This window comes from Bifidobacterium choladohabitans, assembly GCF_016102005.1.
In the GTDB taxonomy this organism is placed as follows: Bacteria; Actinomycetota; Actinomycetes; order Actinomycetales; family Bifidobacteriaceae; genus Bombiscardovia; species Bombiscardovia choladohabitans.
The window spans coordinates 173,015-230,685 of record NZ_JACFPL010000001.1 but is presented as its reverse complement, the minus strand read 5'-3'; the positions used below and the strand labels follow the sequence as shown (position 1 = coordinate 230,685).

48 protein-coding genes and 2 tRNA genes (2 of these 50 running past the window's edge) are annotated in these 57,671 nt (G+C 59.1%); 27 read left to right on the top strand and 23 right to left on the bottom strand.

Translation table 11 applies throughout. From position 1 onward, the window contains the following. The 3 genes from H3S97_RS00940 to H3S97_RS00930 form a co-directional block, all read right to left on the bottom strand. On the bottom strand, positions 1-10 hold the beginning of the coding sequence (locus H3S97_RS00940) for a TM2 domain-containing protein (RefSeq protein ID WP_198219371.1). Its footprint begins 560 nt before the window's first position; the window shows 10 of its 570 coding nt (coding positions 1-10); the start codon lies at positions 8-10; its stop codon lies beyond the left edge, outside the window. A 221-nt stretch (positions 11-231) separates the two neighbouring features. Then, a tRNA-Arg gene (locus H3S97_RS00935) sits at positions 232-308 on the bottom strand. Between the two features lie 38 nt (positions 309-346). Beyond that, complete coding sequence (locus tag H3S97_RS00930) at positions 347-2,224, bottom strand: 1-deoxy-D-xylulose-5-phosphate synthase (RefSeq protein ID WP_198219370.1); 1,878 nt, start codon at positions 2,222-2,224, stop codon at positions 347-349. A 179-nt stretch (positions 2,225-2,403) separates the two neighbouring features. On the opposite strand from H3S97_RS00930, the gene purE reads away from it, so the two are divergent. From purE to H3S97_RS00915, 3 genes are all read left to right on the top strand, one after another. Beyond that, positions 2,404-2,910 (top strand): 5-(carboxyamino)imidazole ribonucleotide mutase, encoded by a 507-nt coding sequence (purE, locus tag H3S97_RS00925; protein WP_198187351.1) that lies wholly within the window; start codon positions 2,404-2,406, stop codon positions 2,908-2,910. Beyond that, positions 2,894-4,060 carry a 5-(carboxyamino)imidazole ribonucleotide synthase gene (gene purK, locus H3S97_RS00920; RefSeq protein WP_198187350.1) on the top strand — a complete coding sequence of 389 codons (1,167 nt, stop codon included), beginning with the start codon at positions 2,894-2,896 and terminating at the stop codon, positions 4,058-4,060. Before purE ends, purK begins: the two co-directional genes overlap by 17 nt. A 69-nt stretch (positions 4,061-4,129) precedes the next feature. Then, positions 4,130-4,573: a Fur family transcriptional regulator gene (locus tag H3S97_RS00915; RefSeq protein ID WP_198177442.1), complete on the top strand. Its 444-nt coding sequence runs from the start codon at positions 4,130-4,132 to the stop codon at positions 4,571-4,573. On the opposite strand, the gene H3S97_RS00910 is transcribed toward H3S97_RS00915, so the two are convergent. Beyond that, positions 4,545-7,130: a bifunctional lysylphosphatidylglycerol flippase/synthetase MprF gene (locus H3S97_RS00910; protein ID WP_198219369.1), complete on the bottom strand. Its 2,586-nt coding sequence runs from the start codon at positions 7,128-7,130 to the stop codon at positions 4,545-4,547. The two genes, H3S97_RS00915 and H3S97_RS00910, sit on opposite strands and share 29 nt — an antisense overlap. 54 nt (positions 7,131-7,184) lie before the next feature. Next, positions 7,185-8,549: an alpha/beta hydrolase gene (locus tag H3S97_RS00905; RefSeq protein ID WP_198182708.1), complete on the bottom strand. Its 1,365-nt coding sequence runs from the start codon at positions 8,547-8,549 to the stop codon at positions 7,185-7,187. Positions 8,550-8,739: 190 nt separating this feature from the next. Here H3S97_RS00905 and H3S97_RS00900 point away from each other — a divergent pair, with 190 nt between their 5' ends. After that, entirely contained in the window at positions 8,740-9,660 is a 921-nt protein-coding gene (locus H3S97_RS00900) for a metal ABC transporter solute-binding protein, Zn/Mn family (RefSeq protein WP_198182706.1), read from the top strand. Between the two features lie 126 nt (positions 9,661-9,786). Beyond that, a complete protein-coding gene (locus H3S97_RS00895) occupies positions 9,787-11,934 on the top strand; it encodes an LTA synthase family protein (RefSeq protein WP_198182704.1) in 2,148 nt (715 codons plus the stop codon). On the opposite strand, the gene purD is transcribed toward H3S97_RS00895, so the two are convergent. From purD to purT, 6 genes are all read right to left on the bottom strand, one after another. Next, positions 11,931-13,202, bottom strand: coding sequence for a phosphoribosylamine--glycine ligase (gene purD / locus H3S97_RS00890; protein ID WP_198219368.1), 1,272 nt, complete (start codon positions 13,200-13,202; stop codon positions 11,931-11,933). The genes H3S97_RS00895 and purD overlap by 4 nt on opposite strands. 15 nt (positions 13,203-13,217) lie before the next feature. Further along, positions 13,218-14,270 (bottom strand): phosphoribosylformylglycinamidine cyclo-ligase, encoded by a 1,053-nt coding sequence (gene purM / locus H3S97_RS00885; protein WP_198219367.1) that lies wholly within the window; start codon positions 14,268-14,270, stop codon positions 13,218-13,220. A gap of 45 nt (positions 14,271-14,315) precedes the next feature. Continuing rightward, positions 14,316-15,821, bottom strand: coding sequence for an amidophosphoribosyltransferase (gene purF, locus H3S97_RS00880; protein ID WP_198219366.1), 1,506 nt, complete (start codon positions 15,819-15,821; stop codon positions 14,316-14,318). A 17-nt stretch (positions 15,822-15,838) separates the two neighbouring features. Further along, complete coding sequence (locus tag H3S97_RS00875) at positions 15,839-19,618, bottom strand: phosphoribosylformylglycinamidine synthase (RefSeq protein WP_198219365.1); 3,780 nt, start codon at positions 19,616-19,618, stop codon at positions 15,839-15,841. A 79-nt stretch (positions 19,619-19,697) separates the two neighbouring features. Further along, the gene (gene purC, locus H3S97_RS00870; protein ID WP_198177451.1) at positions 19,698-20,450 is read right to left on the bottom strand and encodes a phosphoribosylaminoimidazolesuccinocarboxamide synthase; all 753 of its coding nucleotides are present in this window, start codon (positions 20,448-20,450) and stop codon (positions 19,698-19,700) included. 77 nt (positions 20,451-20,527) lie between these two features. Next, positions 20,528-21,829, bottom strand: a complete 1,302-nt coding sequence (purT, locus tag H3S97_RS00865; protein ID WP_198219364.1) for a formate-dependent phosphoribosylglycinamide formyltransferase — start codon at positions 21,827-21,829, stop codon at positions 20,528-20,530. 141 nt (positions 21,830-21,970) lie between these two features. Between purT and H3S97_RS00860 the strand changes: the two genes are divergently transcribed. The 5 genes from H3S97_RS00860 to H3S97_RS00840 all read left to right on the top strand — a co-directional run bounded on the left by H3S97_RS00860 (position 21,971) and on the right by H3S97_RS00840 (position 26,766). Next, a complete protein-coding gene (locus H3S97_RS00860) occupies positions 21,971-23,023 on the top strand; it encodes a methionine ABC transporter ATP-binding protein (protein ID WP_198219363.1) in 1,053 nt (350 codons plus the stop codon). After that, a complete protein-coding gene (locus H3S97_RS00855; protein WP_198219362.1) occupies positions 23,020-23,700 on the top strand; it encodes a methionine ABC transporter permease in 681 nt (226 codons plus the stop codon). The genes H3S97_RS00860 and H3S97_RS00855 overlap by 4 nt, the downstream gene beginning before the upstream one ends. Positions 23,701-23,725: 25 nt before the next feature. Further along, entirely contained in the window at positions 23,726-24,607 is an 882-nt protein-coding gene (locus H3S97_RS00850) for a MetQ/NlpA family ABC transporter substrate-binding protein (RefSeq protein ID WP_198187340.1), read from the top strand. Positions 24,608-24,639: 32 nt separating this feature from the next. After that, a complete protein-coding gene (locus H3S97_RS00845) occupies positions 24,640-25,503 on the top strand; it encodes a MetQ/NlpA family ABC transporter substrate-binding protein (RefSeq protein ID WP_198219361.1) in 864 nt (287 codons plus the stop codon). A 90-nt stretch (positions 25,504-25,593) separates the two neighbouring features. Further along, on the top strand, positions 25,594-26,766 hold the full coding sequence (locus H3S97_RS00840; RefSeq protein WP_198219360.1) for a glycosyltransferase: 1,173 nt from the start codon (positions 25,594-25,596) through the stop codon (positions 26,764-26,766). 12 nt (positions 26,767-26,778) lie between these two features. Here H3S97_RS00840 and H3S97_RS00835 read toward each other — a convergent pair whose 3' ends face one another. Both H3S97_RS00835 and H3S97_RS00830 read right to left on the bottom strand, forming a co-directional pair. Further along, the gene (locus tag H3S97_RS00835) at positions 26,779-27,555 is read right to left on the bottom strand and encodes an ABC transporter permease (protein WP_198219359.1); all 777 of its coding nucleotides are present in this window, start codon (positions 27,553-27,555) and stop codon (positions 26,779-26,781) included. Next, positions 27,552-28,484 (bottom strand): ABC transporter ATP-binding protein, encoded by a 933-nt coding sequence (locus tag H3S97_RS00830; protein WP_198182681.1) that lies wholly within the window; start codon positions 28,482-28,484, stop codon positions 27,552-27,554. Before H3S97_RS00830 ends, H3S97_RS00835 begins: the two co-directional genes overlap by 4 nt. A gap of 157 nt (positions 28,485-28,641) precedes the next feature. Here H3S97_RS00830 and H3S97_RS00825 point away from each other — a divergent pair, with 157 nt between their 5' ends. Together H3S97_RS00825 and H3S97_RS00820 are read left to right on the top strand one after the other, a co-directional pair. Further along, a complete protein-coding gene (locus H3S97_RS00825) occupies positions 28,642-29,334 on the top strand; it encodes a response regulator transcription factor (protein WP_198219358.1) in 693 nt (230 codons plus the stop codon). Between the two features lie 53 nt (positions 29,335-29,387). Then, positions 29,388-30,293 (top strand): sensor histidine kinase, encoded by a 906-nt coding sequence (locus H3S97_RS00820; protein ID WP_198219357.1) that lies wholly within the window; start codon positions 29,388-29,390, stop codon positions 30,291-30,293. 190 nt (positions 30,294-30,483) lie between these two features. Here H3S97_RS00820 and H3S97_RS00815 read toward each other — a convergent pair whose 3' ends face one another. From H3S97_RS00815 to H3S97_RS00790, 6 genes are all read right to left on the bottom strand, one after another. Beyond that, entirely contained in the window at positions 30,484-31,533 is a 1,050-nt protein-coding gene (locus H3S97_RS00815) for an NAD(P)-dependent alcohol dehydrogenase (RefSeq protein WP_198219356.1), read from the bottom strand. A gap of 264 nt (positions 31,534-31,797) precedes the next feature. After that, positions 31,798-32,823 (bottom strand): threonine aldolase family protein, encoded by a 1,026-nt coding sequence (locus tag H3S97_RS00810; RefSeq protein WP_198219355.1) that lies wholly within the window; start codon positions 32,821-32,823, stop codon positions 31,798-31,800. A gap of 81 nt (positions 32,824-32,904) precedes the next feature. Then, on the bottom strand, positions 32,905-34,314 hold the full coding sequence (locus H3S97_RS00805; RefSeq protein WP_198219354.1) for an NAD(P)(+) transhydrogenase (Re/Si-specific) subunit beta: 1,410 nt from the start codon (positions 34,312-34,314) through the stop codon (positions 32,905-32,907). Further along, positions 34,311-34,679 (bottom strand): NAD(P) transhydrogenase subunit alpha, encoded by a 369-nt coding sequence (locus H3S97_RS00800; protein WP_198182673.1) that lies wholly within the window; start codon positions 34,677-34,679, stop codon positions 34,311-34,313. The genes H3S97_RS00805 and H3S97_RS00800 overlap by 4 nt, the downstream gene beginning before the upstream one ends. After that, positions 34,676-35,866, bottom strand: a complete 1,191-nt coding sequence (locus H3S97_RS00795; RefSeq protein ID WP_198219353.1) for an NAD(P) transhydrogenase subunit alpha — start codon at positions 35,864-35,866, stop codon at positions 34,676-34,678. The genes H3S97_RS00800 and H3S97_RS00795 overlap by 4 nt, the downstream gene beginning before the upstream one ends. Before the next feature lie 580 nt (positions 35,867-36,446). After that, positions 36,447-37,376, bottom strand: coding sequence for a hypothetical protein (locus H3S97_RS00790; protein ID WP_198219352.1), 930 nt, complete (start codon positions 37,374-37,376; stop codon positions 36,447-36,449). A 1,390-nt stretch (positions 37,377-38,766) separates the two neighbouring features. On the opposite strand from H3S97_RS00790, the gene H3S97_RS00785 reads away from it, so the two are divergent. The 9 genes from H3S97_RS00785 to H3S97_RS00745 all read left to right on the top strand — a co-directional run bounded on the left by H3S97_RS00785 (position 38,767) and on the right by H3S97_RS00745 (position 49,177). Beyond that, positions 38,767-41,271: a DUF4855 domain-containing protein gene (locus tag H3S97_RS00785; protein ID WP_198219351.1), complete on the top strand. Its 2,505-nt coding sequence runs from the start codon at positions 38,767-38,769 to the stop codon at positions 41,269-41,271. Between the two features lie 127 nt (positions 41,272-41,398). After that, the gene (locus H3S97_RS00780) at positions 41,399-42,214 is read left to right on the top strand and encodes a GntR family transcriptional regulator (protein WP_198219350.1); all 816 of its coding nucleotides are present in this window, start codon (positions 41,399-41,401) and stop codon (positions 42,212-42,214) included. A gap of 328 nt (positions 42,215-42,542) precedes the next feature. Continuing rightward, positions 42,543-43,844, top strand: a complete 1,302-nt coding sequence (locus tag H3S97_RS00775) for an ABC transporter substrate-binding protein (RefSeq protein WP_232356199.1) — start codon at positions 42,543-42,545, stop codon at positions 43,842-43,844. Between the two features lie 114 nt (positions 43,845-43,958). Further along, positions 43,959-44,966, top strand: a complete 1,008-nt coding sequence (locus H3S97_RS00770; RefSeq protein WP_198219348.1) for a carbohydrate ABC transporter permease — start codon at positions 43,959-43,961, stop codon at positions 44,964-44,966. Continuing rightward, positions 44,947-45,894 carry a carbohydrate ABC transporter permease gene (locus H3S97_RS00765; RefSeq protein ID WP_198187324.1) on the top strand — a complete coding sequence of 316 codons (948 nt, stop codon included), beginning with the start codon at positions 44,947-44,949 and terminating at the stop codon, positions 45,892-45,894. The genes H3S97_RS00770 and H3S97_RS00765 overlap by 20 nt, the downstream gene beginning before the upstream one ends. A 79-nt stretch (positions 45,895-45,973) precedes the next feature. Beyond that, the gene (locus H3S97_RS00760; RefSeq protein WP_198219346.1) at positions 45,974-46,927 is read left to right on the top strand and encodes a DUF4434 domain-containing protein; all 954 of its coding nucleotides are present in this window, start codon (positions 45,974-45,976) and stop codon (positions 46,925-46,927) included. An 81-nt stretch (positions 46,928-47,008) separates the two neighbouring features. Further along, the gene (locus H3S97_RS00755) at positions 47,009-48,031 is read left to right on the top strand and encodes an ROK family protein (protein WP_198219344.1); all 1,023 of its coding nucleotides are present in this window, start codon (positions 47,009-47,011) and stop codon (positions 48,029-48,031) included. Then, the gene (locus H3S97_RS00750) at positions 48,028-48,714 is read left to right on the top strand and encodes an N-acetylmannosamine-6-phosphate 2-epimerase (RefSeq protein ID WP_198219342.1); all 687 of its coding nucleotides are present in this window, start codon (positions 48,028-48,030) and stop codon (positions 48,712-48,714) included. Before H3S97_RS00755 ends, H3S97_RS00750 begins: the two co-directional genes overlap by 4 nt. A 163-nt stretch (positions 48,715-48,877) precedes the next feature. Beyond that, entirely contained in the window at positions 48,878-49,177 is a 300-nt protein-coding gene (locus H3S97_RS00745; RefSeq protein ID WP_198219340.1) for a hypothetical protein, read from the top strand. Between the two features lie 307 nt (positions 49,178-49,484). On the opposite strand, the gene H3S97_RS00740 is transcribed toward H3S97_RS00745, so the two are convergent. From H3S97_RS00740 to H3S97_RS00725, 4 genes are all read right to left on the bottom strand, one after another. After that, a tRNA-His gene (locus H3S97_RS00740) sits at positions 49,485-49,557 on the bottom strand. A gap of 120 nt (positions 49,558-49,677) precedes the next feature. Beyond that, positions 49,678-50,136: an ASCH domain-containing protein gene (locus H3S97_RS00735; protein ID WP_198219338.1), complete on the bottom strand. Its 459-nt coding sequence runs from the start codon at positions 50,134-50,136 to the stop codon at positions 49,678-49,680. Next, the gene (locus H3S97_RS00730; protein ID WP_198219336.1) at positions 50,126-50,701 is read right to left on the bottom strand and encodes a DNA-deoxyinosine glycosylase; all 576 of its coding nucleotides are present in this window, start codon (positions 50,699-50,701) and stop codon (positions 50,126-50,128) included. The genes H3S97_RS00735 and H3S97_RS00730 overlap by 11 nt, the downstream gene beginning before the upstream one ends. Then, positions 50,698-51,690 carry a YwiC-like family protein gene (locus H3S97_RS00725; protein ID WP_269749227.1) on the bottom strand — a complete coding sequence of 331 codons (993 nt, stop codon included), beginning with the start codon at positions 51,688-51,690 and terminating at the stop codon, positions 50,698-50,700. Before H3S97_RS00725 ends, H3S97_RS00730 begins: the two co-directional genes overlap by 4 nt. 118 nt (positions 51,691-51,808) lie before the next feature. On the opposite strand from H3S97_RS00725, the gene H3S97_RS00720 reads away from it, so the two are divergent. From H3S97_RS00720 to efp, 6 genes are all read left to right on the top strand, one after another. Continuing rightward, positions 51,809-52,195 (top strand): DUF488 domain-containing protein, encoded by a 387-nt coding sequence (locus tag H3S97_RS00720; protein WP_198219332.1) that lies wholly within the window; start codon positions 51,809-51,811, stop codon positions 52,193-52,195. A 346-nt stretch (positions 52,196-52,541) separates the two neighbouring features. Further along, positions 52,542-52,913: a 30S ribosomal protein S12 gene (rpsL, locus tag H3S97_RS00715; protein ID WP_015022141.1), complete on the top strand. Its 372-nt coding sequence runs from the start codon at positions 52,542-52,544 to the stop codon at positions 52,911-52,913. 3 nt (positions 52,914-52,916) lie between these two features. Then, positions 52,917-53,387 (top strand): 30S ribosomal protein S7, encoded by a 471-nt coding sequence (rpsG, locus tag H3S97_RS00710; RefSeq protein WP_015022140.1) that lies wholly within the window; start codon positions 52,917-52,919, stop codon positions 53,385-53,387. 26 nt (positions 53,388-53,413) lie between these two features. Then, positions 53,414-55,540 (top strand): elongation factor G, encoded by a 2,127-nt coding sequence (gene fusA / locus H3S97_RS00705; RefSeq protein WP_110413173.1) that lies wholly within the window; start codon positions 53,414-53,416, stop codon positions 55,538-55,540. Between the two features lie 195 nt (positions 55,541-55,735). Beyond that, a complete protein-coding gene (gene tuf, locus H3S97_RS00700) occupies positions 55,736-56,935 on the top strand; it encodes an elongation factor Tu (RefSeq protein ID WP_198219330.1) in 1,200 nt (399 codons plus the stop codon). A gap of 236 nt (positions 56,936-57,171) precedes the next feature. Next, on the top strand, positions 57,172-57,671 hold the 5' portion of the coding sequence (gene efp / locus H3S97_RS00695) for an elongation factor P (RefSeq protein ID WP_015022137.1). It continues 64 nt past the right edge of the window; only the first 500 of its 564 coding nucleotides appear in the window; its start codon is at positions 57,172-57,174; the stop codon falls past the right edge of the window.

Genomic DNA, 57,671 nt, shown 5'->3' with positions numbered 1-57,671 from the left:
AATCGTTCATGGTTGCCTTTCCTGTGGATGCCATCGTGGGAATGTATCATTATATCTCCGAGAGGGCTTGATTAAGGGGAGGGCCTGGCACTGAAAACCGTTCAGGCTTGTCCATATTGCCTCTGTCACCGCAATTGTCGTGGGTTGTCCATGGGTGACACATGATGCTATGGCGATATGAAGAAAGACACGAAGAATCCTTGCTCCTTGGGCAGAAGCAGGGAGTGCGATTGGTGACCCCGGAGAGATTCGAACTCTCGACCTACAGATTAGAAGTCAGTTGCTCTATCCAGCTGAGCTACGGGGCCAAACCCTTTCATTGTACCCGCCTGGGTCCACCGGCGGGTCAGATCCATGAAGCCCGGTCGGCAAGGGCATCCGATATGGCTCGAGTCATTGCAGGAACGGTCATGTCATACCGTTCCAGCAGGGTGGCCTTGGGAACCCGGTCGTTGAACTCCTTGGCCGCTCCGAAGGCCAGGGTGCGAATCTGACTAGGTCCGTAGTAGGCAGCCACCGCTTGGCCCCAGCCGCCGTCCAGCTGGCCGTCCTCGATGGTGACCACCAGGGAGTGGGTGCTGGCCAGGGCCTCCAGGGTCTGCTCATCCAAGCGGTCATAGCGATGGGGATCCACCAGTGTGGGCTTTAGCTCCATGGATGCCTCCAGGGAATCAGCCAGGTCACGACCCAGGGGCAGGGCATCGCCGAGAGCCAGCAGGGCTACTGTCCTGCCTTGTTGCAGGATGCGGTAACGATCCCAAGGCTCGCCTCCGGTCGTGGGATCGGAGGTTGCTATTGGCTTGCCTGCGCGTTCCGTCGCCAGCGTGCGCTCGCCGGGCACCCTGATGACTATCGGACGCCGGGCCGGACCCGTGGCCCAGGCCAGCATGTCCAGGAACTCGGCTCCGCTGGTCGGAGCCAGGCAGACCAGCCCGGGGATGCCTCGCATCATGACCATGTCTGCCGTGCCTGAATGCGTGGCATCGGTTTTGGCGACGCCGGTTGAGAAAACCAGTAGGGTCACCGCGCTGCCGTTCAAGGCCATTTCCTGCTCGATCTGGTCGTAGGCCCTCTGAAAGAAGGTGGCTGAGGTGGCGACTACAGGCGTGCCTCCAGCCTTGGCGATGCCCGCAGCGTAGGCTATCGCATGGGATTCGGCGATGCCCACGTCCCGGTAGTGGTTTCCGGCCCGCCGGCGGAAGTCGGGATCGATGCCGTTGGACAGCGGCGTGGCGGGGGAGATGACTACCAGGCCCGGCTCTTGCGGGAATCTGGCCTCCAAGGCCTGCATGGCCATTCTTCCGTAGGTCTTTCGCGAGTTGGGCAGACGGTCCACGGAGTCCAAGCCGTCCTGCCAGTGGTTGGCCTCCACCGGACCTTCGGCGGGCAAATCCGGCAGGGAAGTCATATGGGCTGTTTGCCCATCGCCCTGGGCCATGGAAATCGGGCCGATCTGCCCCTGACTGCCCTGCCCAAGCCCCAGGCCCTTGCGGGTGTGGATATGGACCACCACCGGATGATCGGTGTCCTTGACCTGACGGAAGGCCTCTATCAGATCCTCGATCCGGTTGCCCTTTTCCACGTATCGGTAGTCCAGTCCAAGGGCGCGGAAGGGATTGTCTGAACTGCGTCCCCCACTGGCACGCAGGGCGGCCAGGCTCCTGTAGAGCCCCCCGTGGTTCTCGGCGATGGACATTTCGTTGTCATTGACCACGATAATCAGGTTGCCACCCTGTTCTGCAGCCCAGTCCAGCCCCTCGAAAGCCGACCCGCTGCTCAGTGAACCATCCCCGATGAAGGCGATGATGTTGTCCTTGCCGCCGGTCGCATTCCGCTGGGCCGCCATTCCGCAGGCCAGGCCGATGGAGGTGCCGGTGTGCCCCAGCATGAAGTCGTCGTAGGGGCTCTCCTTGGGCGAGGTGAATCCGGACAGATCCTCCTGAGACCCAGGGTCCGTGTAGGCCCGGCGCCGACCGGTCAGAATCTTGTGGGTGTAGGCCTGATGGGAGACGTCGAAGATCAGATGATCATGGGGCATGTCGAAGACGTAGTGCAGGGCGATGATGGGCTCGATTGTGGCCAGGTTGGAGCCCAGGTGGCCGCCGTGACGTCGACAGAAGCGGATCAGCAGCTGACGGATCTCGTCGGCCAGTTGATTCAGCTCTTCCAGGGAGAGAACCTTCAGATCCTGTGGGGAGTCGATGCTGTCCAGAAGCTTGCCCATAACCCTCCTGTCGGTTTCTGTAATGCAATCCAATGATTCTAGGTCTGGCACGGGGGTTCGGAGCCGCTGAAAGCCCGATGTTCACCAGGCCCGGCCCTTACATCCATAGGACCGTCACGATTGGCTGGCTTCTCCCCGGTCTTGCGTAGTATCGAATGTGCATGAACATTGGAGGGCCAATGGCTGACAATACACATGAAGGGGCACGCGTCGCAGTGATCATGGGATCATCGAGCGACTGGGAGACGATGAAGGAAGCCTGTCGGATGCTGGACCGGTTCGCTATCGTCTACACCAAGGAGGTCATCTCCGCCCATCGCACACCTGGGCGCATGGCGGAGTTCGCGCATCAGGCCCGGAGCCAGGGCATAAAGGTCATCATTGCCGGGGCCGGTGGGGCAGCCCATCTGCCGGGCATGGTGGCGGCCCAGACCACGCTGCCGGTCATTGGGGTGCCCGTGAAGTCCCACGCCTTGAGCGGGGTTGATTCACTCCTGTCCATTGTGCAGATGCCTGCCGGTATTCCTGTGGCGACCACGGCCATAGGAGCATCCGGGGCTGCCAACGCCGGTCTGCTGGCGGCTTCGATTCTCTCCATCAATGATCCGAGGCTGGCTCAGGCCCTGGATGACTACCGTGCCGAGCTGGCCCGATCCGTGGAGGCTTCCAATGCCAAGCTTGTCTGAGGAGACCAAGGGAAGAATCGACCACCTGGAGCCGGGGTCCGTCATCGGTATCGTGGGTGGCGGCCAGCTGGGACGGATGATGGCCCTGAGCGCCCGCTACCACGGATTCCGTATCGGTGTGCTGGACCCCACACCCGATGCTCCCGCAGCCCAGGTGGCCGACTTCCAGGAGACGGCCGACTATGATGATCTCGACGCTATCAAAAGGCTTGCCGACCGCAGCGATGTGCTCACCTACGAATTCGAAAATGTGGATGCCGATGCGCTGGATCAGGTGAGGGACCGTGTGGCCATCCCCCAGGGAACCGACCTGCTCAGGGTCACGCAGGACCGTGTCCACGAGAAGACCTTCATCAACCGCCATGGCATCGATACCGCCCCTTGGAAGCAGGTTGACAGTCTTGAACAGCTTGACTCGGCCCTGAAAGAGCTGGGAATGCCCGCTGTGCTCAAGACGCGAACCGGCGGCTATGACGGCCACGGTCAGGCGGTCCTGCGCACGAAGGAGGATCTTCAGGCCCTGCAGGCGCGGATGAAGGGCCGGGACCTCCCGCCCTCCGTGCTGGAAGGGTTCGTGGACTTCGCCTTCGAGGCCTCCATATTGGTCTCAGGCAACGGGAAGGACTATGTCACCTTCCCCATGGTGCGCAACGAGCACCGTCACAACATCCTGCACATGACTCTGGCGCCAGCCCAGGTCGAGCCTGGGATGGCCGACCGGGCGCGTGACATGGCCCTGACCCTGGCTGACGGCTTCAAGCTGGCCGGGACTTTGGCCCTCGAGCTCTTTGTCATGCCCGATGGCGGTCTTGTGGTCAACGAATTGGCCCCGCGTCCCCATAACTCCGGTCACTACACCATCGAGGCCTGTTCCATGGACCAGTTCGATGCCCATGTCCGGGGCATCGCCGGGTGGCCCCTGCCCAATCCCCGCCTGCTCAGCCCCGCGGTCATGGTCAATGTTCTGGGCCAGCATGTGGCACCGGTCAGAAGGTTGCTTGGTGAGCATCCCGAATGGTTCCTGCATGATTACGGCAAGGCTGAAGTGCGCACCGACCGCAAGATGGGGCATCTGACCGTGCTGACCGACGATCTCGAGCAGACAGCCAAGGATCTGGAGGCCACAGGCTGCTGGTCCGACCTGGACTGAACCGAATCCTCACATCTGTTACGGCAATCCGGATGTAGGCTTGGTGGAGCCCAAGGAGTGTGTCTAATCATGAACGCTGGCTCATCCGTCGGTCGCCGGACGCGGCAGAAGAACGCCATCTGGAGGGTTCTTCAGGCCCAGAACGACTTCGTCTCAGCCAAGGAGCTGCACAGGCTCCTTCGCGATTCAGGCCAGCGAATCGGCTTGGCCACGGTCTATCGTCAGCTGGGGTCCCTGCATATGTCCGGCAGCCTGGACTGCATTGAGCATGGAGGCATTCGCCTGTACAGGGTCTGCCTGGCCCAGCGGAGGCACCACCATCATCTGGTCTGTGAACGCTGCGGCAGGACTGTGGAGATCAGCCCGCCGGACGATGGCTGGCTGAAGGACGTGGCGGCTGAACATGGTTTTACGGTCTCCTCGCACACCTTGGAGGTCTACGGCCTGTGCAGCAGTTGTCGGGGCCGCTCCGGTCAGACAGACGTCAGCGATCCTCCCGGCCCTTGGGCATGATGGTCTTGATGGCATCCCAGGCCTGCGAAGCCTTGAGATTGGGCAGGTAGGCCTGGACCACGGCCAGTCCGATCTGGGCCAGCTGGGCCGGGTCGGGGTAGCAGATATAGACCGGGTGCTCACTGGGCTGGAACTTCTTCTTGAAGAAGAAGAGGGAACGGAAGCCGTAGGCCGGTTCCATCAGGTCGGCCACCAGATGCAGGGCATGCTGCAGGAAGGCGGTCCGATCTTCACTGCTGTCCATGCCGGCCAAGGGAGCGGCCGACAGGCTCATGAATTCCGCCGTGCCCTGGTCGCGCAGCCGTTCGGCCATCCGCGCAATCAGGAACTCCATGATTCCATTGGGGCTGTCGGTCCTGTGCCGCATGAAGTCCAGGGTCCAGCCGATCACCTGGCCCTGGCGGTAGGTGGGCATCCAGCTGGTCACGGCCAGCACCTTGCCCTGGTCGTCCACGGCGTAGAGGATGGCCATGCGCGGGTCCCTCAGCTCATCCAGGCCGCCCAGGGTGAACTTCATCTCAGGCAGCGCCTTGAGTTCGGCCCACTGCTCGGAGATGTCCACGATCTGCGACTGGACGTCCCAAGACGCGTCGTTGAAGGTGGTCAGCAAGTCGGTGATGTTGTCACGCTTGGCCTTGTTGATGGCTGTGCGAATGTCCTGCCACTTTTTGCCCTTGGTCTGCCAGAGGCTGGGGGTGACAACCATCTCCGTGCCGACCGTCAGGGTGGACCAGCCGCGTGCGGCAAGCAGATCACGTTGGGGCTTGTGGATGCTGTAGAAGACCGGTGACCAGGAGTGTGCGGTGCAGAAACGCGTGAATTCGTCCAGGTCGTCCGCATATTCATCAGGGTCGCCGAATGGGCCAGTGGTGGTCAGGGCTATGCCGTGCAAAAGCCGGTAGGCTATGCCGGAGTGGCCGCTGGGGGAGAACCAGTAGCTGTTGCCCTCCCAGGTGGTCATGAAGGACATGCTTTCACCGCCGTATTCGACCAGCTTGTCGGCCTCCTGGCGTTCGCTGCCGTTCTGGATGACCGAGCTGCGCATCCAGGAGAGTAGGACCACCAGGACCACCAGCCAGAAGATCAGTCCTATACCGTGGCTGACTAGTCTGCCTGTGGGAGTGCGCGGCACCAGTGTTGGAAGGAAACGTGAAGCCACTCCATTGGGCAGATAGAGCCCGGGCAGCTGGGAGAGTGCCCTGCTAGTGGTGGGCCGTGGATTGAAGGAGCCCGGACTGATGGCGGTGAAGGCCATGTAGCCCATGGCGGTGGCCAGGAAGGCCAGGACGATGGCCGCCCAGCCCAGTTGCAGACGTGAGGTCTTGGTCCGGACCAGGAAGATGCCCAGGTTGCGCACCAGGAACCAGCTGAGAATCAGCGGCGGCAGGGTGATGATCAGCAGGGAGGGCAGGGCGCCGTGACGGATGGCCTGGGGCAGGCCTTCGCCGATGGTCAGTGGGAATACCAGGAAATAGAGCAGGGCCATGACGACGGTCAAAGCGTTGAGGACCACACCGGTGACAGCGGCGACCCGTCGGCCATGGTAGATGCCCCAAGCCGCAACCAGCATAACGAGGGTGGGCATGATCAGGGCGGAGATGCCAGTGGGGGCATGGCCGGCGACCAGGCCGTAGTGGGCGTAGCAGCTGACCTGGTTGTTTTCCGCAAGGCAGCGAGACAGTGCAGCGCTTCCGCCTGTATTGGAGCCCATGAATGTACCCAAGGGAGTCAGGAAGCCGGCGCGAATGCGGGAGGAAACGGTGACCAGGGGGCCGAGAGCCAGAACCGTGGCGACCGCTCCCAGCAGGTGGCGGGTCTCGTAGGATCCGCTATGGCCATGCGGGTTGGCATCCTGGACTGGCCCGTGCCAGAGGTGCCCGGTCAGGTGCCCGATCAGCGCGGCCGCCAGGGCGCAATAGGAGCCCGGATTGCCGGTGTAGAGCACCATAAGGATCAAGGCTGTGTAACCGATGGTGGCAATCCTGCGTCGCCAGAGGAAGTCGCTGAAGGGAATGGATGCCATCAGGGAACCGACCACCAGGATGATGGGGCTGAGCGACATGGGCACTCTGATGAACCAGGCCCAATGATTCTGGAGGGCGTTGATCAGCCAGCAGATGATCAGACCGACCGCCGCGCCGCCTATAGCGCTGATGACCGCTGCCAGCACGGTGCGCCTGCGCCCCAGCCTGGTTTCGGCGATGCATAGCATTACCAGCACCAGGGCAACGTCGATAGCCAGCGGCAGGGGACCGGGGGTGATGACCAAGGACACCAGTAGGCGTGCAAACTGGACCAAGAGCGGGGGGCGACCCTGTCCATGGAAGGGCCGGGAGGCCCGACGAATGATCAAATCGGACAGGGGCATGCCCAGCCGGTTTCTGCCGGGGATGCGCAGCAGCCAGATCAGCAGCCAGCTGATCAGGTTGAGCAGGATCAGTCCGAGGCTGAAGGCCAGTGCAAGGGCGTGGCGTCTGACCCATCGTGCCAGGTCTGTCAGCAAGACGCTCTTGGCTGAAGGCTCCATCAGTCTGGATCCCTTATTCGTTGTCTGCATGATTGCGGCGGCTCTTTCTGCTGATGATCTCTATTGATCTGCTGTATCGGCGCTTCAGCTGATGTTCATCTCAACAATATCCGGAAAGTCCTGGATTGGTTGGGATATTGGCCCAAGACCCATGGCTTCGCCCAGCCATTCCAGTCCGGGCTTCCAGGCGGTCTTGACCGTGTGCCAGTCATGGCCCGACCCTTGGGCTATGACGGCCTCCACACTCATGCCTGCCTGGTCGGCGGCCTTGGCGATGACCATCATATTATGTTGGGACTCCTTGTCGTTGGAACCAGCGGCAGTGAATAGCCGCTGGCTCGATGGCGCCCGATCCATGATGGCTTTGGCGGGAACCTGGGCCAGGAAGCGTTTCCGGTCGCCGCCGAAGTAGTCCTGGATCATCTGGTCCTGCCGACCCTGGGTCGGCTCCAGCTCCCCGTCGGCCGGTAGCATGTTCCCGTAGACGTCGGGATGCCGCGCACCCAGCTGAGTGGAGCAGGTCCCTCCCTGGGAGAATCCTCCGATGGCCCAGAGCTGGGGTTTGCTGTCGACCGGCAGGTTGGCCCGGATCCACGTGGGCACGTCACGGCTCAAATAGGTTTCGGCCTTTCCATAGACAGGGGAGTCTACGCACAGGCTGTTGTGGAAGGAGGACCCGTTCTGGTCGGGGGAGACCACCACTGGAGCCAGTCCATCGTGTTCGGCCGCATAGGCATCCATCATGGCGGGGATGGACCCGGCGGTGAAGAGCCGGTCGGGGCTGCCGGGTTGACCGGCCAGAAGGACGAAGACGGGCAGGGCAGGAGGCTTCTTGCTCAACGCAGCGGGCGGTAGGTAAATATCGGCTGGACGTGCCAGGAAACGTGAGCTGTCATTGGGGATGTGCACGCTGTAGGAGCGGCCGGTGCGGGGATAGGTCGGCAGGTTGCCCCGGGAGGCACGGGCACGCCACTGGGCCACACTCATAGCCGGTCTGGCTGCCTGATGGCTCCCGTAGTCGGGATAGAGAGTGACATCGAACAGGGATCCCAGAGTGGTGAACTCTCCGTAGATGATATCCACCCGCAGGCCGGTGGACAGCAGACAGAGCAGGACGCTCAGGGCTGCCAGGAGCCGCCGCCATCCATGTGCAGTGATGAGGATGCATACGGTGAACCCCACGGCCAGGAAGCCCAAGGCCACGGTGATGATGACCATCCAGCCCAGGGAAACCCCGAAGAGCATGAAGACGTCGGAGACCAGCCAGGTGGCCAGAAGTCCCAGGGCTCCTATGCCTACGGCGATGGCGATCTGTTTCAGCAGCGTCCGCCAGCGTCCATGGGTCAGTCCGGTCAACACCAGCAGGGCCAGGGCCAGGGCCGTCAGGGTGAACAGCGTCGCGGGCAGCCATCCCTGGGTCAGATGGACCTTAGCCAGCCATGTACCCATGCAATTCCTTCCAGCCAAAACGTATCCGCAGTTCAGTATAGGGAGTGTCCAGGCGGATGACTGCCATTTGTATAGGCAACCTTTCTGATCATGGGTTGTTCTATGGTAGATTTATTGATAATCAATCTCAGTAACGCTCGTAGGGCTTGTCAAATGACCCAAGGCCGTCGCCAGGAAGGAACCCTCATCCATGTATCCCAGCAGTCCACGCATTCGCCGGACCCGCACCTTGGTCGCCGCCCTCCTGGCCGGACTGACCCTGCTGACCAGTCTGACAGGCTGCGGGAGGAGCGAATCGACCCCATCCGCCTCCGGATCCGGACCTCTGCAGGTGGTGGCCAGCATCAATCAGTGGCAGTCTTTGGCCGAGGACCTGGGCGGCGATCAGGCCAGGGTGGACACCATTCTGAGCAACACTTCGACTGATGCCCATGACTATGAGCCGACAACGGCCGACATCGCCCGAATCAGCCGTGCCGATCTGGTCATAGTCAACGGGGCCGGCATCGACGACTGGGCTGCCAAGGCCGCCGAAACCGGGCAGGCCAAGTTGGTGGACGTATCCAAGGCATCGGGGCGCAGGGCTGGCGACAACCCCCATCTCTGGTTCTCCTCCCAGGGCAGGAGCGCGGCCGCCAAGGCCGTGCATGAGGCTTACCGGCAGCTGCGTCCAGGCCGCGAGGCCGACTTTGACAAGGCCTACCGGGACTGGCAGGCTCGACAGACCCGGCTGGACAATCTGATTGCCGATGCGCGCAAGCAGACCCAGGGACGTCACTATGCGGCCACGGAATCGGCTGCCTACTATCTCTGTCATGATCTGGGGATGAAGGACCTGACCCCAGAGGGGTACCTGCGGGCAGCCGCCAACGAGAGCGAACCCTCGCCCGAGGACCTGGTGGCCTTCCGCCATCTGCTGACATCAGGGCAGTTGGACATGCTGGTGCTCAACACCCAGGAGGTCAATCGAACCTCCAAGGAGCTGGCCATTGAGGCCCACAGGGCCCATGTGCCGGTCTTCGAGGTCAGCGAGCAACGCCCCAACAAGTACAGGAACCTGGAGGATTGGATCAGCGCCCTGGTCCAGCAGGTGCCTGGTGCCAAGGCCTGATGGGTCCGCTGGCTCTTTATGTTCGCTAAGGGGTGTTTTCACGGGGCTTGTCGTCCTTAATGGGAACAATGGCACAGGTATCGGTAAAGGCCCATGGGGCCCAGTCGCCAAAGTCAGGAGTAAGCGGTGAAGGATCGTAAGCGTCAGCCCGGCCGGTGGACATCCTGGATGCAGAACATGACCGGACGTCTTCGGGTGCGTGGGTGGGTCTACCTGCTCGCCTTCATCCTGATTGACTTCCTGTCGGTAGGCATCCTTCAGTGGGGGGTCTCCCTGAACAGTTCCCGCGTAGAGCTGTCCAACTCGCTGATCGGCTTCTGGGGCTTCATCTCGGCCATGTGGACCCAGCGTCGGTTCGTCCTGGTGCTCAACATGCTGGCTATAGGCCTGGTCTACCTGGCCCTGGCCTACCTGACCAATCGCTTCTGGGCGGCATCGGGCCTGATTCTGACCATCTGTGCGGTCATTGCGATCATCGAGCGTTTCAAGGTGCGTGCGCGGTATGAGGCCGTCCTGCCCTCCGATCTGGACTTTCTCCATGCCGATGCGGCCAACCTGGTCTCCTTCCTGCCGGCCCGGTCCCTGATCATGATCGGGCTGGGAGTTGTAGCTTTGATTATTCTCGGATTGCTCTGCTGGGTGGTGACACGGATGGATGCCCGTCGCGGTCGTCCGGTGTCCACCGGCAACAAACCTCTGGGAGCCGGGCTGCGTACGGCAGGGGTCCTGGTCCCGGTCCTGGTGGTGGCGCTCTTCATGTCCACTGTGGGTACCTACGGCAGCCCCGCCTACCGCTTCTCGCAGTTCATGGGCGACATACCCTCCATGTGGGACTCGGTCTATGACGCCCAGCGCAACGGGGTCTTCGTGTCCTTCTCCCGGCAGCTGCGGCCCAAGGTCATGGACCAGCCCTCAGGATACAGCCGTGCCACCATGCAGTCTCTGGCCCACCGCTACCAGCTTTCGGCGGACCGCATCAACCGTGACCGCAAGTCCTATATGAATGAGTCGAGCCTGGTCTACATCCTCTCCGAGTCCTTCTCGGATCCCACGCGGGTGCCGGGCGTCGCACTCAACCAGGACCCCATGCCCCATATCAGATCCATCAAGGACGGCACCACCAGCGGGCTCATGCTCTCCTCCGGCTATGGCGGGGGCACGGCCAATCTGGAGTTCCAGGCCATGACCGGCCTGTCCATGGCCAACTTCGATCCCTCGCTGACCTCTCCCTATCAGCAGGTCATCCCTCACCTGAGCTGGATACCCACGGTCAATCAGGCCTGGGGGTCGCCGTCCAAGTCCCTGGCCTTCCACCCCTATGAGTCCTCCATGTACTCCAGGGCCGAGAACTACAAGAAGTTCGGCTTCTCGCACTTCTACTCACTGACGGGCCCTGACCAGATAGCCCACCAGGACCGTATCGACCGCAGCCAGTATGTGGGGGATCGTTCCGCCTACGATTCCGCCCTGGAGCAGATGGGCGACGACAAGGGCAACCAGTTCGTCGAGGTCATCACCATGCAGAACCACATGCCCTACAACGACTGGTATGACGACAACAACTTCTCGGTCAGCTCCTCTGACCCCAACATGCCCCTGGGCGACGATGAGATGCAATCCATCCGCACCTACGCCAAGGGGGTCAGTCTGACCGATCAGGCCACTGCCGATTTCCTGAACAGCCTGGACTCCCAGAGCAAACCGGTCACCGTGGTCTTCTACGGGGATCATCTGCCCGGCATTTATGGCACGGCCGGTTCGGACCAGCGCAACTCCCTGGCCCTGCATCTGACCGACTACTTCATCTGGTCCAACAAGGCCTCGGATGCATCGGGGACACAGGTCAGCAACAGCGCCTATTCCTCGCCCAACTTCTTCCAGGCCCAGGTGGCCGAACACATGGATACCAAGGTCTCTCCCTTCACGGCCTTCCTGACCGAGCTGCACGACAAGATCAGTGCCATCGAACCCCCGGTGGCCAACCAGATCCAGGACTGGAACAGGATCCCTGCAGGGCAGACCAACTATCTGGATGCCCAGGGTCAGCCCATGAACGCCCGTGACTTCGACCAGGCCACCCGGCAGCTCCTGAACGACTACAAGCTGATCCAGTACGACATCATGGCCGGCAAGCACTACCTGCAGGGGACCGGCTTCAACACCACGCCCACCCGCCATTCGGATGCCGCCCGGCAGAAGGCCAAGGAACAAGCCCGCCAGGAGGAGCAAAGCCAGGATAAGGACAGCGAGGACTCGACCAGCTCGGCCAATTAGGCTTCCAGGCCGCGGTGGCCGATGTCGTGCCGATAGAAGAGGCCGGGCATCGACAAGCCGTCCAGCCGGGAATAGACCCGGTGGGCTGCCTGGGCCAGGTCGTCGCCTTGGGCCACCACCAGGGCGGTCCTGCCCGAGGACGATGTCAGACCGGTTGAAGCCGAGCCGGACACTCCGGCGTAGTAGGCTCTGAGGTCCTGCTCTGGAGCAATCAAGGGCACGGGCACCCCGGTCTTGGGGTTGCCGGGATAGCCCTGTGCTGCCAGGACCACTCCAAGGCGGCTGTGGGAGTCGTCCCAGGTGAATTGCGGCTCTCCGCCCTCCATCAGTGTGCGGATGGCCGTGCCCAAGTCGCTGGTCAGTGCAGGCAGCACCACCTCGGTCTCCGGGTCACCCAATCGTGCATTGAATTCGATGACCTGAGGGCCTTGATCGGTGACCATCAACCCCGTGTACAGGACCCCGGTGAAGGGACTGCCTTCCCGGGCTAGGGCATGGACGGTGGGTGCAACGATGGTATCCAAGGCCTTTTGGGTCAGTTCCGGGCCGAACTGCGGAAGAGGGGAGTAGGCCCCCATGCCGCCGGTGTTGGGACCACGATCCCCGTCATAGGCGGGTTTGTGGTCCTGGGATAGGGGCATGGGCCAGAACTGCTCGCCCCGGACGAAGCACATGAGCGAGCACTCCTGGCCCACCAGCTGATCCTCGATGACCACCTGGGCTCCGGCCTGCCCGAACTTATGATCGATGAAGATGGCATCCAGGGCCTGCATGGCCTGGTCAAGGTCGGTGGCCACCGTCACACCCTTGCCCGCAGCCAGCCCGTCAGCCTTGATGACCACTGGTGCTCCGTGCGAGCGCACATAGGACTTGGCACCGTCCAAGTCATGAAAGACCGAATAATCAGCGGTCGGGATTCCATGCCTGCGCATCAGGTCCTTGGCAAAGCCCTTGGATCCCTCTATGCGGGCCGCAGCCTTGCTGGGTCCAAAGGCGGGGATGCCGGCAGCCTGCAGTTCGTCGACCAATCCAGCCGTCAAAGGAGCCTCGGGCCCGACGAAGACCCAGTCGATTCCCAACTCGCGTATGGCAGCGATCAGTTTTTCGGGTTGTGTGGGATCCTCTCGAAGCAGGCTGATACCGTCCGGTTCCATGCCCGGGTTGCCCGGGGCGCACCAGACCCGATCCACTCCTGGCCCGGACAGCAGGGTGGTGGCGATAACGTGCTCCCTGGCTCCCGATCCGATGACCAGTACCTTGTCCGCCATGATGGGCTCCTCTCGCTATTGCTGACGACCGTCTTCGTTAAGAATGACCTGCTGGCCGTTTTGAGCACCTGTCACCCGACCGATCAGGGCGTAGGGCTCCTGCTCCTCATCCAGGACTGCGCGGGTCTGGTCCAGCCGGTCAGGGGAGACGACCAGGACCATCCCAATGCCCATGTTGAAGATGTTGTACATCTCCAGATGGTCGACCCTGCCCATCTCCTCGATCATCGTGAAGATGGGCGGCACCTTCCAGGCATCCAGATCGAAGCTGGCAGCCAGACCCTCGGGCAGAATCCTGGGCACCTTCTCCACGAAGCCGCCCCCGGTGATGTGCGCCGCACCCCTGAGCAGACCGGAGGCGAAGAGCGGGCGCAGGGCCTTGACGTAGATGCGGGTGGGCGTCAGCAGTTCCTGACCCAGGGTTCGCCCGCCAAGCTGGTAGGGCCGATCCTCCAGCTTCATGCCCCCCTGGTCCAGAAGGACCTGGCGAATCAGGGAGAAGCCGTTGGAGTGGACTCCTGAGGAGGGCAGGCCGATCAGCTGGTCGCCCTCTCTGATGGCCGAACCATCCACCAGGGACTCCCGTTCGACCACACCCACGGTGAATCCGGCCAGGTCGTACTCGTCGGGCTGGTACATGTCGGGCATCTCGGCGGTCTCCCCGCCTACCAGGGCGGCCCCGGCCTGGACGCAGCCGTCGGCCACACCCTTGACCACCTGCTCCAGCAGAGCCGGGTCGTTGTGCCCGCAGGCGATGTAGTCCAGGAAGATCAGCGGCTCGGCCCCCTGGGCGATGATGTCGTTGACGCACATGGCCACGCAGTCCTGGCCGATGGTGTCATGGCGGCCGGCCTCCCGGGCCACCATCAGCTTGGTGCCCACGCCGTCGGTGCCCGAGACCAGGACCGGGTGGCTGTAATTGAGTGCAGACAGGTCGAAGTCGCCGCCGAAGCCGCCGATGTCACCGGCGCCCGGCCTATGGGTTCTGGCCGTGTGGGAGCGGATCCTGTCGATCAGTTCGTAACCGGCCTCCACCGATACCCCAGCTTGCTCATATGCCTTAGGCATGGATGCCCCTTTCTCTGCCCTGTCTGTCCTGCTCTTCGCTGCTGCTCATTGGTTGGCTTCCTGCCTGGACCCTGCAGGCATGTCAAGCCCGTAGGATCCCTTGGAGGCTTCCAGCCGGGCCCGGTCCTCCGGAGTCAGCGAGGCCAGGAAACCCTGCTCGTAGTCGTCAAACCGCGTTGGGTAGTCACCGTTGAAGTAGGCCACGCAGAGCCCCTGGTAGGGCGCATCACGACCCAGGCCGATGGATTCCACCAGACCGTCCAGGCTCAGGTAGGCCAGGGAATCGGCTTCGATGGCTTCCCTGATCTGCTCCACGGACTTCTTGGCGGCAATCAGTTCGGATGTCCGTTGGATGTCGATGCCGTAGTAGCAAGGGTAGCGCAGGGGCGGGGAGGCGATGCGCATGTGCACCTCGCTCGCCCCGGCCTCCCGGAGCAGGCGGACGATTCTGCGCGAGGTGGTGCCTCGGACGATGGAATCGTCGATGACCACCACCCGTTTGCCGGCTACGACGCCACGCACTGCGGCCAGTTTCATCCTGACGCCCTGCTCGCGCATGGCCTGGCTGGGCTGGATGAAGGTGCGTGCCACATACTGGTTCTTGATCAGCCCCATTTCGTTGGGCAGTCCGGCCGCCTCGGCATAGCCTGAGGCTGCCGACAGGGAGGAGTTGGGCACGCCGATAACCATGTCGGCGTCCACCGGGGCCTCGCGGGCCAGCCTGGCGCCCATCCTCTTGCGGGCCGAGTGGACGTTGACCCCGTAAATATTGGAGTCCGGCCTGGCGAAGTAGATGAACTCCATGGAGCAGATGGACAGGCAGGTCTGATCGGTATAGCGTTCGATGCTGTAGCCCGAGTCATCCACACGGACGATTTCGCCGGGACCGATGTCCCGCACCAGCGTGGCGCCGACCAGGTCCAAGGCGCAGGTCTCCGAAGCCAGGACGTATGCGCCACCTGGCAGCCGACCCAGCGAGAGGGGACGGAAGCCGTTGGGGTCCATGGCTCCGATCATGGCGTCCTCGGTCATGAGCAGGTAGGCGAAACCGCCGTGGACCTGGCGTAGGGCCTGTTTGAGCGCCGCCATGAAGTCCTTCTCGGGGCTGCGGCGGATCAGGTGCATGAGCACCTCGGTGTCGGAGTTGGAGTGGAAAATGGCTCCCTGATCCTCCAGCTGCGCCTTGAGGCTGTTGCAGTTGGTCAGGTTACCATTGTGTGCCAGGGCTATGTCCCCGTCATGGAAGCGGAAGACGAAGGGCTGGATGTTCTCGATGGATCCTGAACCGGTCGTGGCGTAGCGCACATGGCCGATGGCCCGGTCCCCGGTCAGCGGTGTCAGGCTGGACTCGTCCGGGAAGACCTGAGTGAGCAGACCCAGACCGCGCCTTCCGATCAGCTGCCCTTGGTCGTTGGAAACGATGCCGGCACCCTCCTGGCCGCGGTGCTGCAGGGCGTGCAGGCCGAAGTAGGTCAGCCGGGCGGCGTCGGGATGTCCCCAGACCCCGAAGATCCCACACTCCTCGTGGATGCCTTCAAGCTCCAACGACATGGTTTATGTCCTTTCCCCTAGGCGGCAAAGTAATCCACTCCAGACTGGAAGAGCGGCTGCGTTCGTTTTCCGGGCACGTTGAGGTACAGGTCGGGACCACTGCGTTCCGTGTGGCCCATCTTGCCCAGCACCCGGCCGTCCGGGCTGGTGATGGCCTCGACGGCCATGTCGGATCCATTGGGGTTGACCAGCGGATCCATGGAGGGACGACCCTGCTCATCTACATACTGGGCAGCCACCTGGCCTCGGTCGATCAGGGTACGCAGGAGGCCAGGCTGCGCCACGAACCGCCCTTCGCCATGGCTGATGGGCATGGTGTGTATGTCACCCACCCGGCAGGCGCTAAGCCAAGGGGAGCGGGTGGAGCTGATCCGGGTATGGACCAGACGGCTCTGGTGGCGACCGATGGTATTGACGGCCAGGGTGGGATCCTCGGGCGAGCCGGTGACGATTTTGCCATAGGGAACCAGACCCAGCTTAATCAACGCCTGGAAGCCGTTGCAGATGCCCAGAACCAGCCCGTCCCGGTCCTGCAAAAGCTCCTGAAGGGCATCGGCAACCTGGCTCGAACGCAGGAAGGAAGCCACCAGTTTGGCCGAACCGTCGGGTTCATCGCCGCCGGAGAAGCCTCCGGGCAGCATCAGTATCTGGCTGTTGCGGATGGCCTGGGCCAGGCGGCGGGAGCTCTCGGTCACGTCCTCGGCATTCAGGTTGCGGATGACCACGGTATCCACTTGGGCTCCAGCGTCCCGGAAGGCCCGTGCGGAGTCGAATTCGCAATTGGTGCCGGGGAAGACGGGCATGACCACCCTGGGTCGGGCGGTCTTGAAAGTTCCCTTGGCCCTGCGCACTGCAGGCCTGCCGGGCTCACGGTCGGTGCGCCCGATGGTCGGCACCGGGTCGCCTTGGCCTCGGTACGGGAAGATGGATTCCAGACCTTCGGCACGGATTTCCTCGAGCTCGGCCAGGTCCAGATCTTCGCCGCCGCAGCGAAGGTGATAATCCTCGCGAGTGTGCCCTAGCAGGCGCAAATGCAGGCCGGAATCCTGAATGAACAGGGACTCCGGACCCGAGGCCTCCAGGATGAAGCTTCCATAGGCGGGGCGGAAGAGCGCCGATACAGCAGTGTCTGACGCCAGATCCAGCCCGATTCTGTTACCCAGGCACATCTCCATCAGGGACTGGGCGATGCATCCGTAGCCCGGAGTGGCTGCAGTATCCACCAGGCCCTGGCTGATCAGCGCCTCCACCTGGTCCATGACGGTCCGTAGGCTCTCCGCATCGGGCAGCAATCCGTCCTCCCGGTATTCGGGGGTCAAGAGGTAGACCTGGCGGTCGGCGGCCTTGAATTCTGGGGAGACTGCATCCTTGGCCTGTCCCAGGGCCACAGCAAAGCTGATCAGGGTGGGCGGCACATCCAGGTCCTCGAAGCTGCCGGACATGGAGTCCTTGCCGCCTATGGCGCCCACGGAAAGATCCAGCTGGGCCTGGAGGGCTCCTAGGACGCCGGCCACAGGCAGGCCCCAGCGCCGGGGGTCATCACCGGGCTTGGGGTAGTACTCCTGCAGGCTCAGGTGGGCCCGGGAACGGCTGAAGCCAGAGGCCACCAGCTTGGCCAGGCTCTCGACCACGGCCAGGTAGGCACCTGTGTAAGGGTCCTGGCTGCTGATCCAGGGGTTGAATCCCCAGGCCATGGCCGAAGCGGTGGTGGTGTGCCCATCCACCGGCAGCTTGGCCACCATGGCCTGGGCCGGAGTCAGCTGTCGGGCTCCGCCGAAGGGCATGAGGACGGTGCCTGCGCCGATGGTGGAGTCGAACTGTTCGGCCAGACCCTGCTGGGAGCAGACGTTGATGTCCGTAAGCAGGGCCCTCATGCGCGCATCCAGACTGCCTTGGACCTCAAAGGGGGCATGGTAGGGAGCGGGAACGGCCACCTGGGCATCGGCCTTATGAGGTGCGCCATTGGAGGCCAGGAATGATCGGGGGATGTCCACGATGGTCTCAGACCGCCAGGTCATCCGCAGTCGGGGTTCTGCCGTCACTTCGGCGATGACGGTGGCCTCAAGGTCCTCCTGCCGGGCGTACTCGATGAAGGTGGGCGCGTCTTCGGCAGCCAGGGCCACGGCCATGCGTTCCTGGCTCTCGGAAATGGCGATTTCGGTCCCGTCCAGCCCCTGGTATTTGAGTGGCACCTGGTCCAGGTCCACGTTCAGCCCGTCCGCCAGCTCCCCCACGGCCACAGCAACGCCGCCGGCTCCGAAGTCGTTGCAGCGCTCAATCAGCCTGGCTGCCTCCGGGCGGCGGAAGAGGCGCTGGAGTTTGCGTTCCTCAGGTGCGTCTCCCTTCTGTACCTCGGCCCCGCAACGTTCCAGACTCTGCTCGTCCTGGGACTTGGAGGCTCCGGTGGCGCCGCCGATTCCATCGCGCCCGGTCCTCCCGCCCACCAGGACGATCAGATCGCCGGGTGCAGGTCGACGGCGGATCACATGGTCGGCCGGGGTGGCGGCCACCACAGCGCCCACTTCCATCCGCTTGGCCGCATAGCCGGGGTGGTAGATCTCCCGAACCTGCCCGGTGGCCAGCCCTATCTGGTTGCCATAGGAGGAGTAGCCATCGGCCGCCTGACGGACGATCCGGCTCTGAGGCAGCTTGCCCGGCAGGGTCTGATCCAGGGGCTGACGGGGATCTGCTGCCCCGCTGACCCTCATGGCCTGGTAGACGTAGCCCCTTCCGGACAGTGGATCGCGGATGGCTCCGCCGATGCAGGTGGCGGCACCGCCGAAGGGTTCGATCTCGGTGGGATGGTTATGCGTTTCATTCTTGAAGAGGAAGAGCCAGTCCTGATCCTGGCCGTCCACGTCCACCTTGGTTCGGATAGTGCAGGCGTTGACCTCCTCGGACTGGTCCATGTCGTTGAGGATGCCGCGCTTCTGCAGGTACTTGGCTCCGATGGTGGCCATGTCCATCAGGCATTCCGGGCGGTCCTGGCGGCCCAACTCCGCGCGAATGGCCCGGTAATGCTCCAGCGCGGCGCGAGCCCGGGGGTCGTCCGCCTTGATCCGCTCCAGCCTGGTGTTGAAGGTGGTGTGCCGGCAGTGGTCGGACCAGTAGGTATCGATCACCTTGAGCTCGGTCAGCGTGGGGTCGCGCTTCTCCTGACGGTAGTGGTCCCGGCAGAAGCGGATATCGGGCAGATCCATGGCCAGGTCCAGCTTGTCGATCAGCGCTTCCAGTCCAGGATCATCCAGATCGCGGAACCCGTTTAATACCGGCACTGGATCCGGATCGTCATCAGGCATGGCCAGGGTCTTGGGCAGCTCCAGCCCCACCACCCGGGAGTCGACCGGGTTGACCAGGTAATTGCGGATTGCCTCGATCTGCTCGGCATTCAGGTCGCCCTGGAGCAGATAGACGGTGGCCGTGGCCACCAAGGGGCGGGCGCCCTGACCGATCAGCTGGACACACTGGGCTGCGGAGTCGGCTCGCTGATCGAACTGACCGGGCAGGGGGGCCACGGCGAAGAGCATGGGAGAGTCCAGCGCTGGCAGATCCTCATCGCCCTTCATGCGCAGGGCCTGCTCCAGTTGCGTGGCCACCAGGTCGGTCTGGGGCTGGGCGAAGACCGTGGGCAGGCAACGTTTGAAGAGGTCTTCGTCGATTCCTTCCAGATCGTAGCGGTTGATCATGCGCAGGCCGGTCAGCCCTTGCACGCCCGGCAGGGTGCGGAGCTGTTCGGCAAGCCTTTCGGCGGCCTGGTCGAAGCCCTGCTTTTTCTCGGTATAGACACGGAAGAGCACAATGGATCCTTTCGCGATGGACTGGTTGGGGACCAATGAAAAACCCGGAGGCGATATGCTCGCTTCCGGGTCCACCGATTCAGCTGTTCGATTGGCTTTCGCGTTCCTCCAATTCGGTCAGCCCATCCAGAATGGTTTGATAAGCCGGAATGATGCTGCCCAAATCCCTGCGGAAGATGTCCTTGTCCAGGTGGGTGACATGGCCGTTATTATTGTTGTCAATCGCCCAGAGCCGACAGGTGTCGGGGGTGATCTCGTCGCCGAGAAGGATGATGCCCGATCCGGTCTTGCCCATTTCGATCTTGAAATCCACCAGCTCCACGTTGATGGCGCGGAAGATGCCGGTCAGAGCCCCGTTGATCTCCCGGGTCTTGGCGGCGATGATGTCCAGATCCTGCTCGGTGGCCAGTCCCAGGGCCAGAATGTCATCCCGGTTGATAAACGGATCATCCAGGGGGTCGGACTTGTAGAAGAATTCCAGCACCGGCTGCTTCAGGGCGGTGCCCTCCGCAACCCCATACCGTTGGGCGAAGGAGCCTGCAGCCCGGTTGCGCATGACGATCTCCAGGGGGAACATGTCCAGCCGACGGTTGAGCTGTTCGGTATCCGAGATGCTGCGTACGAAGTGGCTGGGGATGCCCCGGCGGGCCAGCAGGGAGAATATCACCGTGGTGATCCTGTTGTTCAGTCTGGCCTTGCCTTCGATATTGGCCTTCTTGGCCCCGTTCCCCGCGGTGGCCTGGTCTGTGTACTCGACCCAGAGTATGTCCGGGTCATCCGTCTCGTACAGTTTCTTGGCCTTGCCTTGATAGCGCATTCCCAACTTTTCCATTGTTCGCCTTCCTCGAGTTTGTTGCGAATTGGAAACTTCTGCACTGCTTGGGACACGACCACCATAGCAAGCCCGGGTTACATCCCCGCGCCCACTCGTGGTTTCAGATCGTTGACCACGGCTTCGGCACGCCCGATGGCGGTCTGCAGGTCAGGACCCAGGGCCAGGGCCACGCCCATGCGACGCTGGCCATGCACTTCGGGCTTGGAGAAGATGCGCAGATCAGTGCCTGGGTGGTCCAAGGCCTGCGGCAAACCTTGGAAGCTGACCGGTCCCTGGCCCCTGACCAGGATGGGTCGGCTGACCGCGCATGTGCCTTCCGGCAGATTCGGGGCCAGATCCTCCTGGTGGACGGGAATGCCCAGGATGGCCCGGGCGTGAAGGTCGAACTCACTGAGCCGTTGGGAGATCATGGTCACCATGCCGGTGTCATGCGGGCGGGGAGCCACCTCGTTGAAGAGCAGCGAGCCATCGCGCAGGACGAAGATCTCCACACCGTAGATTCCCCAACCGGTCTCGCCACTCTGACGGGCCAGGGAGGTCATGGCACCGACCAGCCGGGTGGCCATACTCCGGGCCTGCTGCAGGATGTCTGGGTTCAGATCCGCCGGTTGCCAGGAGAGGCGATAGTCCCCATCCTCCTGCCGTTGGCCGATGGGCGTGCAGGTGGCAACACCGGCAGAGGAAGCCACAGTCAGCACGGTCAGCTCATTGGCCAGGGGGGCCAGAGCTTCCACAATGACCTCGGCCTTGCCCTGGTGCCTGGTGGCCGCCCGGCCCTGGGTCAGTGCCGAGTTCCAGGCTTGCGACAAGCCCTCCTTGCTCCGCACCAGGGTCTGTCCGTGGCCGGAGGAGCTCATCAGGGGTTTGACCATGCAGGGGTAGCCCACCTGATCCGCCGCGCTGGCCAGCTCTTCGGGTGAGTCGGCGAATCGGTAGGGGGTAGTGGGCAGGCCCACCTGCTCGTGGGCGAAGACGCGCAGGGCCCTGCGGTCCATGCACATGGCCGCCAAGGGTGCGGCAGGCACCACCTGAATGCCCCGGGCTGCGGCACCGACCAGGCGGTCTGTGGCGATGGCCTCCACCTCAGGCACAATCAAATCAGGCTGGACCTTGTCGATCAGGTCCTCAAGAGCCTGGGGGTCACTCATCTTCACCTGGTAGCCGGCATGGGCCACCTGGGTGGCCGGTGCGCCAGGGTAGGAGTCCGCCGCACCTACCCATGCACCCAGCCGCATCAGGCTGATGGCAATCTCGCGGCCGAGTTCGCCGGCTCCCAGGAGAAGGACTCGTGTAGGTCTTGGCCCCAGAGGAGAGCCGAACGGTCGCTCCCCGGGATTGATGGTGTTGATAATCCGCTGCTGACCGGATGCGCTCATACCCACATTCTGCCACCGACCCGTAGACCAAGCAGGCCAAGTATCGATACATGCCTATAAACGACATCTATAGAGGCCTTCTTGTCCACTGGCCGCCGGGACGATTACCATGTCATGCAGTCGACCAGGGAAGGCGGGAACGTGAGCGAGCGGACACCGGCGGTGCGGATGGAGCACCTGACCAAGACCTATCACAGCGACGACGACGAAGACAAGACGGCACTGGCCGACATCGATCTGACCGTCGAGACTGGGGATATTTTTGGCATCATCGGACTGAGCGGGGCGGGCAAGTCCACACTGGTCCGCTGCATCAACGGACTGGAGGATTACGACTCGGGCAGCGTCAAGGTCCGCGGCCGCGAGGTCAAGGATCTGTCACCGGCTGAGTTGAGGGACTTGAGGCGTCGTACCGGCATGATCTTCCAGCACTTCAACCTCATGCCCTCCAGGACGGTGGCCGACAATGTAGGTCTTCCTCTGCGGGGGAGCGGCCGCGACCGTGCATCTCGACGGGCCCGGGTGTCCGAGCTTCTGGAACTCGTTGGACTGACCGAGCTGGCCGATCACTATCCCGCTGAGCTCTCCGGCGGCCAGCAGCAGCGCGTGGCCATCGCCCGGGCCCTGGCCAACGAGCCGGATATCCTGCTCAGCGATGAGGCCACCAGCGCACTGGATCCGACCACCACGCGCTCCATTCTTCAGCTGCTGCGTGACCTGCACGACCAGCTGGGCATCACCGTGGTCATGATCACCCATGAGATGTCGGTCATCCGACAGATCTGCAACCGGGTGGCGGTCATCGACCAGGGTGTCATCGTGGAGCAGGGCAGGGTCTTCGACGTCTTTGCGGATCCCAAGGCCCAGCTGACCAAATCCTTCGTGGCCACCACCTCCAACCTGGATAAGGTCAAGGATCTGATGGTCGCCGATTCGCCCCTGGTGGCCCTGGAGCCCGGGCAGATCCTCATGCGCATGTCCTATGTCTCCAAGGAGGTCTCCGAGGCCCTGGTCTCCACCATCAGCCGTCGCTACAACCTGGACGTCAACATCATCTTCGGCGACATCGATGTGGTGGAGGGGGCGCCCCTGGGTGGACTGGTGGTCAGGATGGGCGGCGACGCTGAAAATATCCGCCAGGCCATGGAATACCTGCGCTCGCGCAACATCGGAATCGAGGTTCTCAAGTCATGACGTCCCTGCTTACCACCTGGTTCCCCAACGTCATGAGCCGGCTGCCGGAGTTCTTCAGCAGCATGGTTCAGACCCTGGTCATGGTCGGCGTATCCGGGGTGATCTCCTTCCTGCTGGCTCTGGTCATCGGGGTGGGGCTGATTATCAGCCGACGCGACGGCATCCGTCGCAACGGCCTGGTCTTCACCATCCTGGACAAGTTGATCGACCTCTTCCGCTCCATCCCCTTCATCATTCTGGCGGCGGCCCTGGTGCCGGTGACCAGGTTGCTCATGGGCACGGCCATCGGGCCCAAGGGGGCAATCTTCCCGCTGGTCGTGGGCATTACCCCCTTCTTCTCCCGACAGATCGAATCGGCCCTTGCCGGTCTGGACCCTGGGTACGTCGAGGCGGCGGAGTCCATGGGTATGACCACCTGGCAGATCATCTGGCATGTCTCCCTGCGTGAGGGCATCCCCTCCATCATCCGGGTGACCACCATCACCATCGTCAGCCTGGTGGGCGAGACCGCCACCGTGGGCATAGTGGGCGGCGGCGGGCTGGGTGACTTCGCCATCCGTCTGGGCTACCAGCGGTCCATGAATGACGTGACCATCGCCACCATCATTGTGCTGGTCATCTTCATCGCCCTGATCGAACTGTTCGGCCGGCTTCTGGCCGAGGTCGTCGAACACTGAACAACCCGGGAAAGGTCAGATTATCGTGGTCGGTCGTAGTCACGTCGGCAAAAAGAACAGAGCCAAGATCCAGCTGGCGGCGCTCAGCCTGGTCATCGTCCTCCTGCTGGCGCTGGTGGTTGGCACCGATGTCCGTCTGAACCAGGTGGGTGCCGATGTCAAGGTCGTCAAGGTCGGGGTCATCGGCAGCTCGGACGATCAGATCTGGAAGGCCGTCCAGGCGGAGCTGGATCGGCGGGGCGAACGCATCAGGATCGAGCTCAAGCCCTTCCAGGATGCCATCTACGTCAACCAGGCCACGTCCAACCGCGAGGTGGACTTCAACGCCGCACAGCATTACGCATACTTGGGGGACGACGTGAAGACCAACCACTACCAGCTGGCCGTGCTTGGTAATACCTACATCTCGCCCATGAACCTCTATTCGCAGCGCTATGCCAAGCCCTCACAGTTCCAGGACGGCGACCGGGTGGCCATCCCCAACAACGCCACCAACATGGGCCGGGCCCTGAAGGTCCTTGCCGATGCCAAGCTGATCGGGCTGCGCGACCCCAAGGCCACCAACCCGTTGCCCGAGGATGTGGTGGACAATCCCAAGCATCTGCGCATCGAGCAGGTGGATCCGGCCGGCATCCTCAACCTGCTGCCCGACTATGCGGGAGGGGTCACCAATGCCAACTTCGTGGTCGATGCGGGTCGCAGCGTGCACGATGCCATCCACGAGGTGCCCTACGACCTGCAGAACCCGGCCAACAAGCCCTATATCAACATCATCGTCACCACCAAGGATCAGCGGGACAACCCCACCTACGCCGCAGTCGTGCGCGCCTATCATTCCAAGCCCGTGGCCGACACCATCGTTCGTGTCTACAAGGGCGCCTGTCTGCCGGCCTTCAAGGTTTCCTGATGCGATAGTTCAACAAATGAAGGAGGACGGATATGAGCACCAGAAGAACCAGGGCCAAGCGAGAGCTGGCGGCTGTCTCGGTCGTCATCCTGGTGGTCGCCGTCCTGATGGGTCTGGCCTATATTAAGGTCAACCAGCCCGAGCGCGGCCAGCGGGAGATCAGCATCGGCCTGGTGGGCGATGCCGATGAGGAGATCTGGAAGGCCGTTCAGCATGAACTGGACCAGCGCCGGGCCGGCATAAAAATCAAGCTCCGATCCTTCCAATACGGGCGTTACGCCAATCAGGCGCTGTCCAACGGGGAAATCGATCTGAACGCCTTCCAGCACTATGCCTTTTTGGAGCAGGAGTCCAAACAGCACGGGTACCGGTTCGCAGCGATCGGAGACACCTACATCTCACCCCTCAACCTGTACTCCAAGAAGTATCGCAGCGTTGACCAGATAGGCTATGGCGAGCGGCTGGCCATTCCCAGCGATCCCATCGACCTGGGCCGGTCCCTGAAGGTGCTTGCCAGCGCCGGACTGATCGGGTTGCGCGACCCTAAGGCCACCACGCCGGTTCCCGAGGACATCGTCGACAATCCGCGCGGGCTGGTTCTGGACCAGGTCGATCCACCGGGAATCGTCAAGGTCCTGCCCGACTATGCGGCCGGCATCACCAACACCAATTTCATCCTGGATGCCGGCATGAAGATCCAGGATGCCATCTACCAGGTGCCCGGCGATCTCAAATCGCCAGCCAATCACCCCTATGTCAACATCATCGTGGCCAGGCAGGCCGACAAAAACGACCCCGCATACAAGGCTCTGGTCTCCGCCTACCACAGCCGATATGTGGCTGACGCCATCAACCGCTACTACCGTGGGGCAGCCGTCCCGGCCTTCTCCTACTAATATTGGGTGCAATTAGTGGGTGCAATCGGGTCGTCGCCCTGTCCTGGTCCGGCCCGAAGCTGCTGATGATGGACAGCGGAGGGAGCGCTGATGAGGGATCATGATCGCCTGACGCTGGCCCTGGTTCTGGACTCCTTCGGCAACAGGGGTAATGGGACCTCCAACTCCGCCATCCAATACGCCCAGGGTCTGGAAGCGTTGGGACACCGGGTCCGTCTGGTGGGGGTGGGTTCGACCGACTATCCGGCGCGGGTGCATCGAATTCCTCTGGTCTCACGTGTGGCGGCCAGGCAGCAGATGAGCTTCGCTCGTGCCGATCAGGAACTCTTCCGACGAGCCTTTGCCGGTGTGGACTTGGTCCATATCTACGAACCCTTCGCCTTCGGCCGTGCCGCCCTAGCGCAGGCCAGGTCCATGGGCATACCGGTGACCGCCGGGTTTCACATTCAGCCTGAAAACATCACCTATTCCGCAGGCCCATTGCGCTGGTTGCCCGGGGTGGATGCGGCCATCTACCGCCTCTTTCGGTTCTGGCTCTACGACCATGTTGGGCACATCCACGTTCCCACCCAGCTGACGGCCGACCTGCTGCGCTCGCATGGGTACAGGGCCCGTCTGCATGTCATATCCAACGGGTACCAGCCCAGATTCAACCCCGGTGACCGATATGAGCGGGACCGAAACGAGCGGCTGCAATCCGGACGACTGATCCAGGTCGTGGCCTCTGGCAGGCTGGCCCGGGAAAAGGACCATCTGACTCTGATCCGTGCCCTGGCCTTGTGCAGGAACAAATACAGAATCCGTTTGACCATAGCAGGCACAGGGCCCATGGAGCGCCGACTGAGGGCGGAAGTCACCAGGCAGCTGGACGGCATGCCAGTCTCGATTGGATTCCATCAGAATGCGACCATGCCCGACCTGCTCAGGCGGGCCGATCTTCTTATTCACCCCTCAATCGCGGATTTGGAATCGGTCAGCGTTCTGGAGGGGATGGCCTGCGGCGCAGTCCCGATCATCGCCCGATCCGAGCTGAGTGCCGCCGGCCATTTCGCCCTGACACAGCACTCGCTCTTCCCGGTCGGCAAGGCTCGGTTCCTGGCTGAGCAAATCGACTGGTGGGTAGACCATCCTGATGCCCTTGCAGTCTGGTCCAGTCGCTATGCCGAACATACCAAGGAACATTACTCACTGGATGCCTCCGTCAAGGCCTTTGCCCATATGGCCGTGCAGGCCGTCAGCGATCAGGAGCCGGGCCGGGTATAGGCCTGACCTGGCTTAGATCTCCTGCTTGGATATGATCAGCGCCGATCCGAAGATGGCCACCAGGACCACGCCTGCGGATACTCCGGCATAGATCCAGGCCTGATCAGCCTTCAGAGTGTTAAGGATGATCTGTTCGCCGAACCCGACGAAGTCGAGGTATTTCAGCCATTGCCATTTCGCAGTGAACTCCATGAGACCGATCAGTATGGGCCATATCACGATCACCACCGCTGGAATGACCAGGGATTTGGTAATGATCAAGAGGACGATGCCTAGGCTGATGATGACGGAGATGCAGAAGCTGACCAATAGGGTCATGACGGCCACATCCTTGCATAGGATGCCCCAGCCTACACCAGGCTTCCTTCCTAGGGCCAGTCCGGTCAGCAGAATAGCGACGAAGTAGCACAGGGTCAAAAGGATGATGTCAGTCAGGATGGTCACATACTTGCCCAGGATGAACTGTATGCGCGAGATGCCCGATGTCAGCGTGTTCTTCAGAGTGTGCTGGCTGTATTCCGCACCAATGACAATGACGAAGACCGCGATGTAAAAGTAGATTAGAGACGAGGCGGAGGCGACACCTGTTTGCAGGCCTGTCCTAATGGTCCAGCTTTGCCCTTCGATTTCCGACAGTTTATGAGCGTATTCTTCGCCTCCGGTGGTGATTCCTATGGTCGTCTTGCTCCATGTGGTCACTATGCCGAGTGCCACAGTGGCAATCAGCAGAATCAGCATGCCGATGGATCGCCGCTGCCTGTAAAAGTCCGCTCTGATCTGGTTAATCATTGTTGTCTCCTAAGCTCTTGAGGGTCCTTGTTCAGCAGATCCGCGAAATATTCCTCCAGCGATCCCTTCTGCTGGCCGATCTGATTGACCAAGATGCCTTCCTGAACCAGAAGACTGTTGATGGGTCCCGGTTCCAGATTCCCTTGCTTGATCAGAATCTGATGGTCGTCAAGGACTTGGAAGGGGCCGATTCCCTTGCGATCCAGGAGCATAGCGGCCTTGGAGCTCTGGTCCACGTCGATCAACAGTCCATTCTGATTGATCCGATCCAGTTCATCCTTGTCTACCTCCTTGATCAGGCGACCGTGGCTGATGAATCCGAACCGGGAGGAGACCAGGTAGAGTTCGCTCAGAATGTGACTGGAGATGAGAATGGTCGTCTGGCGCTCCTTGTTGAGCTTGTCCAGGAGTGTTCTGAATTCCATGATTCCTGCCGGGTCCAGGCCGTTGATGGGCTCGTCCAGAATCAGGAAATCAGGCCGGGTGAGGATGGCCATGGCCAACCCCAGGCGCTGACGCTGGCCCAGAGAGAGGTGACCGGCCCGAGTCTCGGCCTTTTCGCTCAGGCCGACGAAGTCGATGGTCTGATCGATGACCTTGTCGTCGGCCAGCCCGTGCTGGATGGCTGTCAGCTTCATATTCTGGCTGACGGTCAGTTTTTTGAAGGCGGCTGGTGCCTCAATGACCGAGCCTATTCTGCTCAGTATCCGGCTGTCCTTGCCAATTGTGTGCCCCATCAGCCTTATGGTTCCCTTCTGTATGGGGGACAGTCCGGTGATCAGACGCATCAGGGTGGTTTTGCCAGCGCCGTTCTCGCCGATCAGCCCGTAGATCTCGCCCTTGTTTATGGAGAGGCTGAGATCGTCCAGTGCCTGGAAGCGGCCGAACCGTTTGCTGACATGGTTAATATCCAGAATGGTATCGTCCATGGAATTCCTTTCCCTGTGTCGCTGCCTTAAAATCTAAAGTGCCTTTCTTAAGTGCTTGGCTAAGAAATCATTAAGAATTTCATAAATCCGATTGGGCGAGATCGGCATCGTTAGGCGGCTTCAGTAACATGAGAGTGACCTGCGAAAGGAAGAAAGTATGCCGACGATTCTGGTCGTGGAGGATCAGGAGGACATCCAGTCCTTGCTCAAGGATGTGTTGGGAGGGACCTACCGAATCATCCAAGCGACGACTGGCGCCCAGGCCTTGGCCCGCTTCCAGCAGGAGGAACCCGACCTGATTCTTCTGGATCTGATGCTCCCCGTAGTCACCGGGGACAGCGTTCTCAAGTCCATTCGGCATATGTCGTCAGTGCCAGTCATCATCCTCACGGCCGTCCAGGACAAGACCAGGACCGTCAGCCTCCTGGAGCAGGGCGCCAATGATTATGTGACCAAGCCTTTCGACATTGACGAGCTCCGCGCTCGTGTCCAGGTCCAGCTGCGCCAATCCGGGGCACTGAAAGCCGATGCGGATGCAGCAGGTGAATCCGACGCCAAGATTTGTTTTCAGGGGATCGAGCTGGACCGGATGGAGCACACGGTCAGCGTTGATGGGCACAGGGTCGAACTGGCACGCAAGGAATTCGCCATCCTTGAGCTTCTGATGGACCATCCACATCGGGTCTTCGAGAAGGAGGATCTCTATCGGCAGGTTTGGAACCAGCCATACATCAATGCCGAGAATACTCTCAATGTGCACCTGAGCACCTTGCGGACCAGCCTGAACAGATACGCCGGCAGTCAGCGCTACATCGTGTCGGTCTGGGTCATCGGCGTTCGCCTGGTCTGAATTCGGATGGAAGAAAGAACGATGAATAAATAAGGGTCGTCGGAGGTGAATCCGTGAAGGTGGCCGCACTTGTTTTGGGTCTTGTCGCCCTCGCCCTGGCGATTGGCCTGATAATGCTGATTACCGACCTCAAACGGATCAGTGATGATCTGGACTTCATCAACCATGCCGACACTAATGCCTTGGTAACCACTGGGTCCAATATCGGGCTCATTCGCACTCTGGCGGATAGGATCAACGCCGTTCTGAACAAGACCAGACGGCTGCAGATCACCCAGGCTGAGCAGAACAAGCAAGTCCGGCAGATGCTGACCAACCTAACCCATGACATCAAGACCCCGCTGACCGTGGCCAGGGGATACGCCCAGCTGCTCAAGGAGGGATCGGCTGATCAGGAGCAATTGGGTAAGATCCTCAACAACCTGCAGTCGGTGGATCACTATCTGCATTACCTGATGGATTTCAATCTGATACAGGAGAAGAGCGTGAGCCTGGATCTGACCAGGGTGAACCTATCGGCATTGGTTCAGCAGGAGCTCTTCAATGCCTTCGATTCTCTGACCGCGCGGTCCGTCACGGTGGAGCCCAGAATTCAAACTGGTGTGGAAATTACGACGGATCAGATCATGATGAGTCGAATAATTCAGAACCTGATTGGCAACTGGCTCAAGTATGCGGAGGAATCAGCCTGGGTGGACCTGCACAAGAGTGAAGATGGACGAATTCATTTGGACTTCGGCAACAAAACTACGGGCGAAGCAGTCGATGTGGACAGGCTCATGGAACGGTTCCAGACCGATGACCAATCACGGACCAAGATCAGAAGCACAGGCCTGGGTCTCAGTATTGTCGATTTCCTGGTGGATTCGCTGGGCGGCTCCATGCGGCTGGAATCCGCCAACGGTATTTTCTTGGTCCACTTGCTGCTGAGTGATGCTCCCCAATCGAGTGAAGGATAAATACTGTGGGTTCAAGATCCCTTGGTGAGATGCTGTGGCCTGTCACGGCCTTCATGACAAGGCCGTGACAGGCCACAGTGTATGTAGACGAAGAATGGTATCAGCTCATCGATCTGATTGTGCTCAAATCCGATTGTGCTTAACCCCAATCGATAGATGAGCTGCTTCTCCGTCTAGGATCAAGGGAAAATCAAGCCTTGGTGTGGGGGACTATGACGGCCCTGGCTGAGAGCTTGTTGTCGACCAGCTTGCGGTAGGCATCCAGAGCATTGTCCAGCGAGTAGGTTTCAATCTCGGTCTGGATCTGGCCGTGGCGATACATGTTGGCCACATCGTAGAGCTCAGGAATGGAGCCCCAGTACACGCCCAGCAGCTCCTGCTCCCAGGGCTTGGAATACCAGTCGTATTCCGCCTTGCCGCCGGCGATGCCGACCACGGTCACCCGGGATCCCGGGCCGCCCGAGGCCTGTGCGGCAGCAATGGTCGGGGCCACACCCACGAAATCGAAGGCGGCATCCACGCCCTCGCCATGGGTGATCTTCCTGATGTTCTCCACCTGGTGCTCGTCGCTCATAACGGGAATGGCACCCTTGGCCTCAGCCTTAGCCAGAGCCTCCGGCTTGGTGTCAGTGGCGATCACGGTGGCGCCGGTCAGTGCGTGCAGAATCTGAATGGCGATCTGGCCCAGCCCGCCCAGGCCAATGACCAGAGCGTACTTTCCGCCGCCGTTCAGGTGGGGCATGGCAGCCCGGATGGCGTGGTAGGGAGTCAGAGCCGCATCAGCCAGGGGTGCTGCGCCGATTGGATCCGCATCGCCCAGCGGCACCAGATTGCGGGCAGGGACAGTCATGTATTCGGCCATGCCGCCGTCGCGACCCAGTCCCAGGGCCAGTGATTTATTGGTGGCAGCGCTGGAGCAGTAGTTTTCCTGGCCGGCCACGCAGTGAGGGCAGTGGCCGCATCCGGTGGGTCCGTAGACGATGTAGGCATCGCCCTTCTTGAAGCCCGTGACGTCGGGCCCTACCTCTTCGACCCAGCCGGTGGTCTCATGTCCCAGAATGAACGGCGGCTTGGTGTGGCTGCCCGTTTCAGGGGTGTAGTCCTGGAAGACCGAGACGTCAGAATGGCAGCAACCCGCCCCGGCCACCTTGAGCAGCACCTCGCCGCTCCCGGGAGTCGGCTCCGGCACTTCCTTGAGGGTGGGGAAGGTATTGAATTGTTCGAAAACAACGGCTTTCATAAGTTTCCTTTCATCGTTGAAGCATTTCTGCCCTTATGTTCAGGGCGGGGTATCTGCATCAGCATCGGTGCAATAAAAATCTTAACGAAAGATAAGTATGTACTCACCTTGAAAGGGTGTGATATGTCCGACAATGTGGGATTGGCAGTGTTCACGGGGCGGGTGAAATGTTCATATACATAAATGCCCCTCCCCTAAGGATGACCGGCAGGGGAGGGGTGGCAGGATGACTTTGGTCTTGTCTTGGTTAAGCGCGAGCGACTTTTACAGCAGACTTATTAGAGCCTGGGTGTCCTCGACTGTTGTTGCCCATGAGGTGGCCAGCCGTATAACTGTGTGGGTGGCATCGCTGCGTTCCCAGAAGTCGAAGGCGACCTGCTTGGATAGCTCTTCCATGCGCTCATTGTCCAGGCGGACGAAGGTCTGATTGGTGGGGGAGTCCATGACAATCTGATACCCCTTCTCATGCAGAGCCTTCTTGACCATCGCCGCCGTCTGGATGGCGTTGCGGCTGATTCGCGAGTAGAGGCCGTCGGTAAAGAGGGCGTCGAACTGCACTCCCAGGAGTCTTCCCTTGGCCAGAAGGGCACCTCTTCTTTTGATCATGGTGCTGAAATGCTCGGGAGCGTTCCCCTTGGGGAAGACCACCGCTTCTCCACAGAGTGCGCCGACCTTGGTCCCGCCGATGTAGAAGACGTCGCAGAGACGGGCTATGTCCGTCAGATCGACGTCGGTTCCGGGGGCCACCAGCCCGTACCCAAGCCTGGCCCCGTCCAGGTAGAGCGGAATCTTGTGTTCCCGACAGATCTGCGAGAGGTCTTCCAGCTCCTGGCGGGTGTAGAGGGTTCCATACTCGGTGGGATGGGAGATGTAGACCATGCCTGGGAAGACCATCTGCTCATGGTTTTCGTCGGCGTAGAAGCCTTCCAGGAAAGCCTTAAGGTCCTCGGCGCGAATCTTGCCCTGTTCGCCGGGGATGGTCAGGACCTTATGACCAACGGCTTCAATGGCGCCGGCCTCGTGGACGTTGACATGGCCCGTGTCCGCGGCGACCACTCCCTGGTAGGACTTCAGCAGGCAGGAGGTGACGACCTGGTTGGTCTGGGTCCCACCTGCTAGGAAATAGACCTGCGCTTGCGGGCAGCCACAGGCTTGGGTGATCTTCCGAGCGGCGGAGGAGCAGTACCGATCCTTGCCATAGCCGGGAAGGTGCTCCATGTTGGTGTCGATCAGCCGCTGCAGGACTTCGGGGTGGGAGCCCTCGGAATAGTCGTTGACGAATGACAGCATGTGGGTCCTTCCTGTTCGATGATGATTGGCTCCGGACCAGCAAAGCCGATCCGGAGCCATGGCTCTGACTACAGCATATGCTCAGGCGATGAGCTCCTTGACGGATGCAATGATCGCTTGCAGGCTGACTTTGGCGTCGTTGAAGAGCATCTGCGTGTTCGGGTTGAAGTAGAGCTCGTTTTCGATGCCGGCATACCCCTTGCCCCTGCCTCGTTTGAGGACGACAACATGCTGGGCCTTGTCAACGTCCAGGATGGGCATGCCGGAGACTGCGGTCCCCGGTCGGCGGGCTGCCGGGTTGGTCACGTCATTGGCGCCGACCACTAGGGCAACATTGGCTGATGGGAACTGGGGATTGATGTCGTCTAGGTCGATCAATTCCTCATAGGGAACGTTGGCCTCGGCCAAGAGGACATTCATATGTCCCGGCATGCGACCGGCCACCGGATGGATGGCATAGGAGACCTCCACGCCACGCCCCTTGAGCAGTTCGCCCAGGTCGGCCAGTTCGCGCTGGGCCTGGGCTTGTGCCAGACCAAAGCCGGGGACGAAGATGACCCTGTCGGCATAGACCAGCTGGACAGCCACATCGTCTGGGGTCGTCTCCTTCATGGTCCCTTGAGCGCTTGCGTCCTGAGATGCGCTGGTCGAGGAGCCGCCGAACCCTCCGGCCAGGACGCTCAGAAGCGGCCGGTTCATGGCCTCGGCCATCAGGACGGATAGGGTGGCACCTGCTGCGCCGACCAAAGCACCCGCCACGATTAGAGCGACGTTGTTGATAGCCAGACCGTTCATTGCTACAGCTGTGCCGGTGCAGGCATTCAATACGGAGATGACCACGGGCATGTCGGCGCCGCCGATGGGGATGACGAAGACCAGTCCGTAGCCCAGGGCGAATATGGCCGTGAGAATGGCCCATAGGGTCCGATTGCCAGGATTCAGGCAGAGCATGACCAGGCTGAGGACCGTCAGCAGGGCGAAGAGCACATTCCAGACAGCCTTGGCCGGCAGTTTCAGATTTTTGATCAGGCTGATGCCCTGGAGCTTGCCGGCAGCTATCAGGGAGCCGGTGAAGGTGATGGAACCGATGACCACGCCCAGGCCGGCGGTGATCAACACCACCAGAGTCGGGGTGGCCTCGGAAGTCAATATGTCGTTCAGGGCGACCAGGGCCGCAGCGCCGCCGCCGACCGTGTTGAAGACGGAAACCAGCTGAGGCATGTCCGTCATTTTGACCTTTCTGGCCGAGTAGACCCCTGCTGCGGACCCGATCAGGACGCCGAGCACGAGCAGAATGATGGCCAGGGAGGAGGTGAAACCGGCGACGAACAGATGGATGAAGGCCATGGCTACGGCGATGACCATGCCTGCCGCAGAAATCCTATTGCCGGTACGGGCCGTCTTGGGGGAGTTCATGTAGTGCAGGCCCATGACGAACATGACTGAGGAAAGGAGATAGAGGAACCAGGTGATGATATCGAGGGTATTCACTTGTCGGCTCCCTGGTCCTGAGCGTTTTCGGTCGTGACGGCCGAAGCCTGGTCGTCCTGGCTGGCCTTATCTTTACCCTTGCCTGGTTTGGAGGACTTGAACATCTCCAGCATCCTGTCGGTCACCACGTAGCCGCCCACGACATTCATGGCGCCAAGGACGGCAGCCAGGAATATGAGTACGTAGGAAAGCGGGGAGTGGGCCTCCGCCGCGATGATGATTACCCCGACGATCACAATGCCGTGAATGGAGTTGGCGCCCGACATGAGCGGTGTGTGAAGCGTGGCCGGAACCTTGCCAATCACCTCCACGCCGATCAGCAGGGCCAGAATGAAGAGCGTAATTGCTATGACCAAAGAATTCATTGCTCCCGACCTTTCTCTTCGGTCTCTTTGGCATCTGGAGCATTCGTGTTTCCAAGTGTGCCGGAATCGGCTGCATCTGATACAACCAGTGCTTGATCGATCTCGTCGTCCGCTTTGATGCTGAGCGCGCCATCACGAAGGAAATGCACCAGCACGTCCGCCACATTTCTCGACAGCAGGTTGGAGGCCGTCTTGGCTACTCCGCTGGCTAGGTAAGGGGCCCCGATCATGGTGACTCCGTTATCGGTAGTTCTGGTTCCCACCTGTGACCCTTCGACGTTGCCGCCCAGGTCGCTGGCGGCGCAGTCCACAATCACAGCTCCGGGATGCAGGTTGGCCACACCCTTGGCGCTCAGGAGGCGGGGAGGCTTTCCGCCTGGAACCTTGGCTGTGGTGATGACCACATCGAAGCCAACCGCTTTCGCATCCACCGCAGCCTGCTGCTGGGCCTGTTCCTGATTGGTCAACTGGCGCGCATAGCCTCCCTGGCCCTGTCCCTTGGAGAAGTCCAGTCCCAGGTCGAGGAACTTGGCTCCCAAGGATTCCACCTCCTGTCTGGAAGCGGGTCTGACGTCATAGGCGGTGACCACGGCTCCCAGACGTTTTGCGGTCCCGATGGCCTGCAAGCCTGCGATGCCAGCGCCCAGAACCAGGACCTTGGCCGGTCGGATGGTTCCAGCTGCAGTGGTCATCATGGGGAAGAAGGATCCATAGGCATCGGCAGCCACAAGTGCCGCCTTGTATCCCATGACCGAGTTCTGCGAGGTCATCTCATCCATGGACTGGGCCGAGCTGAGCTGTCGGGGGAGTCGCTCCATGGCGATTCCGGTAAGCCCTGACGCCTCTAGGGACTTGATGTAATCCTTGTCGCTCAATGACCCCAGCATGCCGATGATCCATGTGCCGGCTGGAATCCGCTTCAGCAAGGAGCTATCCGGTCTGCCGACGAAACCCAGGACTGTCGACTTCGATAGGACAGCATCCCTATCGGTGACTGTGGCTCCCTTCTGCTGGTAGTCCTCATCCAGGAAGCCGGCTCGAGCCCCGGCTCCGGACTCCAATAGGCAGGTCATGCCTTGTCTGGTCAGCCGGGTCACGATATCGGGCGTCAGGGCCACGCGGGACTCCTCATCGTCTGTCTCTTTGAGGACCCCGAAGGTTACGCGGGATTTTTCTGGTCCACTCATGTCTTTCCTTTTTCGAACACAACTGTGTGTGAGCAATTGCACCAATGATTCTAGTGGCTGATCAGTGCTGATGAGAGGTTAGTGCAGTCTGAATGTGATTGCGTCGATAAGTATCGGTCGTGAAGAGGCCAACCTCAAGGTATCTTGCGAAAGTGGATGGGAAATGGAAAGAGCAAAAGAAGCGTTCGCGTAGTTGCACGCGCGCAATCTATGTAATGTCTGTAATGTCTGAGGAGTTGCAATGCTCGAGCAAAGGGATTCACGGTTTTGATGCCGAATCTTTCGGGAGCCGGCCGGCATAGCGTATGGCATTGCAGCCCGTGTCAAGTTGGCATTTTCCAGCTATGTACTGCTATGACAGGAGGGTTGATCGAAAGGTGCCGCGCGTCTTCAAGAAGGATGAGCGGCACCCTGAGACCGAAAACCCCGGCGAACACAAGACTTTCGCAAACACAAGATCTTGGCGAACAGAACGATTCGGCGAGCCGACTTATTCGTCTGCTGCGGCGGTTTCACACCACTGTCAAGTCCGCCTTTCTGGACTTGTCCATCGTTTCAGATTCATATGCGCTGTAGTGCCTTATTCCCTCCCGCCGTGCTTATCGTTCGCCGTGGGATCCTTGGGCTTGGACTGCAGGGGGTTGTGATGGTAGATAAGGACGAAGGCAGCCAGGGTCTCGATCATGCTAGCGATGATCCAGGTGATGACGATGGAGTTCTGATGTTTGCCGACTGTTCCCATGCGGGTGAAGATGAACACATCCATGACGAAGGTCTGTAGCACCAGAAGGACCGTCGCCACAACTACCGTCCTGGTATGCCTGTCCGCATCCGTTCCTTCTCCCTCCGGTTTGCCAGGAGACTTGAAGCTGGCATAGGAGAGGAGCCAGATGCCGATTCCAAAGAGGATGGCGGCAAGAGGCAGGGAGAAGAAGATTGGCATGGTGCTCAGGCTGAGGCCCAGAGCTGCAACCAGGACTGCCGAAGCCAGACCCAGATAGAAGGAATCATGGTTTTTAGCCTTTGCTGGTTTGGGTACACTGGCAACTCTCGGTTGAGATGGTTTGTCGACAGGCGCGGGTGCATCCTTTGCAGCAGGCTTATTGGGTTGGTTCGGTTTTTCGTCAGGGGAGGGACCATGCTCCTTCACGGTGTGGCCGGCCTGCGCATGGTCGGCTCTTAGAGCTTGTTCCTGCTTATGTTGTGCTTCAGGCCTGCCACTGTCAGCGTCCTTGCTGGATGAATCCCTGCCTTCCTTCTCGCCTGTTTGTTCAGGCTCTGGGTTCGGCTTGGGGGCATTCTCTGCTCTGCTCTCTTTTCCGCGGTTTGCATTCTCCACTGGCCTCGGCATGCGGTTCTTGTCGTTCATTGTCGCTTGCTGGGAACTTTCCCGGGTGTTGTTGCTCTGTGAGGAGTTGCCCTCATGCCTCGTCTGCTGGTTGTCGGGCACTCGCGGTTCTTCATGCCTGCCTTGGTTCTTGTTTGCATGTTCGTTTCGATTGTTGCTCATCTGACCCTCCAAGCTTGTTTTTCCCCGTAACTTCTGGCAGGTCATCTGGCGGCCTGCTCATTTTCAGGAAGCAACCTCCGTTGAGGCCAGTGTATGTGCTAATTTCTCGTAAAAGTGGGATTGACCAGCACCAGGTCGGCATCATTTCGATACTGATCTTTTATGAGTGAAGTGCTGTTAGCTCAACGAGAGGAGGGGTCTGCGGAAACGCTGGATTCGCTGCTGTATATCCAATTACGAGAGTGTCTAAGCACGGTATATATCGCGATTATTGTATGGATTTTCGCCTCTGGTCAATACTGTATTTTCCGATTTCATCGTCTCGTCCCGAAGGATGCTTTCTCTGTTCACTCTTGGACAAAAGACGTATCTCGTGCTGCTATGTTTCTGTCCAATCAGATGAATCCATATTTAGACTTGTTGAAGGCTTCTAGGGCAGCAAGGAAGTCATTGGCCCTTGTAAGAACTTAGCCCGTGTTATAAGTTGAAAAAGCGAAAAGCCTAAGCCCTTGCCTGTAGGAATGGTGGCAATCTGTGCTGAGAAGCTATTGATGAAAAAATCGAAAACTTCTTGGATGCGTAGGACCCTCTACTAATTGCCAGTTATTTCTCTGTTTGAAGATCTTTGATTTTTGTGCTGAGTGGAACAACTTTTCGCGATTATAAGCCTTTGCTCCAGGACTGCATGTGAGATAGCTTGCATCAGTTGCTCAGAAGAGCAAAATGAGCATAGTGGACTCTAATTCGCATGTTAATCGTCAGTACTTTTTATTTATGACATACAAGAGTGGTTTAGAAAGTCCTCCTGGATATATGAAAACCCATGCTTATCAGTCGGGAGTGGGAGTTTAAGGTGGGGCGGCTAACGCAGCCCGGACGCGCGACCTCCTGAACCACGATTGGGGGCATTCAGCCCGATCGAATGGATGCATGCCTGGCTTTGGAAGATACGATGACTGGCATCACTTCCGCGGCCGCCTTTGGTGCACCACCCTGGCTTTCACCGGTTCCAACCCCAATGACACATCATTCGGCCCCGTTCGCCTTGTGCGATTGCTACCGAGGCGTGATCCCCCCCCCTCAAATAAAACATTGGGCGAGTACATCCAACTTCGCCGCTCTCAGCAGTAGTTTTATCGCCGTGTGTTGGCAGCATAGACGAGTGCTACATATTGCTTTGTAATAGATAAGTCAACGAGTAGAGCTCACTATTGGTATAGACCAATATTGAGCTCTGTTTTCTTTGTAGTATACGCTTTGAGTATTGATTTGTATAAGGAATATTGCTCTATCGGTGCAAATATTGTTATACCACCAAGTGAGCGGTAGAAACTATGATGTCCCTGCTGCGAGTAACAAAGCAGCGCGAAACCGTCATTGAGGAGTAACTATGTCGGGAAAAGCTTATCGACCATTCGTTTTTTCTACTGTGGCCCTTATATCTGTTGCTTTCTGTCTGCTGGTTGCGATTTCTCCCGTCAGGGCTCAAGGCATGTCCAGCGAGCAATCGACAGGATATCCCAAGCCAGAGGCAGTTGGCTTTCATCATGCGGCGCTGATATATGCTGATGACCAGTTGGACGAGCGAGCGGTTCTGCCTCTATTTAATCGGGTTGATAACACAGGTAAGCCTATTCCCGGAGCGTCCATGTTCGATGCAGCAGTTTTATTGCGTTTTACGATCAATGGGAAACAAACTGATTACGGTGCAACAACATTGTCGGATTGGCAGACACTTATCGACCAGTGGTTTAGCACAGGTGGCCCCATTGATACCGTTGAAAAAGCTGCCGAGCAAGCAGACTTAGCTGCACAGGATGATGGAGCTCCACAGCAATCTCAACGCTCGATCATAGTTATGATGCCGTGGATGAATCCCAGCGTCGGCTCTTTCGGCAAAGTAAACGGCTCTGACCGCAGTTTGTCGAGTGCCCAGGATCGGCAGGCTGTGGCCCAGTGGTTTGCCAATACAGTGAGCCAACGATTTAGCCAAAAGCACTATGCACATCTTGCTCTGTGGGGCTTATACAGGATGCGTGAAGACGTTCCTCCTTACGAGCAACACATAATTGCTGGCGATGCGCAAGGAGTCCATAACAGCGGTCTTAAATATTTGTTTATCCCCTATTACAAAGGATTGGGCTGGCAATCTTGGAAAGAGTATGGTTTTGACGTTGCTATCATGCAGCCCTCCTATGCTTTCCGCTCACCGCTGGATGGTGGTGAAGTCAACGCATCGAGGTTGCAGGAAACGGCTGTAGCTGCTCAAAAATACGGTTTAGGGATCGAACTTGAATTCCGTGGGTGCTCCCGGTTAACAACTGAACAGGTTATGGCTATGCAGTATCTGGCAAACGGCTCTACGTACGGTTACCAGGATGGAGTGTCTGCTGCTTTTTTGGGAGAGGGCTTTGGCTCTTGTGGTATCACGACCAGCAGCAATCCATCGCAGCGCTCAGTCTACGATGCATTGGCTGACTACGTCTCTGGCAAGCACATCTCTTCTCCAGATGTAGATATCAAAGCTGTGGAATCGAAACAATCAGTCGGGCAGAGCGACAATCAACGAATGTACGTTGCGCGCGAAGTGGATCTGAGAAAGTTCAATAGCATACGCATCGACTTTGCTGAACACCAGCAGTATTGGCAGGGCGAGGTGCAACTCCAAGTTCAGACTGCCAACGGTGGATGGAAGCAGCTGGCTTGGGCCACAAGGCCAGGTGGTGACAGCTTGGCAGACGACATTCAGGGTGTGGTTGTGAGTTTTGATAATACCCGAGTCGACTCCGATAGGCAGACGATCAGGCTAATACTGACTACGGCCCAGCGCTCCCCGGTGAGTAAGCCTCCGATAGTGAGAATAGTAGGCGATCGTTCGCTCGATCCTGTGACTGAGAACGGGCTAGCCAACGCGTATACGGTGGTGGAGTCAGGTAAGCCCAGGCCTGCATCGTATCCTGATAAGACTTCTCATATGCTTCACGATGGCAAAATATCGACTGCAGGCTGGTCTTCTGGGCGAAATGTGGGCTGGAACTCTAATCCAGGCAAATCAGTAATCAATATCGATTTAGGCAGTGTACGCCGGGTAGGAGCCGTAAAAGTCTATGCACAGGGTGGAAGTGATGCCGCTGTCAATTGGCCACTGAATCCTGTAGCCACTTTTTCAAATACTCCTACGCTGATGAGTAGCGGTACGGGGACGTCTCCATTACTGGCGAGCTGGCCTTTTTCGACTCCACATGTCATCGCAAAGCATGCGCCAGTAGGAGGAGAATCGTTGCCGACAGTACCTGGCATCTCTTGTCTAACAGCTACTGAGATTACATGTACAAATCAAGATGGATACATCGAAGCAACTGGCACTCCAGTCGGGGCACGTTATATCAATATCGGGTTCTCTACGAATTCTTGGGCTATGCTCTCTGAACTGCAAGTTGTTGATAGCGTTGGCAATCCCATCAATTTCAGCTACCGATTAGCACGAGCTCCAGGTGATTTAGACAATTATTCGGACGATGGGCTGCGTCTTACGGACGGAAGATACACTGGTGACTTTGCTTGGAGAGAGATCTCGGGTTGGCCAGCAAACGAAGCGGTTACGCTACGATTTGATGCCGCTAAACCGATAGATGTTAATACCATTTCTGTCTATACTCTCAATGCCGGTTCCTACGGGATTGTGGCACCCACTACGTTCGCGGCTCAGGTAAAAACCGCGGGCCAGTGGGTGGACGTGCAGGGGCGCCGAGAACAAACGTCATTCGGGTCTGGTGGAGTTCGTCTTGACATTGCCGATTTGCGCTACCAACAAGTTACTGCTGTGCGGATTCTTTTACCAGGTGACGGGGCTAGCTGGGCTTGGACGATGATCTCTGAAGTCAAGGTGGCATAAGTGTCTCATCCCTGTAAAGCTCAATCCCTTTATAACTGCGTTATAAGCGTCAAACTTCGCATAGCTGTTGGGCGTTTTTATTGGCTGTTGGCGGTGTGGTGCCGTTCTAGGAAAGAGGGGCGAAGAGATGCAGGTAACTGCCGAGGGGCTGTTTCTGGGCAAGAGCGGTTTGTATGGTTCTAATCGGCCTACGGATGACCAAACGTTCAGTGATGACGAGGACCGGCGTGATTGGGAAGATACGCGGCCCAAATATATGAAGATACGCGATGCTATTTATCGCAAATATATTGCGGGCCGTCCTTCAAACTCGGTGATTCCGCCTGAACGCAAGTTGGCCGAAGAGTTCAAGGCTAGTCGCGTTACGATTCGCAAGGCCATAGGAAAACTCGAAGCAGACACCGTTGTATACAAGGTGCAGGGCGGCGGTACATACACCGTCGAGCCAGGAATTGTAAAGTCGCTAAAGCTTACTTCGTTTTCTGAAGATATTCGAGCGAGAGGCATGGTTCCATCTTCTCGGGTGCTTTTGCATGAGCGGGCGCAAGCAGATCGGAAAGCTTCTTGGCGTCTCAAAGTCTCGCCTGGGGCTGATGTCTATATCTTACGACGCTTGCGCTTGGCTGATGGCGAGCCTATGTGCCTGGAAGAGGTGACCGTCCCACTTGAGTATGTACCGGGTATTGAGAAGCAGGATATCACTGGTTCCTTTTATGATGTGTTGCAACACGAATATGGTTTGCTGCCGGTATGGGCAGATCAGGTGGTTTCTCCTGTGGCGCTTGAGCCAGATGACGTTAAGCTGTTGCAGGTAGCGCCCTATTCACCGGCTTTGAAAATCGTCCGCGTTACCTTTGATGTCAAAGGAAGACGCATCGAGACGAGCACATCTCTCTATAGGGGAGATAAATACATGCTTCATTATGCGGTCAAGCGAGATTGAAGCAATCCTGTAGCGCAATCATTGGAAACGAATAATTGGTGAATACCAATATTGCATTCCGTAGACGGCCGCCCTAGCATAAAAACTGCTAGTTACGGAAAGTCAGATAGTTGGAAGCGTGGTGCTTGCTCTGTGTATCGCAGGGTTGTTGTTTCTATACTTTCAGGCCGTCTGACCGGTCTTTCATAAGCTATAACCGGCAAGGGTGCCAATGCAGTTGTCAGAGAGGATTGATGAATCTTCCGTCTGGTCGAAGGCGGCAATGTCAGTAAACGATACACGTTTACTCCAACGATGATGTTGAAAAAGCGAAGAAAGGTACATACCAATGAAACATGTACACCATATAGCAAGGAAGCTGGCAGTGGCCGCTGTGGCTACCCTGGCGAGTGTCTCCCTGGCAGGATGCGCTGGCTTTGGGCCTACCAACACGACCGGCACAGACAAGGAGGGAAAAGTCACCGTACGATTCTCGTACCTGTGGACAGGCGACGAAGCGAAAGCCGTTGAGAAGATCATCAAGGATTTCAACGCTTCTCAGAGCAAGATATCAGTCAAAGGAACCTCGTCTGCAGATCAGCAGGCACAGGTGCTGTCGATGCAGGGCAAAAACCCTCAGTTTGATATTTCCAACACAGGCAATTCGCAGATTGTCGATTGGGCAAACAGCGGTGTGCTCTTGGGGCTGGACGACTATATTAAAGCTGACAAGTACGACACTTCCGACTTCCTTCCAGCCGCAATCAAAAATAATTCCTTTGATTCCAAGCTCTACGCTCTACCCGTGGCAGCGAATATCTATCAGTTGCTGTACAACAAGGATGAGCTCAAAGAGGCCGGCATTACCAACCCTCCCGAGACGTTCGACGATTTTGCTAAGGTCATCGATACAGTTAGTAAGCTCAACGGAGACAAGGTCGAGCGGTTGGGCACCAACTCTTCGGTGGACCTGCAGCTGCTCGTCCAGGCCTACGGGGGCAGTTGGTACACCGAGGACGGCAAGGCTTCACCAACCAACCCACGCAATATAGAGGCGTTGAACTGGTGGGTTGAGCATGTAGTCAAGAAGTTCGGCGCTAAAAACCTGCAAGACTTCCAGTCGGGTTTCGGTGAGTACGGCACGGCTCAATACCCCTTCTACACCGGGCAAATCGCAACTCTGATTGACGGCAACTGGCAGTCGGCGTTCATCCGTCGCCTGGCACCGAAGCTCAACTGGGGGGCCGCAGCTCTGCCATATCCTGCAGATAAGCCAGAGCTTAGGGGCACTACACGTTTGGACCTGTCCAACTTGTTCATCCCGAAGAACTCCGCTCACCCCAAAGAAGCTTGGAAGTTCATGAAGTATTTCCTAGGCAAAAAGCCGATGCTTGAGTTTACACATACGTTGGCTAACTTGCCCGGACGTACTTCGTTACTCAGCGACACAACATATTCTGATCTGCCGAACTTCGACGTGTTCTTGGCGGCTGCTAAGTCAAAGTTGGCCGTGCCGAGTTATTCCACCAAGTTCAGCACTCAATATGGGCAAGATCTCTCTGCGGCCTTTACACAGATTCAGGCTGGGCAGGCGACTCCAGAGCAGGCTATGCAGGCGGTGGCCGAAAAGGCTAAAGCCTACAAACAATAGGATACAGACGGGTGGAATGGTCCCATCAACTATTTTGCTCTAGATTGACTCCGCAGGCTGACTAATCAGTGGTCTTGCAGCCTGCGGAGTCTCACACGAGGAGGTGTGACATTCGTGTCAGATGCACAGATTTCAGCGGGTGCAGCCCATAACACTCAGGCGCAGCGCAACATCAGTGTGATTACCCGGCGAGGCAGACGAGGCAAGGCCGGAAAACCGAAAAGGGGCAGCAAGAACGAGAGGCGCTACGGTTTGGGCTTCGCTATGCCTTTCCTCATCGGTTTAGTGCTGTTTACTATCGGACCAATGATCGCGTCGTTGTACTATTCGTTTACCGATTTCAATATTATGACGGCTCCAAAATGGGTGGGCATGCACAACTACCAATCGGTTTTTGCCGATCCTCGTTTTTATAAGTCCCTGGAAAACACGGCTTACCTGACGTTCATCGGCGTGCCCCTAGGCCTCGCATTTGCACTGGGTGTGGCCCTGATCTTGAACCTGAAGGAGGCGCCGGCCCGAGGACTCGCCCGTGCTCTCTCGTACATCCCCGCCATTATTCCTTCCGCCGTAGTGGCCTACCTGTGGCGCTGGATGTTTAATGGCAAGTATGGCCTGATCAATGTGGTGTTGACCAAATTAGGCATACCGGCACCCAACTGGCTGCTCGATCCGGCTTGGACACGACCCGCTGTTATTCTGATTTCCTTGTGGACCGTAGGTGGCACTACGGTGATTTATCTGGCTGCCCTGCGTGATGTGCCTCGTGAGCTGATGGAGGCTGCGGCGTTGGATGGCTGCGGCGTACTGCGTCGTTTTCGCTACGTCACGCTGCCAGCTATAGCTCCCGTTACGGTCTTTCAGCTGATTGCGGGCTTGCTGGGAGGTCTGCAGAACTTCACTATCCCATATTTACTGGGTTCGGGCGGTTTCAACATGTCGACCGGAGGGCCGGACGAAACCTGGCTCACGTACGCGGTCTACCTGTATCAGAACGCGTTCTCCTACTTCAAGATGGGTTATGCTTCGGCGCTGGCGTGGATCCTCTTCATTATTGCTCTGATTCTCACCGCCGTTATTCTCCGACTGTCGAAAGGTGTAGATGAAGATGCTGCTCACTAAATCAAGAATGGCTGTTTCTCGGGCAGTGTTGTTCCGCTCAACGCCCTCGCGCAAGACCAGCAGACAACGGGTGGAGCTGCCCGGCGTGCATCACAAGGATTGGAACAGTCCGAGTCTGCGCTCCTACCGCACACGGTTCCTCAGTTTGGCAGGGATCGTGGGCGTGCTTCTGCTCTTCGGTATTCCACTGGTGGTCATGGTAGCGACTTCGTTGACACCAGCCCGTGAAGTAGGGTCGTCGGTCTTCCCCAAGACGCTCGATTTTTCTAACTATGGCGCTGCTTTCGCTCAGGCTCCCTTGCTGAAATACTTCGGCAATACGCTTATTTTGGTGGCTTTCAATGTGGGCGCGACGTTACTCACCTGCCCGATTGTGGCCTATTCGCTCTCGAAGTTGCGTTGGAGAGGGCGCAATCTAGTGCTCCTGCTGGTGCTTTCCACGATGATGCTGCCCTCGCAGGTCACGCTGGTACCGGTCTATATCATGTGGGATCAGCTCAACTTAGTGGGTACCTTCTGGCCGCTCATTATCCCGCAGTTCTTCGGCTCCTCCTTCTATATTTACATGCTCCGCCAGTTCTTCCTCGGCATTCCTATGGAATATATCGAGGCGGCCCGTGTGGATGGGGCAGGGGAGTTTAGGATTCTCTTCCGGATCGTCATGCCGATGGCGAAGCCGGCACTGATTACGGTAGGGCTCTTCCAATTCGTGGGCACTTGGACCGACTTTATGGGGCCGCTCATCTACCTGCGCGATCAAAACCTCTACACCATTTCCATGGGTATGTATTCGTTCTTCTCCTCGCACGGTACCGACTGGGCTCCGCTCATGGCGGCCTGCACAATGTTCACTATTCCGACCTTTGTTATCTTCCTCATTGGCCAGCGCTACTTTGTGGAGGGCGCTTCGTTGGGAGGTCTCAAATAGTTTAGACATCACACTTACAGCATCTTTTTACCGCAATAAAGCAGTGTAACCAATAATTCTATTTATATGGGAGTTTCTTATGACAGAACCGCTACGTATTACCGGAACGTTCCTAGATGAGGTGACGGCAGATATTGCCGGCCACAACTGGGGAGTCAAAGAGTGGACGCAGGAGTTTGACACCTATGTTGAAGCGGGTATCGACACGGTTATTCTCATCCGCTCGGGTTGGGGTCCTCGGCTCTCGCATCCCTCGAAGGTCATCTCCGCTCAAGTGAAGACCATACCGGTGTATATGGATATGCCCGAGCTCTTCTTGAGCTTGGCTGACGAGCGCAACATCAAGTTTTACTTCGGCCTGTACGACTCTGGAGTGTACTGGAATCGCAACGATTGGAAGGGAGAAGTAGAGGTCAATCGCGACTATATTCCCGAAGTGTGGCAGCGCTATGGTTCCCACAAGTCATTTGCTGGCTGGTATCTACCTCATGAGACCTACGACTCGGGACAACGCATTATTGAACTCAATACAGCGCTTGCTAGACTCTGTCGGCAGACACAGGACTTGCCTATTCTCTCGTCGCCGTATTGGCTGGGCAGGTATGACATGAGCTTGGGATACTCTCTGCCTGCGCCCTCGCCACGGTCGCTCAAGGAAATCGTGACCCAGTGGGATGAGATTTTCAAGGCATACTCGGGCCTTATCGATGTAGCCGCTTTCCAGGACGGTACGGTATACGAGCTTGAGCTGCCTGAGACACTGAGCGCCATGCGGGAGCTGACGGATAAATACGGTCTCTCCCTGTGGTCGAATGTGGAGACGTTCGATCGCGATATGCCTATCAAATTCCCTCCGATTGAGTGGCGCAAGCTGGTGCACAAGTTGACTTCAGCAGAGGGAATAGTCGACAAAGCAATTACGTTTGAATTCTCCCACTTCTTGTCGCCTCACTCCATGTGGCCGTCTGCAAGACATTTGTTCGACCGCTACCAGGAGTATTTGCACGGTGAGCACCGTGCTTTGGATCAGTGAGTCTTACTGCTGGTTTGGACGTAGTCGATAGGAATGGCAAGCGTGGTTCAAGCTGTTGCGAGCAAAGGAGTCACCTCAGACATGGACGAACTTCACCAAGTAGTAGTAGCGGTCGATATTGGAGGCACCAAAATTGCTTCAGCACTGGTCGAAGTCAATGAGTCGAAACCTGTAATACTGCCTGACACCCTGCACTCCATACCTACGCAGGCAACGCAGGGTGGTGAGCATGTACTCAACCGGGTGGCCCAGGAGGTCCGGACCTTATGCGACAGAGCTCGTAGCTGGCCTAATGGTGCGTTGGCAGTAGCGGGTCTGGCTGTGGCGAGCCCTGGCTGTGTGGATTTCTCCGGGCGCATCGTGTCAGCGACCGATATTTTGCCAGGCTGGACAGGCCTGGCGCTGAGGTCTCGACTGGAGCAGTTGAGCGGACTACACGTCTATGCCTTGGGTGATGCTCTTGCGCACACGTTTGGAGAAGTGCGATGGGGGGCCGCACAAGGGTATGACTCGGCTTTGCTTGTAGCAATAGGGACGGGTATTGGCGGTGGTGTCAGCATTGATGGCAAGTTGCTACACGGCTCTCACTCTGCGGGAGGTCATGTGGGTCATATCGGTCACCCGGCAGCTGCTGATGTAGTGTGCTCTTGCGGACATCGCGGCCACATTGAGCCTCTTGCCTCGGGCCCAGGTCTTGAACACGTATATGTTCAGCTGGGCGGTGCTCCGGCAGAAAAACCTTGTGGCGGGGCTCGGATCGCAGCTCGAGCTCGGCAAGGTGACCCTCTGGCTCGCCAAGCCCTTGAACAAGTCGGGCAATACTTGGGCAATGCTTTAGGCAATCTCGCGAATGTGCTCGATCCGGCTGTCATTGTGTTATCCGGATCGGTCGCTCAAGCAGGAACACTCTGGCTGAAAGCCGTGCGAAAAGGTTATGCCGAGCAAGCGATAGTACCGGTTGCGTCAACCCGGCTCGTGCTTGGAGATCTCGGTGATGATGCGCCGCTGATAGGAGCGGCGGAAGCCTTTTTGGAAGGCTACGGTATGTGTGGCAGGGCACGCGGCGTGTGGATTGACGCTGACAATGACAGGAGAATCCCATGAAAAAAGTAGTAGAACGTTTGCATCATCAACTTATTGTGAGCTGCCAAGCATATCCAGGTGAAGCTATGCGACACCCAGAGACTATGGCTCAAATCGCGTTTTCTGCTCAAGCTGGAGGAGCCGGCGGTATTCGCTGTCAGGGACTTTCGGATATTGCTGCCATCAAAGGAACGGTCAGTGTGCCCGTGATAGGTCTGTGGAAGGAGGGGGATACCGGCGTATATATCACGCCCACGTTGCGGCACGCGAGGTGCTGCATGGCCGCGGGAGCCGATATTGTGGCTCTCGATGCCACAGATAGGCCACGACCAGATGGGTTGAGCCTGGCGGAAACAGTGCGGATACTGCGTTCAGAAGGTGCAGTGCTTATGGCTGACTGCGGCTGTTTGGACGACGCTCGACGGGCGAGGGATTTGGGTTTCGATATCGTATCTCCTACGCTCGCTGGATACACAGCGGATCGGCAGAAGACTGATGGGCCGGACTATGAGCTTATTGAGGCGATGGTCTCCACTATTAGCGATATCCCGGTGATTTGTGAGGGGAGAGTGCATACGCCCGAGCAGGCTCAGCTTGTTAAGAGCTTAGGTGTGTGGGCAGTAGTAGTGGGCACGGCCATTACTCACCCGCAGACGATAACCTCATGGTTCGTTCAAGCCTTGCAAGAACCGAATAAAGACTAGGCTTGCTTGGAGTAGGTGAGGGCCCAGACCAACGAAGGTGAACCGGGCCCTCAATAGAGCGGCGATTGGGGAATTATTACGGCTCTTTGCGGCTGATGAGGAGGGCGGAGCCTAGCGTGGTGAGCGCCAGGACAGCAAGGGAGACACCGATATAGGAGCAGATTTGGTCGATGCTCATTGTGGAGAGGGCAATGCTCTCGGCAACAGTCACGAAACCATGTATTTGAGCCAAGTCCAGTGGGCGAATATGGTCGGCATGGATATCGTTAAAGGCCAGATGATGAAGATGGCAGGAACACGGGCCGAATTAGTTGTCACCTGTAAGATCACGCTTAAGTTGAAAATAACAGAGATAAAGAAAGCGATAGCCACCGTCATCACTAAGGCATCGCCGACGAGATTACCTGCGCTATCACCTGGGCCGCGCACTTTGAACAGACTGGCCACCGCTGACGCGAGGTAGTAAACCAGAACGAAAGCAAAGGGGTCAACGAGCCGACCATATACTTGGCTCCGATAAACTGCAAGCGTGGGATGTCGGAGATAAGCATATTTTTATAAGTTTATTGGGAGAATTCTTAGCCGATAACGACTACGAATACTGCGATCAGCGCGTAAGCAAGACCGACGTAGACATCGTCAGGGCTTCGATGCCAGTCGAGACGCTCCAACTCCACTTTGTCAATACCAACTTCATCGCCAGCCTAGCAAATATGAGAATCCGCAGCAGAGCATATATGGGAGAATGAGAAATAACAAGAAGGTGAGAGGGTGGCTAACGCGGCTCGAACGCGCGACCTCCTGAACCACAATCAGGTGCTCTACCGACTGAGCTATAGCCACCATAGTGAATCAACCCGCATCGCGGATCAATGCAACAGATGAAATTATACACGATGGCATGACATGGCACGCCGGTGAAATATGACCCATGCCTAAAGACAGTGCTTTGTCTTTGGGCCTTCAGTTCACGACCATGGCCTCTACATAAAAAGTCTCCAGTACCACCAGGGTCTGGTCGTTGACATTGAAGTCCGGATCACCCAGTGCCTGTCGCATGTTCTCTGAGGTCCAGAAGGACTTATGAGCCTGGCGCCACCCAGGAAGGCTTTTATAGTCTTCTCCTTCATTCAGAACATGCTGCGGCGTGACCAGGCCGAGTCGGGTCACGCTCACCGAGGCATATCTGAGGACGGCAAGAGGCTGGTCATCTGAGTTCAACAGAAGCGTTCGTCGGCCGGCGGCGGGGAGTGGCTCATGATCATGAATGAACTCTGCCATCAGGCTGGTCGTAGTAGTTTTGCGCCCCTCCAGGATCGCTTTTACCAGGCAATCACGTTCTGGACCAGGGAAAGCGAATTCATCCTTGGGAAGGTTCGCAACATCTTGGGCTTTGACCGTTGGTATTTGCCTATTTGTCATAGTCGTTGCGGTTGTCTTGCCTATCAAGCTTAGGCTCTTTGTCGTCGAGCGCTTTCCTTACGGGTTGGTAGGCCTTGATCAGATCGGCCAGACTCATAGCGGCGTTGGCGGGGCTGGTGGATGGCAGATTGATCATCGTCGGTCGATATCCCCTCTCCTGCAGGATCGGCAGGCAGTAGCGGCGGTAAAGCTGGCCGGCTTTGCGTCCTGTAGTGAATATGGTGTCTATGGGCGCACGGTTCAGCAAGCCGGCGATGTCGGTAGGTACGACATTGGTAATTGAAGCGTCGGAGGCACCGTGGATGTCGCATTCCTGGATGACATCCCAGAGGGCGATGCGGTGATTGAGGGCAAATCGGGCGCGGACAGCCGAATCGTGCTCTGGAACAGGCTGGTGGAAGAGTGCAGCCAGCACGGGCCAGAAGCGGTTGCGCGGAAACATGTAGTAGAAGCCAGCTTCGCGCGAACTCGGGCTGGGAATGGATCCCAGGATCAGCACACGAGATCGGTCATCCCAGATGGGCCCGAACTCGTGGGTGACGTGTGTGACGGAACCTGCAGTCATGCGCCAAGCAGGCCTGTCAGAGACGCGGTCATCACGTCAGCCTGTGCAATTACCAGAATGAAGACCAGGAGGCTGGTTGCACATTCAACCAGGCCCACATACAGAATGGGAATGCGGCGCCGACGGGAGATGGCAGGCAGCAGGGCCGCGCGCACCAACAGAACCAGAGCGGTCAACAGAGGCCACCATCCTGCGGTATGCACCATGGCGACCCCGATCAGGCAGAGGGCCAGGTTCCAAGCCAGCGAAAGCAGGTAGCACCAGGTCTTGCCGCGCTCGCGGATCATGGTTTTGACGAAGATGACCGAACCGAACTGGGTCACAGCGAAGAGCGCTGCACTGACCACTCCGATCGATGGCAGGGCGGCGCTTGGGAAAAATCCGTCGGCGAAGCAGTCCACAGCAGGATTCGGTTGGCATCCGAAGTAGCCGGCGTTAGCGCCTTCTAGTCCTGCTTCCGGCGTCTGGAATCGTGACCCTAGGGATACAGCGATCAGACAGAGCGTGCAGGCCGCGATCACGGCCACAATATCGTTCCACCAGGAGCGCTCTGCACGCATCCAGGCGGCGGCAAAGTTCAGCACGCCCAGCACCAGGTAGAGCGGGGCCCATCGCAGGAGCCCAGGGGTCCCAATCAACAGGATCAGCCCGGTCACGGCCATGAGCAGGGCGTATCCCAAAGCTGGTGGCGCAAATCTGGCAGCTCGGTGCGATACCATCCACCGTGAGCCTGTGAATTCAAAGCAGTAGCAGAAAGCCCAAGCGACCATGAGCAGCAGGCTCCTCCAGGTCGGCCCTGCGACCAGCAGACCAGCCAGACCCGGCATCAAGGCCATGGCCCAGCCGCCTATTTGGTCGGGTATCCATAACCGCCGCCACTGTCGTCCCTTGGACCCTGTTCCAGTAGGTTTTGCTGATTTGCGGGCTTGAGGGCTCGGTCTACTGCCGTTTGATCCGGCTGCTTTGCCCTTGTCTGCGTCTGTATGCATACTCATCAGCCTACGCCCCGGTATGGCTCTCACTGCCTCTTCCGTAATGCAGATTCGGTCAATATCATGGTTGGAAGAGTCATGAATCATAGGGGTCCCCGGGTTCAGGAGGCAGATGATGGGTCAGGTGGATATCAAGCGCGTATACGAGCAGGCCGCCGACGAGGACGGGGTCCGCATCCTGGTCGACAGGCTTTGGCCACGTGGCGTCAGCAAGGAGCGGGCGGCCCTGTCTGGCTGGCTCAAGGATGTCGCACCCAGTCCGGACCTGCGGCGCTGGTGGCATCATGATCCAGACCGCTTCGAGGACTTCGCATGCCGCTACCGCACAGAGCTGGACGACAATCCCGCCTTGGAGGATCTGCTCAGCATTGTACGTGAACATGATCGGACGACACTGGTCTATGCAGCCAAGGATCCAGCTGTCAACCATGCCCTGATCCTGCGCGACTACATCCGCCATGCTCTTGAGAAGAAAGAAAGGTACGTACAAAAGCAGTTATAAGGTCTGTCAAAGGTCTGCTGCAAGGGTTTCCCAATCAGCGGCTCCAGTGTGGCATCGCAATGAGCAAAGCCTAGAGCGTATAGCCTCGCGTTACGCGCAACGATGTCTGTCCCGGTGATATACTTTTCATCGTGTGTGCCGACAGCACGCCTTATGTCACAGGTGAGCTTGTCGGGATATCCCCGAATCCGAAGAGTGCAGGCAGCAATGCCCAGCAGGAGGATCAGGGGCCATCGGGCCGGTGGACAGTGGCTGATCTCTCCTCCTGGGAGCGACTGCGGCTGCGGTGCGGCGGTCTCGCAGTGCAAACGAAGACAAGTTCATCGAAGGAATCGGAGAGAGTCAGTTGCCAACAATTGAACAGCTCGTCCGCAAAGGGCGCAAGGCCAAGCCTCGCAAGTCGAAGACTTTGGCACTCAAGGGCAGCCCGCTGCGTCGCGGCGTGTGCACCCGTGTCTACACCACCACCCCCAAGAAGCCGAATTCGGCTCTGCGGAAGGTTGCCCGTGTCCGTCTGAGCTCCGGCATCGAGGTTTCCGCCTACATCCCAGGCGAGGGCCACAACCTACAGGAGCACTCCATCGTGCTGGTGCGCGGCGGACGTGTCAAGGATCTGCCCGGCGTGCGCTACCACATCGTGCGCGGTGCGCTGGATACTCAGGGAGTCAAGGATCGCAAGCAGGGCCGTTCCCTGTACGGAGCAAAGAAGGCCAAGTAATACATGTCACGCAAAGGACCAGCAAAAAAGCACCAGCTCCTGCCCGATCCCATCTACGGTTCCACCGTGGTGGCCCAGCTGATCAACAAGATCCTGCTGGACGGCAAGAAGTCCATCGCCGAGAACATCGTCTACACCGCCCTGGAGCAGGTCAAGGAGAAGACCGACCAGGAGCCCGTGGCCGTGCTCAAGCGCGCCCTGGACAACATTCGTCCCAGCCTGGAGGTCCGCAGCCGTCGCGTCGGCGGCGCCACCTACCAGGTCCCCGTCGAGGTCAAGCCGAACCGCGCCAATACGCTCTCGTTGCGGTGGCTGACCGATTACAGCCGCGCCCGTCGTGAGAAGACCATGTCGGAGCGGCTGGCCAACGAGATCCTTGATGCCTCCAACGGCCTGGGTGCCGCGGTCAAGCGCCGCGAGGACACCCACAAGATGGCCGAGGCCAACAAGGCGTTCGCCCACTATCGCTGGTAATCCCAAGAGAGCGAGAACAAGGAATTATGGCACAAGACGTGCTCACGGACCTGACCAAGGTCCGCAACATCGGCATCATGGCCCACATCGATGCCGGCAAGACAACGACGACAGAGCGTATTCTCTACTACACCGGCGTCAACTACAAGATCGGCGAGACCCACGACGGCGCCTCCACCATGGACTGGATGGACCAGGAGAAGGAACGTGGCATCACGATCACCTCCGCCGCCATCACGGCCTTCTGGAACCGCCAGTCCCACGATCCTGAGGACCGCTACCAGATCAACATCATCGACACCCCCGGCCACGTGGACTTCACCGCCGAGGTGGAGCGCTCCCTGCGTGTGCTCGATGGTGCCGTGGCGGTGTTCGACGGCAAGGAGGGCGTGGAGCCCCAGTCCGAGACCGTCTGGCGTCAGGCCGACAAGTATGGCGTGCCCCGCATCTGCTTCATCAACAAGATGGACAAGCTGGGCGCCGACTTCTACTACTCGGTGGACACCATCAAGGACAAGCTGGGCGTCAAGCCACTGGTCATGCAGCTGCCCATTGGCGCTGAGAGCGACTTCCACGGCGTGGTCGACCTGGTGCGCATGGTGGCCTACTACTGGAAGGACGAGGCCGATCTGGGCGCCAAGTACGACACCATCGACATCCCCGACGACCTCAAGGACAAGGCCGAGCAGTACCACACCGAGCTGCTCGAGGCCGTGGCCGAGTCGGACGAGGATCTGCTGGAGAAGTACCTGGGCGGCGAGGAGATCTCCCAGCAGGAGATCCGCACCGCTGTGCGCAAGATGACCATCGAGCAGTCGGCCTTCCCGGTCTTCTGCGGATCCGCTTTCAAGGACAAGGGCGTGCAGCCCATGCTGGACGCGGTCGTGGACTACCTGCCCAGCCCCGAGGACGTGCCGGCCATCAAGGGCTACAAGATCGGCGACGAGTCCGTCGAGATCGACCGCAAGCCCACCGTGGACGAGCCCTTCTCGGCCCTGGCCTTCAAGGTGGCCACCCACCCCTTCTACGGCAAGCTGATCTACGTGCGTGTCTACTCCGGCAAGGTGGCCCAGGGCGAAACGGTCCTGGACTCCACCAAGGACAAGAAGGAGCGCGTCGGCAAGCTCTTCCAGATGCACTCCAACAAGGAGAATCCGGTCGACGAGGCCATCGCCGGCAACATCTACGCCTTCGTCGGGCTCAAGAACGTCACCACTGGTGACACCCTGTGTGACGAGAAGGCGCCGCTGGTGCTGGAATCCATGACCTTCCCCGATCCTGTGATCGAGGTGGCCGTGGAGCCCAAGACCAAGGCCGACCAGGAGAAGATGGGAATCGCCCTGCAGAAGCTCTCCGAGGAGGATCCCACCTTCCAGGTCAAGACCGACGAGGAGTCCGGCCAGACCCTGATCTCCGGCATGGGTGAGCTCCAGCTGGACATCCTGGTGGACCGCATGCGCCGCGAGTTCCATGTGGAGTGCAACGTGGGCAAGCCCCAGGTGGCTTACCGCGAGACCATCCGCAAGCCCGTCATGAACCAGGAGTACACCCACAAGAAGCAGACCGGTGGTTCCGGCCAGTTCGCCAAGGTGCTCATGAACTTCGAGCCCCTGGACACTTCCGAGGGCGAATCCTACATCTTCGAGAACAAGGTCACCGGCGGCCACATCACCAAGGAGTTCATCCCCTCGGTCGATGCGGGCGTGCAGGAGGCCATGGAGTCCGGCGTGCTGGCAGGCTTCCCGGTCGTGGGCGTCAAGGCGACCCTGACCGATGGCCAGATCCACGAGGTCGACTCTTCGGAGATGGCCTTCAAGATCGCCGGCTCCATGTGCTTCAAGGAGGCTGCTCCCAAGGCCAAGCCCGTCATCCTCGAGCCCATCATGGCCGTCGAGGTCCGTACTCCCGAGGAGTACATGGGCGACGTCATGGGCGACATCAACTCCCGTCGTGGCTCCATCCAGTCCATGACCGACGCCACCGGCGTCAAGGTCATCGACGCCAAGGTGCCCCTGTCGGAGATGTTCGGCTACATCGGCGACCTCAGGTCCAAGACCCAGGGCCGCGCAATGTTCACCATGCAGATGGACTCCTACGCTGAGGTTCCCAAGACTGTCAGCGACGAGATCATCAAGGCCCAGCGAGGCGAGTAATGCCGGTCCGGTCCGCCGCCACGGCGGGCCCGCGCAAAAAGGCTCTTCTGTCACAAGTCGGCGTTACACTCTTGTAGCGCTGACTGGGCGGAGGGCAAAAGTGGCAAAGAACCCGATAACCCAGTAATATGTAGCGAGTGCTCTGTGCGTGGTTCGCGCAGGCAACCTACGAGACGTCCAGGAGGACAAAACACAATGGCAAAGGAAAAGTACGAGCGGACCAAGCCGCACGTTAACATTGGCACCATCGGCCACGTCGATCACGGCAAGACCACCCTGACCGCGGCCATCTCCAAGGTGCTGCATGAGGAGTACCCGGACGTCAACCCCGAGTACGATTTCGCTCAGATTGATGCTGCTCCTGAGGAGAAGGAGCGCGGCATCACCATCAACATCGCGCACATCGAGTACCAGACCGCCAAGCGCCATTACGCCCACGTGGACTGCCCCGGACACGCCGACTTCGTCAAGAACATGATCACCGGCGCTGCTCAGATGGATGGCGCCATCCTGGTGGTCGCCGCCACCGACGGCCCCATGGCCCAGACCCGCGAGCACGTGCTGCTGGCCCGCCAGGTCGGCGTGCCGAAGATCCTGGTCGCCCTGAACAAGTGCGACATGGTCGACGACGAAGAGCTGATCGAGCTGGTCGAGGAGGAAGTCCGCGATCTGCTTGACGAGAACGGTTTCGACCGCGACTGCCCCGTCATCCGCACCTCCGCCTATGGCGCCCTGCATGACGATGCCCCTGACCACGACAAGTGGGTTCAGACCATCAAGGACCTCATGGATGCCGTCGACGACTACATCCCCACCCCGGTCCACGACCTGGACAAGCCCTTCCTGATGCCCATCGAGGATGTCTTCACCATCTCCGGCCGTGGCACCGTGGTGACCGGTCGTGTCGAGCGCGGCAAGCTGCCCGTGAACACCAACGTGGAGATTGTCGGCCTGCGGGACACCCAGTCCACCACCGTCACCTCCATCGAGACCTTCCACAAGCAGATGGACGAGGCCGAGGCTGGCGACAACACCGGTCTGCTGCTGCGCGGCATCGGCCGTGAGGATGTCGAGCGCGGCCAGGTCGTGGCTGCTCCCGGCACCGTGACCCCCCACCACAAGTTCGAGGGCGAGGTCTACGTGCTGACCAAGGACGAGGGTGGACGCCACTCGCCGTTCTTCTCCAACTACCGTCCGCAGTTCTACTTCCGGACCACCGACGTCACCGGCGTCATCACCCTGCCCGAGGGCGTGGAGATGGTTCAGCCCGGCGATCACGCCACCTTCTCCGTCGAGCTGATCCAGCCCGTCGCCATGGAGGAGGGCCTGACCTTCGCTGTTCGTGAAGGCGGCCACACGGTCGGCTCAGGTCGAGTCACCAAGGTCATCGAGTAGGATTGCCTGTCGCTTGTCGACACAATCCAATGACGGGGCCCGGAATCCTTCCTGTGATTCCGGGCCCCGCCCATATCCGGCCAGATTCGCCACTGGGCCGATTGCGGTGTTCATGCGCCGTGGCATAATAGGCGAGGATTTATCGCGAGCGGGCCGGATCCTGTGTGGCCCGGTGCTTTCGGCAGATGGCCAGGAGCCCTCCGAAGGAACGTTCATCAGAATGAGGTGGTATCAAGGTGGCACAGACTTCCAACGACATCAAGAACGGATCGGTCATCAACCTGGACGGCAAGCTTTGGACCGTCATCAAGTTCCAGCATGTGAAGCCGGGCAAGGGGCCGGCCTTCGTGCGCACGACCATCAAGGACGTCCTCTCGGGCAAGATCGTGGACCGCACCTTCAATGCGGGCATGAAGATGGACTTCGAGACCGTCGACAACCGGACCATGCAGTACTCCTACCGGGACGGTGACTCCTTCGTCTTCATGGACATGAACACCTACGAGCAGGTCAACATCCCCGAAGCCCTGGTCGGCGATCAGGAGCGCTTCCTGCTTGAGGGCACAGACTGCATCATCAGCTTCCATGACGGCAACCCCCTGTCCGTGGAGCTGCCTGCATCCGTGGTGCTGACCGTGACTGCAACCGAGCCCGGCGTCCAGGGCAACCGCTCCAACGCCGGCACCAAGCCCGCCACTGTGGAGACAGGGGCCGAGATTCAGGTGCCCCTCTTCGT

Coding starts and splice junctions, on each gene's coding strand:
- H3S97_RS00930 (WP_198219370.1), bottom strand. CDS start 2,224: ATGGGCAAGCTTCTGGACAGCATCGACTCCCCACAGGATCTGAAGGTT.
- purE (WP_198187351.1), top strand. CDS start 2,404: ATGGCTGACAATACACATGAAGGGGCACGCGTCGCAGTGATCATGGGA.
- purK (WP_198187350.1), top strand. CDS start 2,894: ATGCCAAGCTTGTCTGAGGAGACCAAGGGAAGAATCGACCACCTGGAG.
- H3S97_RS00915 (WP_198177442.1), top strand. CDS start 4,130: ATGAACGCTGGCTCATCCGTCGGTCGCCGGACGCGGCAGAAGAACGCC.
- H3S97_RS00910 (WP_198219369.1), bottom strand. CDS start 7,130: ATGCAGACAACGAATAAGGGATCCAGACTGATGGAGCCTTCAGCCAAG.
- H3S97_RS00905 (WP_198182708.1), bottom strand. CDS start 8,549: ATGGGTACATGGCTGGCTAAGGTCCATCTGACCCAGGGATGGCTGCCC.
- H3S97_RS00900 (WP_198182706.1), top strand. CDS start 8,740: ATGTATCCCAGCAGTCCACGCATTCGCCGGACCCGCACCTTGGTCGCC.
- purD (WP_198219368.1), bottom strand. CDS start 13,202: ATGGCGGACAAGGTACTGGTCATCGGATCGGGAGCCAGGGAGCACGTT.
- purM (WP_198219367.1), bottom strand. CDS start 14,270: ATGCCTAAGGCATATGAGCAAGCTGGGGTATCGGTGGAGGCCGGTTAC.
- purF (WP_198219366.1), bottom strand. CDS start 15,821: ATGTCGTTGGAGCTTGAAGGCATCCACGAGGAGTGTGGGATCTTCGGG.
- purC (WP_198177451.1), bottom strand. CDS start 20,450: ATGGAAAAGTTGGGAATGCGCTATCAAGGCAAGGCCAAGAAACTGTAC.
- purT (WP_198219364.1), bottom strand. CDS start 21,829: ATGAGCGCATCCGGTCAGCAGCGGATTATCAACACCATCAATCCCGGG.
- H3S97_RS00855 (WP_198219362.1), top strand. CDS start 23,020: ATGACGTCCCTGCTTACCACCTGGTTCCCCAACGTCATGAGCCGGCTG.
- H3S97_RS00845 (WP_198219361.1), top strand. CDS start 24,640: ATGAGCACCAGAAGAACCAGGGCCAAGCGAGAGCTGGCGGCTGTCTCG.
- H3S97_RS00840 (WP_198219360.1), top strand. CDS start 25,594: ATGAGGGATCATGATCGCCTGACGCTGGCCCTGGTTCTGGACTCCTTC.
- H3S97_RS00835 (WP_198219359.1), bottom strand. CDS start 27,555: ATGATTAACCAGATCAGAGCGGACTTTTACAGGCAGCGGCGATCCATC.
- H3S97_RS00830 (WP_198182681.1), bottom strand. CDS start 28,484: ATGGACGATACCATTCTGGATATTAACCATGTCAGCAAACGGTTCGGC.
- H3S97_RS00825 (WP_198219358.1), top strand. CDS start 28,642: ATGCCGACGATTCTGGTCGTGGAGGATCAGGAGGACATCCAGTCCTTG.
- H3S97_RS00815 (WP_198219356.1), bottom strand. CDS start 31,533: ATGAAAGCCGTTGTTTTCGAACAATTCAATACCTTCCCCACCCTCAAG.
- H3S97_RS00810 (WP_198219355.1), bottom strand. CDS start 32,823: ATGCTGTCATTCGTCAACGACTATTCCGAGGGCTCCCACCCCGAAGTC.
- H3S97_RS00800 (WP_198182673.1), bottom strand. CDS start 34,679: ATGAATTCTTTGGTCATAGCAATTACGCTCTTCATTCTGGCCCTGCTG.
- H3S97_RS00795 (WP_198219353.1), bottom strand. CDS start 35,866: ATGAGTGGACCAGAAAAATCCCGCGTAACCTTCGGGGTCCTCAAAGAG.
- H3S97_RS00790 (WP_198219352.1), bottom strand. CDS start 37,376: ATGAGCAACAATCGAAACGAACATGCAAACAAGAACCAAGGCAGGCAT.
- H3S97_RS00785 (WP_198219351.1), top strand. CDS start 38,767: ATGTCGGGAAAAGCTTATCGACCATTCGTTTTTTCTACTGTGGCCCTT.
- H3S97_RS00780 (WP_198219350.1), top strand. CDS start 41,399: ATGCAGGTAACTGCCGAGGGGCTGTTTCTGGGCAAGAGCGGTTTGTAT.
- H3S97_RS00775 (WP_232356199.1), top strand. CDS start 42,543: ATGAAACATGTACACCATATAGCAAGGAAGCTGGCAGTGGCCGCTGTG.
- H3S97_RS00765 (WP_198187324.1), top strand. CDS start 44,947: ATGAAGATGCTGCTCACTAAATCAAGAATGGCTGTTTCTCGGGCAGTG.
- H3S97_RS00760 (WP_198219346.1), top strand. CDS start 45,974: ATGACAGAACCGCTACGTATTACCGGAACGTTCCTAGATGAGGTGACG.
- H3S97_RS00755 (WP_198219344.1), top strand. CDS start 47,009: ATGGACGAACTTCACCAAGTAGTAGTAGCGGTCGATATTGGAGGCACC.
- H3S97_RS00750 (WP_198219342.1), top strand. CDS start 48,028: ATGAAAAAAGTAGTAGAACGTTTGCATCATCAACTTATTGTGAGCTGC.
- H3S97_RS00735 (WP_198219338.1), bottom strand. CDS start 50,136: ATGACAAATAGGCAAATACCAACGGTCAAAGCCCAAGATGTTGCGAAC.
- H3S97_RS00730 (WP_198219336.1), bottom strand. CDS start 50,701: ATGACTGCAGGTTCCGTCACACACGTCACCCACGAGTTCGGGCCCATC.
- H3S97_RS00725 (WP_269749227.1), bottom strand. CDS start 51,690: ATGCATACAGACGCAGACAAGGGCAAAGCAGCCGGATCAAACGGCAGT.
- H3S97_RS00720 (WP_198219332.1), top strand. CDS start 51,809: ATGGGTCAGGTGGATATCAAGCGCGTATACGAGCAGGCCGCCGACGAG.
- rpsG (WP_015022140.1), top strand. CDS start 52,917: ATGTCACGCAAAGGACCAGCAAAAAAGCACCAGCTCCTGCCCGATCCC.
- fusA (WP_110413173.1), top strand. CDS start 53,414: ATGGCACAAGACGTGCTCACGGACCTGACCAAGGTCCGCAACATCGGC.
- tuf (WP_198219330.1), top strand. CDS start 55,736: ATGGCAAAGGAAAAGTACGAGCGGACCAAGCCGCACGTTAACATTGGC.